This window comes from Arthrobacter sp. Soil_C_49 (genome assembly GCF_057656635.1).
In genome coordinates this window covers 274135-330400 of the sequence record NZ_JBDGJZ010000001.1, presented here as the reverse complement: position 1 = coordinate 330400, position 56266 = coordinate 274135, and the positions used below count along the sequence as shown (strand labels likewise).

Below are 56266 nucleotides of genomic sequence, written 5' to 3'. Positions count from 1 at the left end.
TGATCCCCGCCAGCGTATCCGAGGCGTTGCGCCGCCAGCTGCTGCGGCCGGAAGTGATGGTCGAGCCGCTCCTCTGGCTGGCCTCGGAAGCCTCCGCGGACATCACGGCACCCGCCTGGACGCGTCGCGCTGGGACAATGCCCTGGCGCCGGAACGGGCTGCAGCAGCCGCGCTTGAGCATGCAGGCTGGGCCAACCAGGCTTCGCACTGACCGGCCAGCCGATGCCTGCTTCATGGCAGTTTCACCCGGGACGCGGCTGAGCGCGTTGATATCCAGGTCGTTCCCGAAACCCCGAACCATGAATCGGTGTTGGCCACTCGCCGCCGCGGACGATGTACACGCATAAGGCAAAAAGGCCCCTGACCTCCAAAACACTGTGCCCGAGGTGGAACTCGATCTGTCTTCAACGCCTCGCCAACGTTGAGACCCTCCAAAAACATGCGGAATGGGAAGCAGTCCGAGGGCGGTATCTTCGATCCGAGGCCAAGACTGTGGACAACGTTCACAGTCCTATTTCCGCCGGAGCCCTCAACCGACGACCGCAACCCGAAACGAGGGCATGCGGTTCTTCTTTCGGGGTGACCGGCGGACCTCGTCCCCCCGGCGCAGGTCGCGCTGGCCGATCCGTCGTCATGCCACACAGTGGCCCAGCACACGGAAACTTACTGTTTGCACCCAAGTGGGTGGGGCACATTTACTGCACACGATTACCGCGATTCCACGTCATTTCCGGGCACCCTTCGATGCCCTAGCAACCATTGACGTCCATAATCGACCGGCCTATCCTCTGCTTTAACGGGGTCTTTCCCGCGTTCATACCAAGTGATCCGATACGCCTGGGCGCGTGTCCCCCGGGCGAGGGTGCCAAGGAGGAATGGCGATGTCTTGGGAAATGTCCGGAAAATATGTCGCAAGTTGTTCCTGCGCGCTGATCTGCCCCTGCCCTGTCGACAGCCCACCGACGGGGCCCAACGGTGAATGCCGAGGGTCGGCCGTTTTCCATATTGCCAGTGGAAAGAGCGACGACACTGATCTGTCCGGCGTGGACTTCGCATTCGCCAACCTGTTCCCGTCCAACCTGACCGCCGGCAACTGGAAAGTCGGCGTCGTCGTCGACGACCGCGCCTCCGAGGAACAGGCGAACGCCCTCGAGCGCATCCTGCACGGCGACGCCGGCGGTCCGTTCGGGGATCTGGCGGCGCTTTACGGCGAATGGCTCGGAGTCGAGCGGGCCAGCATAACGTTCAATGACGGCGATGCGCCGTCTGCATCGGTGGAAGGACGCGCAAGCCTCTCCTTTGAGTCACTCCCAGGACCTGCTGGTGGCGTGACGACTGTCAAGAATGCCATGTACGGCTTCGCGCCCGAGTTTCTCATCGGTAAGGGCTCTGGCCACTCAGCCCTCTTCGGCCTTGACTACGACGGGGTCTACGGGGAAACCGCAGACTTCACATTTGCATCCGAGATGGCGGAAGGCGCCCCCAAGGGGCGCGGCTGACAGCCCATTCCAACATGCAAAATAGAAAATCGCATCCGGGACCGCGCGGCCGCACCCTGGCAGGCGCCTGGACCCGGATCAACCCACGCGAAGCGGGATTAGTCGCCGTTCTCTTGGCCCTCGCCGCCCTGAGTTGGACCAACACGGCCCCGCGGATGGCGGGGATGGACATGGGCCCCTGGACTGACCCTGGACCGGTAGGGTTCTTTCTCGCTACCTGGGTCGTGATGCTGGCGGCCATGATGTTCCCTTCTGTGGCGCCCATGGTCCTCGCATACGCCAGGATTCAGCGCCACCGCCGTGAAACCGGACGTCCTGCACCGCCGGGATCCACCACCGTCTTCGTGGCGGGATATCTGATCGCATGGACGATGTTCGGCCTCGCCTCTTACACCCTCTATGCCGCAGCGGCTTCACTCTTCCCCGGCACCCTTACCTCAGCCCCAGCCGGACGATACCTGGCAGCCGGTGTCATCCTCGCGGCGGCTGCCTACCAGTTCACCCCCGCCAAGAACCTCGCCCTGATGAAATGCCGAACCCCCATGGACTTCATCCTGCGGGGGCTGCGCCCCGGATACGGCGGTGCGCTGCGCATGGGCATCGAGCATGGCGCTTGGTGCATCACTTGTTGCTGGGCCCTGATGGTTGCCTTGTTTGCGCTCGGAGTGATGAATGTCGGCTGGATGGCGCTCGTTGGGGCGTTCATCGCCGCCGAGAAGATGCTCCCTTGGAAAACGTTCGCCAATCGTGGGATAGCCATCGCACTGACCGTAATCGCAGCCGTCGTGGCGTTTGTCCCCGCTCCCACGGCTGGCATGGCAATGTAAGGAAAAGTCCTGCCTGTGGACTGATTACCCACCGATGCTATAGCCGCCTACCTTCCGGCAACCCGGGTGCGATCGTGGCGGTACCGCTGGTACGGACGATAAAGGTGGCGACGGGTATTTCGGCCATGGTGTCCATGTGCGCGGTTATCGTGCCGACGCTCCCGTCTGACCGCGGGATGGCCCTTCGACTCCCCCGCAGTCTCGCTTTGAGACTGAAACTTGGGACGGATGATTTCCCGAAGACGCAGCACACGTGTGAGATGTCCGGGCAGGCGACGGCGGCACATAACCGGGACGTCAGGTTCGGCTCCCGGCCCCGGTCCTGAACAGCCCCGAGCAGCACCGCGCCGGTTCCTGATTAGACAAACATTGTGCACGCAGTGGGACTCGAACTGCGTTCTTGGCCTTCCAACCAGCATGGACGCGAAACATGCGGAATCCGAAGCATACCGGCGACTGTAATAGACACTCTGAAGCTGGACGTATGGACCTTGTCCACACGTCCGAAATGGCCCCCAGGCCAGGCCGGCCTGCCGGTATCCCCAGACCGTTTAAGTGGCTGGTGCCACAACGTCCTCCAGCACTGACCTGTCGAAAAAACGGATCTCGCCCGTTGCCTCGAAGAACACAGGAACTACCGATGTGCTCAGGTCTTTGGACGTTTCGTAAATTTCAGCCGCACCCCCGTGCTTCCTGGCAATTGTTCCAATCAGCTCGGTACCGCGAACCCGAACAGTTCGATATTTGTAGCTCATCGTGACTCCTTCGTCGGCTAGCGCACACCCTACCCCTTGGGAGTGCCGTTTCGGGAGGTTGGCACCTACGGCGCCAACACCATTGGTGGCGGCGGCTTCGGATCACTTCTTCATCAACGCAGCGGAAGCATGGAGCTGCGCTTGAGTCCTTCCAACACTGGGAACCCGCGAATACGTGACCCGAACCGATACGAGACCTATGGGAGCCTCCAAGGCCCCGATTGATCGAAAGCGGCTCCCTGTAACTCTGCTAACCGGGCAGCTAAGCCGCCAAAAAGGGGCAATCCAGAGGGCTGGTTCATCGAGACCCCTGCGCCGATGGAAAGCACGAATGACCCGTCGCTGGCGGCATCGATCGGCCTGTCAGGAATGTCGACGTCGGCCGTAATTCTCATGGGACCGTCCCAAACTCAAGTGAATCGATGACCGGTCGCCAGCGGTTTGGCGCCAGAAAGCGGTGGCATCAGCGTCTCAGCGCAGGCCGATCGGCGGCAGGTCGGCTCTGGCCTTGCGGGCTCGCACGGTGCCGCCGGTGGCGGCGAGCCAGCATCCGGCGATCATCAGCGGGAAACCGATCAGCAGGCCGGCCGTCAGCGGCTCGCCGAGAATGAGAGTGCCCAGCACGATCGCAACGACGGGGTTGACGTACGTGAACAGCGGCGCCCGCACCGGGCCCACGCGCGCGATCAGCGCGAAGAAGGTGATGAATGCCAGCGCCGTGCACAGGACGGCCAGCGCGATGAGCGCTAGCGTGTCCTTGAGGGCCGGCACCTGGTGCTGGGTCAGGAATGCGATCGGCGTGTAGAAAATCCCTACCGCGAGGAGCGCGAGGGTGATGGAGCCGAGCGGGGGCACGTCGCGCAGCTTGGTTGCGATGACGAATGGCGCTATCGCGTACAGCAGCGCGACCAGCAGGACTTCGCCGACGGCGATGAGACCGTCCCCGCCTTCTACTGCGAGGCCCGGCCCGGCGACCATCACGAACACGCCGACGAAGCCGATGAGGAGTCCGATGCTGCGCGCCGGGCTGAGGACTGTCCGGTCACCGCCGCGGAACGCGATGATCGTTGCGAACAGCGGGACCGTCGCGACGAGCAGGCCTGTGAGCCCCGACGGCAGTGTCTGCTCGGCATGACCGAGGAGCAGGAAGGGTCCCGCCATCTCGATGGCGCCGAACAGCAGCACCCAGCCGATCTTCGCGAACGCGGGCCGCAGTGCCTTCCGCCGGATGACGAACGGCAAAAGGACCACGGCGCCCAGGAGAGTGCGGCCCGCCACGACCGCAGCCGGAGAGTATGACTCGACGGCCACGCTGATGAAGAAATAGGGAGCGCCCCACAGCACCGCCATCGCGGCGAATAGCAGCCATGCGCGGGCATCGTAGGGCTGGGAGTTCATACGCTCACGCCCTCGGCGTCGGCGTCGCCCCACACATGCTGGCGAAGGATGGCACGCCAGCGCTGTCGATGCTGCAGGAAGGGCACGATGACGAGAGCCGCCAGGACTTTGCGGGCGGCGGCGATCGACAGGGGTCGGGTGTCCCTCAGTGCGATTTTGAGGAAGAGGTAAGGCGCTGGCCAAAGGAGCGAAACCAGGGCAACCAGCTCCCATGCGCTTGCTTTCACGCTCTACCTGCCGCGGTGCCAAAAGGATTGTTTTCAAGCATGGCATCCAGTCTAAGGAGAGGGCATGCGTCGCCGGAAGGCAGTTTGTAAACCTTTTGAAGCAAAAAAGTATTCATTTGAAAACCCAGGAGGTTAGAATCCTGGACATGGTGGCTTTGGACGATGTGGACTGGGAACTGTTGCGGCTACTGCAGGAAGACGCGCGGCTCGGATATAGAGAGCTCGGGCGGCACGTAGGGTTGACCGCCCCTGCAGTCGCTAGCAGAGTGCGACGCCTGGAGCGGGAGGGGGTGATAACTGGCTACAGTGCCCGTGTCGATCCCCTTGCTGCTGGATACGCGGTAGAGGCTTTCGTTCACGTTGAAAGTACCGGCAAGCGGCAGTCTTACGGGATCGCAACCCAAGCTATCGCCGACCCGTATGTCCTCGAGGATCATCGGGTCGCCGGCCAGGACGATCACATCCTGCGTGTAGTCTCGGAGACCATCCGGGACTTGGAACCCTTCATTGACTCGCTCAACGACAAGGGCCGCTCTTCGACATCGTTCATCTTCTCGTCGCCCAAGGGCTGGGCCCCGGTCGTTCAGCCGGGGCACAGGGAGCGAGTGCAGAAGACCTAAGCGGTTGTTCACCCGACCATGGAACGCCTGTTGATTGCCTGTGTTCCCCCACGACGGATCGGAGCCCTCATGAGGTCCCTTCCAGGCGTCGTAGTTCGTCGGATCTTACCCGTGCCCCCCTGGCCTGGTGTCATGGATTCCTCCCTGCGCGTACACCGGCAGCCACCGGGGCGGCACCCGACCTTGGGATGGCACAGTGGAACCTATGCATACACCTCAGACCCCCGCCCGGACCGCCCTGGTCGTAGGCGCCAGTGGCATCACCGGCTCGGCAATCATCGAACAACTGACCTCCCAGGACTGGGACGTAGTGGCGCTGTCGCGCACCCCCCTGCCTGGTAGCACGGCGCGGCATGTAAGCGCAGACCTCCGCTCGGCCGAAAGCCTTGAAACGGCGCTTGCCCAAGAGCGGCCCACTCACGTGTTTTTCACCGCGTGGTCCCGCCAGGCCACCGAAAAGGAGAATATAGAGGTCAACGCCGGGATGGTCCGGAACCTCCTAGGCGTCCTGACCCATGCCCCGGTGGAGCACGTGGCGCTGATGACCGGACTCAAGCACTACCTCGGTCCCTTCGAGGCCTATGGGCAAGGCAAAATGCCGGACACCCCTTTCTTGGAGGAAGAACCCCGCCTTCCTGTGGACAACTTCTACTACGCCCAGGAGGATGAGCTGTGGGCCGCTGCTCAGCGTCAGGGGTTCGGCTGGTCGGTGCACCGGGCGCATACGGTGATCGGTCACGCGGTAGGCAACGCCATGAACATGGCGCTCACCCTCGCCGCCCAAGCCGCGATCTGCCGGGAAACCGGACGTCCCTTTGTGTTCCCTGGCTCCGAGACGCAGTGGAACAGCTTGACCGACATGACTGACGCCACGCTGCTGGCCGAGCACATGATCTGGGCCGCAACCACGGAGAACGCCCGCGACCAGGCCTACAACGTCGTCAACGGGGACGTCTTCCGGTGGCGCCGAATGTGGCCAGCCCTGGCTGACTACTTCGGGCTCGACTGGGAGGGTTACCAAGAGGCGCCGCGGCCCTTGGAGGAGCAAATGCGGGGCGCCGAGGAAAGCTGGGCCCGGATTGTGGCCCGGCACGGGCTGGCCGAGCCGGTCCTCGCGCGTGTGGCGTCCTGGTGGCACACGGACGCGGACCTGGGCCGCCCCATTGAAGTAATTGCCGATATGAGCAAGAGTCGGTTAGCCGGTTTTAGCGGCTACCGCCGCACTCAGGACTGCTTCACCCGCCTGTTCGACCGCTACAGGGCCGAACACATCGTTCCGTAAGCGGTTCCACCGGCCTGGTCACCGCAGCACCCGTGGAGCCCCGCCTGCTACCAAAGAGGTCGCAAGCTTATTGGCGGCCTTGGAATGAGTGCTAAAGCGAGGCAAATCTTGCCAGGACCCGGGGCGCCCGCACCCCTAGCGTTGAAGGTCTTTTTCTACCCGCTTCGCTCTCAAACTCAGTGCGTCGTTCTGAAAACACTCGCGCAGGTGCGCGTGCAGAGTTCTTCAAAGTTTGACGGACATCGTCGGCGTGGGACCTGACTTGGGCAGCAGTTGAAGGAGACGTCGTATTAGGACTTGATGTTGTCTTCCTGGCAGTTCTGAGACCCCAACGTGACGTTGCACGGTCAAAGGGCGCAACGAGAACTTCCCGCCGCTGCCCGCTGAATCAGCATCGCCTGAGCTGCCGCGCCCGCACTCTTATGCTGCAACCCTTCAGAAAGAGCAGCACGGTCCGCTGTGGAGACCATCGCCAGGAGAATAGCAGTCAAAAGACAATCCGAGCGGCTAATACACCTTGATCTTCCACCGCGTCACGTTTTGAATACACTAAAACGCAAATAAGTTACTGACTGCGGAAACACTGTGCCCAAGGTGGGACTCGAAACTGCCTGCCCGGCCTTGCAGGCACTGGGAACCCGTGGAAACATGGGGAATCGGCGCCCGTCCGGCGGCGCCAGTATCGTATCGGCCCGTCTAAAGCCTAAAGTGTGGGCAATGTCCACACGGCAAAACATTGCGTCTGAGGCAAGCGCCAACGAGCTCCTCCATGTGCAGTTTGAGGCGCTGGTGGAAGTACTGGCACCGGTTGTCGCCAGTTGCCTCCCCGAAGCCATTCTGACTCGAAATGCCCGTACGGTGCCGCCGGGACAGTTTTCTGGTGAGACGCCTTTCCGAGAAGCAGGGACCACTGCTCTTCCACCTTCCCGGCCTATACCCCCGGACTCTGAAACGCTTTCCTGAAAAGCTGCGTTGGGTAAGGCCAATCTGTAGTGGGCTCGATCGTGAGATTTTGTCTGCTGGATGCGGCCAGGATGTGCCAGGGTGAGCCGGTGCGACTTCTCAGCGAACTTCGATGGCGCCCATCATGCCGAGGTCCTCGTGATCCAGGATGTGGCAGTGGTAAACGGAGCGACCGCGGAAGTCCTTGAAAGCCACCCGGACTTTTACCCGCCCGTTTGCGGGTACGTTCACCACGTCCTGCCAGAATGCGGTGTCCGTGCCTTGGCCGTTTACCTCGATGATTTGCATCGGCCAGACGTGCAGGTGGAAGGGGTGGTCCATGGGACTGGTGTTGGTCAGGGTCCATTCCTCGACATTCCCGGCCGCTACCGTTGTGTCTGTTCTGGTTTCGCTGAATTCCCTGCCGTTGATAGTGAAACGCATCATGCCCCCGGCCATGCCAGGACCCATGCCGGTGGCCATAACAATCTGACGACGGGCGGCGACGGCGGCTGACCGCAGGTCTCCCAGCCCCGGCTGGGCCGGCACGGCCGTCAATGCCGCGACCGGTTCGCCGGCTACGCGAAGGGTGGCCAGTGCTATGCCGTCCGGCTGGTCTGCAGGTTTGCGTGCTCCAGTTCCTTGTCCCATCATTCCCGGCAGGCTTCCCCGGCTCTGGTAGAACGCACGCAGCACGGAGTCCCCGGCCGCTGTGGTAACGAGGAGGTCTGCCCGGTTTCCGGGCGTCAGAAGAAGTTCCTCCACGCTCTCTGGTGTCGGGAAGCGACCGGAGTCCATGCCGAGGAGCTCCAGCCGTTGCCCGTCGAGCCGCAGACGGAGGTAGCGGGACACGCACGTGTTGATGATGCGCCACCGTTCGCGTTGTCCTGGGTGGGCACTGAATTGCGGGCTGCTCTGACCGTTGATCAGGATCAGCTCACCCTCCCGGCCCATCATCCTTTCCATCGCCGGTACTTCCGCGATGTTCCCCAGGGGGTCCAGGGTGGTGTCCGAAATGACCAGGACCCGTTCTGCACTTGACTCGATCGGTTCAGGGTCCTCGACGATGATTGCTCCGAAGAGACCGGCGAAGATCTGATCGGCGACCATGCCGTGGTGGTGTGGGTGGTACCAGTACACGCCGGGCGGGTGATCTCGGGGGAGCCTGTATTCGTAGTCGAAGGTGCCACCGGGGTCCACTGAGATGAAGACGTTGTCCCCGTTGCCCTCGGGGGAAACGTGGAGGCCGTGCATGTGAAGGTTGGTGGTCTCGGCCAGCCGATTGACGAGTCCGATCTTCAGGACGTCGCCGGCCCGTAAGCGCATTGTCGGGCCGGGGGTGCCGCCGTTGTAGCCGAGGGCTGCGGTCTGCCGGCCTGCCAGCAGTATCTGTCCGGGTGCAGCTTCCAGCCGTATCTGCAGCTGGCCGTTTGTGCTCCGTTCCACCGGAGGCTGGATCAGTCCGCTTCCCGTAACCAGGGCCTCCCGCGACGCCAAGGTCCAGACCAGCCCGGCACCCCCGACCACTGTCCCCGCAATGCCAAGTCCGCCCAGCAGCAGCGCTTGTCGGCGGCCGATGGGCTTCACTACGGGCCCTCACCGAGCACTTTGAGGTGGTCGCGGTACTGGTCCGCGGTCAGTTCTCCTCTCGCAAAGCGCTCCTCGAGGATCTGGCGGGCACTGTTCCCAGCGGCCTGCGACGGTCCGCCTGGCACGGGAGGGCCCGGCGGCCCGTATCCATTACGGATACCGCCGCCAAAGACCCTCACCGCCAGCAACACGAGCAGCCCGATCCCAATGAGCAGCAGAGGAACCCACAGCCACATCCACCCCATGTCTTGTCCGTAACCCCACATCATGACCGGCGCCTTTCTCTTCAAGAGTTACTCCGAGTCTTCGCGCGGACTCAGTTGTCAGGTAGAGTCCGAGGTCCCAGTCCATGGGTGCGGTCTCCAACCGCATCCGCACCGCCAGGCTTATCAGAGCCCCGAAGCGGCGTCCTGCAAAGCGGTTGTCTCTCGAGGCACTGCGTTGGCTATCAGTCTCCGCGCCGGATGGTCGCGACGCACTTGGCGGCCGGTTGGCCCGCCGGGGCCTGAGGTAGTGCCGCATCGAAGATGCAGTCCTCGGCGGGCATGACGTCCGTTGTTCAGTTACTCAAGTCGGCGAGGGCCTTTCGCAGGCGACTGCCGGCGTCGTCTGCGACCTCCTTAACGACCGGCGAAGCGCTGAGCTGGACCATGGTCTGCGGGTCGATGGCCTCGATGGTGGTCGTTCCTGCGTCCTTGCCTTGGCGTACGACGACGTTGCAGGGCAGGAGCGCACCAATTTCGGGCTCTGCAGTGAGGGCTCGGCTGGCCAGGGCCGGGTTGCAGGCACCAAGGATGACGTAGTCGCCTACGGCGTCAGCCGCCTCAGCACCAAGCTTGGCTTCGAAGGTGGAGCGGACGTTGATCTCGGTAAGAATTCCGAACCCTTGCGCTGACAGGGCGTCCCGGGTGCGGTCCAAGGCTTCAGCCCAAGGCAGGTTGACCGTGGTGGTGAGAGTGTACGTCATGGTTCTCCGTGGGCCGCTCGACAGCGGGTTTGATTAGGCGAGGGAGAGGAAGAGTTTTTCCAAGTCCTTTTTGTCCATGGTTGCGTCCTTCTGGACAATGCACTGCTCCAGCCCCGTGGCGATGATCGCGAACCCGGCCCGGTCGAGGGCTTTGGACACGGCCGCGAGCTGGGTAACAACGTCCTTGCAGTCCCGGCCATCTTCGAGCATGCGGGTGACCGCGGCGAGCTGGCCCTGGGCGCGCTTGAGACGGTTGATCACGGGCGTGAGTTCTTTGGGGTTGAGTTCCAAGGGCTTCTCCAGGTGTCGGTGGCTTCCCCCAATCTTATACCCCCTAGGGTGTTTTGCGTACCCCAGGGGGTATCTGTAATACTCGGCGGGGTATCCCCTTCATCTACCGAGAGGCCAGCAATGACTCCCCCGACCACGGCACCCGCCGTTACCGCCCTTGCTCCCGAGACCCTGCGCACCTGGACTGAACAGCACCGAGACCTCGTGGTGATTGACGTGCGGTCCGCCGCCGAGTTTGAGTCCCTGCATATCCGTGGCTCCTACAACGTGCCGCTGCCGCTGCTGTCCGAGCACACCGATGAACTCGCTGCCCGCCTGGGCTCCCGCGTGGTCCTGGTCTGCCAGTCCGGAGCCCGCGCCGAGCAGGCACGCCAGCGTCTTGCCACGTCCGGGATCAGCTCCGCCTACGTCCTGACCGGCGGGGCGCCCGGCTTCGCTGCCGCCGGCGGCGACGTCGTGAAGGGCAAGGACCGCTGGGCCCTGGAGCGCCAGGTCCGCCTGGCCGCAGGCTCCATTGTGGTCCTGGGCCTGGCCGGCGGAAGGTTCGTCTCCCCCAAGATCCGGATGCTCGCAGGCGCCATCGGCACCGGTTTGACATTCTCCGCAGCCACCAACACCTGCGCCATGGGCAAGGCCCTCTCGGCAATGCCGTGGAACAAGGCCGCCAAGGAACCCACCCGTGAAAGCGCCATCCTGACCCTGCCTGCCGCTGAGGCCCGGGAGGAGGCCCAGGCGTCATGACCGCCACCTTGCTCCTGGTCCTTGCCCTGTCGGTGGTCGTCGGGCTCTCACTCGGCGTGCTAGGCGGCGGCGGATCGATCCTGACCGTCCCGATCCTCGTCTATGTGGCCGGGTTCGAGGCCAAGGAAGCCATCGCAGCCTCGCTGTTCGTCGTCGGCGTCACCTCCGCGGTCAGCGTGTTCAGCCACGCCCGCGGCGGCAGGGTGATGTGGCGTACCGGCCTGATCTTCGGCGCGGCCGGCATGGCCGGCGCGTTCGTCGGCGGCCTCCTGGGCGGGCACATCCCCGGCCAGATCCTGCTAATCGCCTTCGCGGTGATGATGGTGGCCACCTCCGTGGCCATGCTCAGCGGACGGAAGAAGAAGTCCGACGACGGCGCGGCGCCGGTCAAGCATGAACTGCCCCTTGGCAGGGTGCTGCTGGACGGGGCAGTCGTCGGGCTCGTGACCGGCCTGGTGGGCGCGGGCGGCGGATTCCTGGTAGTCCCGGCCCTTGCGCTCCTGGGCGGCCTGCCGATGTCCGTTGCCGTAGGCACCTCCCTGGTGGTCATCGCCATGAAGTCCTTCGCCGGGCTATCGGGTTACCTGACCACCGTCCACCTGGACTGGGGCATCACACTCAGCGTGACTGCCGCCGCCATCGCAGGCTCGCTCATCGGCTCCAAACTCGCAGGCCGCATCCCGGAAGCCGCACTGCACAAGGCCTTCGGCTGGTTCATCCTGGCCACGGGAACCTTTGTCCTCATCCAGCAGGCCCCCGCAGACCTGCAATGGTTCATCGCCGCCGGAATCGCAGCCCTCACGGCGGCCACAGCCGGGATCTGCTGGTTCTTCATCAGCTCCTGCCCCCTGCGCAACCTCAGCGGCCGCCGCAGCAAAGTCCCCTCACCGGCCTAAACCCAGCCATCACCAAAGGAGAACACCATGGGCCTCATCAGCTCCCTGAAAAAGGCCTTCAGCAAGCCCTACAAAACGGTCTCAGTAGCTGAGGCCAACGACCTCCCGTCCTCAGGCGCCGCGCTGATTGATGTCCGCTCCGCCCAGGAATGGCACTCCGGCCGGGCACCCCAGGCGAAGCACATCCCGAGCCTCCCCACCACCTGAGCCCCGGCATCCCCCGCCACCAACCGCCCAAGACAACGCCCGCAAGGACACGAAAACCGGAAGACACCGATCTTCTCCTCGCCCTGAGCGCTCAATGCCACCGGATTCGAGGACGCCATCCAAGCCGTCAGAACCTGGACATGGACAAGCTTGGCCTCAACGCCGCACTCGATGGCCCTAACACCCACAGCAAGAATCAACTGGCACATCCAGCGTTGCGGAATACCCCCCAGGGTATCTGCGTTGGAAGCAGGGGAATGACAAAACTACCCTCCACCCTTATCTGAAGGAGATCACCCAAGATGCTCATCGAGCGCATTTACGATGAAGACCTCGCCCAGGCCAGTTACCTGATCGGCTGCCAGGCCAACGGCACCGCCGTTGTTGTTGACGGCCGCCGCGACATCGCGGTGTACCAGGATCTGGCCGCAAAGAACGGCATGAAGATCGTGGCCGTCACCGAAACCCACATCCACGCCGACTACCTCTCCGGCACCCGCGAACTGGCCGCTGCCACCGGCGCGAAGATCTACGTCTCCGGCGAGGGCGGACCGGACTGGCAGTACGAATTCGACGGCGAACGCCTCCACGACGGCGACGCCATCACCCTGGGCAACATCACCATCAAGGCCCTCCACACCCCGGGACACACCCCCGAGCACCTGTCCTTCCTGGTCACCGACGGCGCGTTCAGCGACCAGCCCGGCTACCTGCTCTCGGGCGACTTCGTCTTCTCCGGCGACCTGGGCCGGCCCGACCTGCTGGACGAGGCAGCCGGCGGGATCGACACCCGCTTCGAAGGGGCCAAGCAGCTCTTCGCCAGCCTGCGGGACAAGTTCCTCACCCTTCCCGACTACGTCCAGGTCCACCCCGCCCACGGCGCCGGCAGCGCCTGCGGCAAGGCCCTCGGCGCCATCCCCTCCTCAACCGTGGGCTACGAGCGCCTCTACGCCTGGTGGGGCCCCTACCTCGCCGCCAACGACGAGCAGGGTTTCATCAACGAACTCCTCGACGGCCAGCCGGACGCCCACGCCTACTTCAGCCGGATGAAGCGCGAGAACCGTGAAGGCCCGGCCATCATGGGCGAACGCACCCCGCTGCCTGAGCTCGCACCCGGCATCGTCGCTGCCGGCCTGGCGGAGGACACCCTGACCTTCATTGACACCCGCTCCAACAGCGAGGTCCACGAAGGCACGGTAGCCAGCTCCCTGAACGTGCCGGCAGGCAAATCCGTTGCCAGCTACGGCGCCTGGGTAGTCAACCCCGAGACGGACAAGAACCCGCTGGTACTGCTGGCACCGGACCAGGAAGCCGCCATGGACATGTGGGACCGCCTGGTCCGCGTCGGCATCGACAACGTGGCCGGCTACCTCACCAGCATCGACGGGCTCCCCACGGCAACCCCTAAGCTCATCCAGCCGGAGGCACTCGACGGCTTTGACGCCGCCATGGTCCTGGACGTCCGCAACAAGACCGAGCACACCGCCGGGCACATCCCCGGCTCCCACCAGCTCAGCGGCGGCCGCGTCATGTGGCACCTGGACGAACTCCCCGCCAACGGCACCATCGTCACCTACTGCCAGTCCGGCGTTCGCAGCTCGGTGTCAGCCAGCGCCCTGCGCCGGGCCGGGTACGACGTCGTCGAACTCGACGGCAGCTACGCCGGCTGGAACGCTTGGCGGAACTCCGTTCCCGCAGCCTAACCAGGCATCCCACAGACCGCCCGGCCCGGCCGCCTCTCCCGCCCAGGGTGCCCCTGGCGTGCCCACGGGCCGGGAGTAATGGCGTGAAAACGCGCCAGATCCCGTTGCCGTGAGGGGTGACATGTGCTTCACTATGTTCACGGAGGGGAGTATCCCCCTGATTGTCCCGTCGTCAGTCCGGTCGTCCCTGGCGGCCCGGCGGGACGGGCGTCATTGACGCCGGGAAAGACCTCCAGTTGGTTTCGCTACGACTGGAAGCAGGTTTCCCCTGATGAATGTTCCCTTGTGGGCTTGGTTGGCCGTCCTTGGTGTAATTGTGCTGATGCTTGCCGCGGACCTTTTCGCGCATCGAAAGGCGCACGTGATCAGTGTCCGGGAAGCAGCGTTGTGGTCTGCTGTGTGGGTAAGTGTCGGGGTTGGTTTCGGTGTCCTGCTGTGGCGCATCTACGGGGCCGAGTTGGCTCAGCAGTATTTTGCCGGGTACCTGATCGAGAAATCCCTCGCCGTGGATAACGTTTTCATCTGGGCCATAATCTTCACGTACTTGGGGGTGCCCCGCCCGTACCAGCACCGCGTGCTGTTTTTCGGTGTTCTTGGCGCCCTGCTCTTCCGCGGCATCTTTATCGCCGCTGGCTCGGCGATCATCGCCAGCGCCGGATGGGTGCTGTACCTGTTCGGCGCCTTCCTGCTCATCACCGGATACCGGATGATCCGGCACCGCAACGATCATCTGGACCCTGAAAAGTCCAAAACTTTGGCCTTCTTCCGCCAGCGGGTCCCCATGACCAGCGATTTCCACGGCCAACGGTTCCTGATCCGCAAGAACGGGGCGGTGCTGGCCACGCCGCTGCTGGCCGTCCTGGTCCTGGTCGAGGTCACGGACATCATATTCGCGGTTGACTCCATACCGGCAATCTTTGCCGTCACCGACGAAGTGTTCCTGGTCTTCACCGCCAACGCCTTCGCCATCCTCGGGCTCCGCGCCATGTACTTCCTCCTCGCGGACCTTATCCACCGGTTCATCTACCTCAAGATCGGTCTCGCGCTCGTCCTGATCTGGGTCGGCATCAAAATGCTCCTCAAAATCGACGTCTACTACATCCCCACCCCCGTTTCGCTCGCCGTCATCGCTGCCGTCCTCGGCATCTCCATCGCGGCAAGCCTGTGGGCGACCCGGGGGCAAGGGCGCCGGGATATCGCTGCCCCGCCCAAGCCGCCTTTCGGAACGGCGGCACCTCGGGAGGTGGAAGCCCTTGAACCGCTGTGGCGACGCCGCAACAGCCCCGCCCGGCCCCCACGGAAACGGCAGGATACAGCCGGCACCAGTCAGCGCACTCGAATCAAAGAGGGCGGGAAGTGAACAGGAAATGCCCTGCTACGGCAGCGTCTTCAGCGCCTGCTTCTCGGCCCGCTGCCTAATTCCCAGCAACATGGCCCGGTCCATAACAAGGTAACCGGGCCGAAGGAGGAGATCCATGAAGCGAAGCCCCATCGGCCTCCCGGGGCCGGTACGTGTCCTGAGCAGCAGCCTGGTAGCGCCACCGCCGGCGTCCTGGAGGACGAACTGCCAGGTGCCGGTGACCACGCCGGGCGGTGCGCCAGGGCTGGAATCCAAGACCAGGTGGCTGCAACTTTCCATCGCCGCCACGCGAGGCCCCTGGCGCCCGCCCGGGTAACCTTCAGGCGTGAAGGCAATGATGTCTCCGACCTTCAGGTCCTGCCACTCGGGGTGAATGCCATCAGCGTTGGTTACGCCCAAGTGGAGTAACCCGTTCTCCACCCAGGTGTATGAATACAAACCCGCCCGATCAACACCCATTTGCACGAGCCATGGCCAGACGTCCTCAGCCGCGGCGGAGACTGTCAATGCCATCGTCTGAACTTCGTCCGGCTCAGGAATGAGCTCGTCGCCTGGAAGCGGCATCGATCTCTCTGGTTTGGTCGCTCCCCACGCGCCCAATACACGGAGCAAGACACCGTGGGTGAGGAACACAAGTGCGGCGGTGACAAAAAGAACCTCCGGGTACCGCCGGCGGATACTGACCAACGCCCGGCTCCTGCCAACCGACGGCGCTAAAGAGGTTCGGGTACGGGATGTCATGCTGCTCATGGAACGCCTCCTCGAAATCCGCAATGCACCGAGCGTATAAGCGGCGCTCTAGGGGGCGAAGAGTCCAAAGCCCCGTAGGAAGGAAAGTCTTGCTGAGCCCGCCCGGTATTGCGGGTCCATGGAGGCAGAATGCAGGAGGCCTGCACTGGTCCTCCTGGCTGCCGGGGCGCACCGGCACATCAAAGGACACAGAAGATTTGCCATGACCTTTGGCCCTATGTATCACCATCACGCTGGGCCAGTCTTTAATTGACCACCCCCGCGCAACCAGGAAGTCCAGCCATGTTAAGTCGCAAACCAATCGCTGTTGGCACAAATGACTCGGCGCAGAGCCAGGCAGCCGTGCTTTGGGCGGCACGACGTGCCGAAGAGGCCAACGTGCCGCTGGTAATTCTTCATGTCGTCGACGACCGGTGGGTCGCTGAACCGTACCCCTGGATTGGGGTGTTGGAGGAATCTGGCGAGAAGCTTCTTGAGGTCGCGGCCGATCGAGTCCGCGGTGCTTTTCCCATCGCCATAACCACCAAGCTCTTGACCGGCAGCGTGGGAGGGTCCTTGGCGAAGTACTCGGGTAAGGCCTCGATGGTGGTCGTCGGTTCGGGCACCGGCCACCTTGGCGGTTCCCTGGCAGACCGCGCTCTTCAGGTAGCCGCGTCTGCCAAGGTTCCTGTTGCGGTCGTCGGAACACAAGATCTGGAAGGCCATTCCGGTGTGGTGGTCGGCGTCGACGGGTCCAAGGAAGCGACGGAAGCGGTTGCCTTTGCTGCGGCGGAGGCTGATCGTGCAGGTGAGGAACTCACTGTGCTCTACGCCATTTACGCCCCCGACCCCGTGGTGGATTCCGGTCTTACCCCCGCTACGCTGTCCGAATTGATCGTCGCAGAGGAACGGATGGTGCTGGCAGAGTCAGTGGCGGGAATCCGGGAAGACTATCCGGACTTGAAAGTGAATCAGTTACTGGAAACGGATAAGGGGCCCGTGGATGCACTGGTGGAGGCGGCCTCCGGAGCCAGGATGCTGGTTGTGGGGAGCCGAGGCAGGGGCGCCATCAAACGCCTTCTCCTCGGGTCCACGGCGCATGGCGTACTGAAGCACCTGCCCTGCCCTACTGTCATCACCCGGATCAAACCCCTCAAGAATAAGTGACTGCCGGTAACCGACTGGCGTGCCGCGTCTGCGGGTGACTTTTGGCCCTATCCGTCCTTCCCCCGCCGGGAAATCATGACCTTTGAAGGTCCACCGCGTAAGGAGCTGACATGAGTACGACCGAAGCACCATTCTCCAGAATCGTTGTGGGAATTGATGGATCGGACGCCTCCGTAGAGGCCTTGCGGCAAGCCCAGCGTCTGGCGATACCCTTTGGGTCCAAAGTTTTGGCCAACGCGTACTGGGACTACCCGCAGGTCTATTCGGGCTACATGATGATGGGCATCGAGGGCTTCGAGGAACGTGCTGGACAGATCCTGAATGAGGCAGTCAAAGCAGCGTTCGGTGACGAGACGCCGTCGAACGTCATTTCCAACCTGATTCGTGGTCATCCCAGGGAATCACTGATCGAAGCCAGCCGCGACGCCGACATGGTCGTGGTTGGGCGTCGAGGGCACGGCGGCTTTGGCGGCCTGCTGCTGGGCTCAGTCAGCTCGGCCCTGGTGGCCCACGCGCATTGCCCAGTGCTGGTGGTCCATACACCGGAGGAACGCCAGGAGGCTTCCTAAGCCGGGCGAGTCGATAAACGGATGACCCGGCAGACGATGAAGGGACAGAATCACCAAAAGACCAGGCAGGCCAAGACCACTGGCAGGAGGCAAACTGCCGGACCGACCCGAACGAACTTGCCAGCACATCACGGGCTGCCATTGCACGAGGTTGTTCTGCTGCTTGAAACCAACCCTGCACAAGGCCTCGCTGCTCAAGAGGTGATTCGCCGGCAGGCACAGTTCGGAGCAAATATCCTGTCCCGTTCGCGGTCCGGCGGCATACTTCGCAAGCTCGCGCGGCAGTTCAACAACCCACTGGTGTACGTGCTGCTGGCGGCGGCCGCCGTCACCGCGGGACTTGGCGAGTACCTCGATTCAGGGGTCATCCTGGCCGTAGTACTCATCAACACACTGATTGGTCTTGTGCAGGAGATCAGGGCGGAGGCCGCCCTCGACGCCCTCCACACACTGGTCCGGACCTCCGCCGTCGTTATAAGGAACGGTCAGCGGCTGGAAGTCCCATCGGAAGACCTTGTCCCGGGAGACGTCGTCCTTCTGGACGCAGGAGACAAAGTACCTGCCGATATTCGACTGTTACACCTCGCCGGCCTGCGGGTGGACGAGTCTGCCCTGACGGGGGAAGCAGAGGCAGTCGCAAAGGACGAGGTGGTCCTTCCCCCCACTACGCCCGTGGCAGACCGCCTGAACATGGTCTACAGCGGGACATTAGTGACTGCGGGCAACGGTGCCGGCGTCGTCGTCGCCATCGGTGGCGAGACCGAGCTCGGTGAGATCCACCGGCTCATGGGAGCTGTCCGGCCCGTGGCCACCCCACTGACCCAAAAACTCGCCCATTTCAGCATGACGCTGACCATTGCCATTCTTGTCCTGGCCGCTTTGGCCTTCGCTGCGGGCGTGGCACGCGGCCAGCTGGCCGCGCAGATGTTTACCGCCGCCGTCGCGCTCGCTGTGGGGGCGATCCCGGAAGGCTTGCCGGCAGCAGTGACCGTAACCCTCGCCATAGGCGTCCGCCGGATGGCCCGCCGCCGTGCCGTTGTGCGCCGGCTGCCGGTGGTTGAGACGCTGGGCAGCACCACTGTCATTTGCTCGGACAAAACCGGTACGTTCACCGAGAACCAGATGACAGTGCGGTCGCTGTGGACTCCATCCGCCATCTACCTCGTCACAGGTTCCGGCTACGGGCCGGAGGGGCAGATTCTTCCGACAGGAGAAGAAACCCGGGCCGGGGTGCCGGAGCCGGCAGGGCATGACACAGCCCTGTACTGGTCGTTGCTGGCAGGGGCCGTCTGCAACGACGCCAAGGTCATCCGCGAAGGACATGCCTGGCAGGTCCAGGGCGATCCTACGGAAGCAGCGATGTTGGTCGCAGCCGGCAAAGGGCGGGTGGATGCAGCTGCGTTCCTTGACGCAAATCCGCGGGTCAGTACCCTGCCGTTCACTTCCGAGCTGCAGTACATGGCCACACTCCACTCTCCGGGCGCCCCGGGCGGGGGCGGCCTCGTGTTGGTAAAGGGTGCTGCCGAAAGAGTGCTGGAGCTGTGTCAGGCCCAGATGGACAGCGACGGCGGAAGCAGGCCAGTCGGTAGGCAGGCAGTTCTTGAAGCGCTCCACCATTTCACAGGAACGGGCCTGCGTGTCCTGGCCACTGCAACAATGCAACTGCCGTCTGGAACAGCCTTTAAGGGAGTAAATCTGCACCGTCAGATGACTCTCACCGGGCTTCAGGCGATGTTCGATCCGCCCAGGGAGGCAGCGGCTGCAGCGGTACGGGCCTGCCACCAGGCGGGCGTGGCCGTGAAGATGATCACCGGAGACCACGTGCGAACTGCGGCGAGCATAGCCGAAGCCGTGGGCCTGACCGCGAACCGGCCAGACCGGACGGCGTTGACGGGAGCCGAACTGGACGCAATCCCGGCCGATCAGCTGCCCCGGGCCGTGGAGGACGCCGCCGTTTTCGCGCGCGTATCTCCTGAACAGAAACTTCGCCTGATCAGAGCCTTACAGTCCCTGGGACATGTGGTTGCCATGACGGGCGACGGCGTCAACGACGCACCGGCGCTAAGGCAGGCGAACGTGGGCATAGCCATGGGGCGGTCAGGAACGGAAGTGGCCAAAGAGGCAGCGGACATCGTCCTGACTGATGATGACTTCGCCACCATTGAAGCCGCGGTTGAAGAAGGCCGCAACGTGTTCGACAACCTGACCAAGTTCATCGTCTGGACCCTGCCCACCAATATGGGAGAAGGTCTGGTAATCCTTGTGGCAATCCTCATTGGCGGAACACTTCCCATCCTGCCCACCCAGATCCTGTGGATCAACATGACCACCGCTGTTGCCCTCGGCCTGATGCTGGCGTTCGAACCCAAGGAACCGGGCCTGATGTCCCGTCCTCCCCGGGCGCCCGACCGCCCGCTCCTGACCTGGGCACTCACCATCCGCATATTGTTGGTCTCCACCCTCCTCGTAGCCGGCACATGGTGGATTTTCGACCTGGAACTGGCCGGCGGGGCATCCATTGCAGAAGCCCGGACCGCGGCAGTCAACCTCTTCGTCGCGGTGGAATTGTTTTACCTGTTCAGCTGCCGTTCCCTCACCCGCCCGAGCTGGCGGATTGGCCTCTTCAGCAACCGTTGGGTGGTTCTGGGCCTTCTGGTCCAGGCAGCCGGCCAACTCGCCATCACCTACTTCCCGGTGATGAACGAGCTCTTCCACACAGCACCCATAGGCTTGGAATCCTGGCTGCGGATCCTGGGCATTGCCCTGCTCGCCTCCCTGGTTGTGGCCGTCGACAAACGCTTCCGACGCCACGCGTTCTAACCTGCCAGGACAAAGGGAAATGCTCCGGTCCGGACTTTCGTCCCTACCGTTCCAAGGCGGCCGCGATGCATGCTGGAGACGGGCCCGCGGGGGCCGGCAACCAAGATTCCGCACGCAACTGATTTGGAGGCCGTCGTGCCACTGTCGGAATTTGAAAGACGTGAGCTCGAGAGGATCGGCCTCGACCTGCAGGAGGACGACCCGGGGCTTGCCGTACTGCTGAGCCAGGACCCATTCCCTCGCTTTGGCAAGACCGGCATCCGCCGTGGCTTGGCCGCTATCCTTACCGGTCTCTGCATCCTCGTGGCCGGCCTGCTTCTCAAGGCTCCGTTGTTGGGGGTTACGGGTTTCGCGGTGATGTGCGCTGCGGGGTACTGGAGCACGCGAAACCTCCGGGGGATGTTGGCAATGGGCGGCAGTCATGCCGGCGAGCTGGAACGGGACACTGAATAGCAGGAACGGCGCGGACCGGCTGGCCGAGGAGGGATCTTTATGACGGACCTCGCTCTACACCGGAAGGGAAGTTGCTGGTGGAAGGGATGCTCGCCGAGCACCGGGTGATCGTCGACCTTGTTGAGGAACTGCGCACCTCCCGCGGCGTTCGGGCTGCCGTGGCAGGCAGCGCAATAGAGCGGATATTTGCCCTGCACCTGGATAAGGAAAACCGGCTCCTGATGCCCTTTATTGCTGGCTCGCCGGAGTTGTCTTTGGCAGAGTCAGTGAAAGGACTCCACGAGCTGACGGGTGAAAATGCGGGGCACCACCCCGTGAACGACGACGGCGCCCACCATCACTGATCCACCCTACGGCTTACGTCTTCTCTTGGTTCCTCCGGGGCGTGCACCACCAAGACCGGGCAGTGGGCATGGCTGATGCATGCCGAACTGACCGAACCGGTCACAAAGGTGCCGTGGCCGCGCCTCCCCACGATCAGCAGTGAGGCGTTCCGGGTCGCTTCGATCAATAGCGGAGCCGCTTTGCCCTGGACCAGCCGGCCCCGAAGATTTTGTGGCCGCTCCGCACCGAACGCCATCTCGAGGGACTGCCTGAGGACTTCTTGAGCGGCATACTTGAACCCTTCGGTCCCCACTGCAAGATAGAGGCCAAAACCAGGGGGAACATCCCAGCAGGCCCAAGCTTCAACGGGCGCCTTGAGGGGTTCGGCGAGGGTCCGGGCTACGCGTAGTGCTTCGATGGCCGCGTCAGAGCCGTCCACCCCCACAATGATCTTCTGGTGCTGTTCCGGGGGGACCAAGGTCTGGGCTCCGTTCTCTTTCCATTCCTCTGCTCCCAGAGTGGACAAGGCGCGGGCCCACGGCTAGGGCCAAAAGTCACCGGCGGCAAGAATGCCGCCCGAACTCCTCGAACCCGCCGGACCGGCCATCGCACGGATTCCGGTCTTTAGTCCCTAGCCGTGGATTCCCGGCCACGCAAAAATTGAGCCTAACCCGGCAAAGGGGCCGCCTCGCACACCAGTGCAGGCTGGGGGGGGTGATGAAGTGGGAGTGCACAATGCAAAGGCATGACGCGGGATCGGATGGAGTTCCTCCAAACCCCCGGGCACCGATCCGGGTGTTCATCCTCGATGACCACGAACTCGTGCGGCAGGGGCTGAAGGACCTGCTTGAGGGTGAGGGGTTTGTGGTGGTTGGAGAGAGCGGCTCGGCGGCAGAAGCCACCCGCCGGATCCCCGCACTGCACCCCGACATCGCTATTTTAGACGGACGGCTACCCGACGGCACCGGGATCGAAGTATGCAGGGATGTCCGTTCTCTCGATCCGCGTCTGCGCTGCCTGATCCTGACCAGCTACGACGACGAACAGGCCCTTCGCGGTGCAGTCCTGGCGGGTGCCTCCGGCTATGTCCTCAAACAGATCCGAAGCGACGACCTCCTTGCCGGTATCCGAAAGGCCGCCGCGGGTGAATCGCTGTTCGAGGCCGGCGTTGAACAGCGGATCATCGATGGCATCACCAAGGCCCCAACCGATCCTCGAATGGACGCACTCAGTGCACAGGAGAAAAGAGTCCTGACGCTGATTGGGCGGGGGATGACCAACCGCGAGATTGGCGACGAACTCTTCCTGGCCGAAAAGACGGTGAAGAACTACGTTTCTTCGATATTGGCGAAACTCGGATTCGAGCGACGGACCCAGGCAGCCGTCTATGTGACCAGAAACGTCAAGGATACGGAGTGAGGCGTCCTGCAGGAATAGGTCACTGACGGTCCACAGACCAAGTGATTCGGGTCCCTTCCCCAGGCGCACTCCGGATAAGACAGGTACCGCCCAACACCTCCGCGCGGTGCCGCATGTTGGCGATGCCGCTGACCTGCGGAGGTTCTTCAAAGCCACAACCGTTGTCCTCGATCACCAACTCAATGTGGTGCTCATCCACAGAGACGCTGACCCGGATTTCCGTTGCCTTGGAATGGCGCGAGGCATTGCTTAGTCCCTCAGAAAGGACGGAGAGCAAATGCCCGGCCACGCTTTCCGGGACTGCATCGTCCAAGGGCCCGGCGAAGGACAGCTTAGGTTCCAGCAAATAGCTGCGGGAATTGTTTCGGACCACACTCAGGATGCGGTTCGATAAAGATTCGCGGCCCTCCTCACCTGTGCGAAGAGAGTAGATGGTGTCCCGCAGCTTCTTGATGGTGTCGTCAAGTTCCGATGTCACCGCCGCGATCCGCTCATGAGCAACTGGATCCGATGCGTAGCGGCGCAGGCTTTGGATGCTCAATCCGGCTGCGAAGAGCCGCTGGATAACAAGGTCGTGCAGATCGCGGGCAATCCGTTCCCGGTCAGTGAACAGGAGATTTTGTTCTCGGAGGGCATGGACCCGCACCACGTCAAGAGCCAGGCCGACCCTGCTGCCGAATAGCGTACTGGACTCCAACTCCGCTTGGTTGTAGGCAGTTGACCCTACCGGACGGGCGAGCAGCAGTACACCGTTCCTACCGGTGCTGTGCCCAATGGCGCATACCAGCACCGGACCCAGCTTTTCTGCCATCTCGTCGTCGAACACCTGTTGCGGATCCCGCGCCACAGCCGACTCCCCGGACTCGATGACTTCGGAGACCACGCCGGAAGCGGCGATTTCCTGCCCGGCCTGGAGGCCCTGGACCCCCAGGCAGGACCGGCACCTCAGGGCACCGCCCTCATCCGGTACAGCGATGACAGCCAACGTGGAACCTGAGACCCGCAGGGCCGTTTCAGCAACCAGGTCGAGGTTCCGCGCATCCCCCGGAGCGGACGCCATGATGAGCCGGCTGCTCAGCTCCATCCCGGCTTCGAGCCACTTTTGGCGCCGTTTGCTATCTTCAAAAAGTCGGGCGTTTTGAATCGCAACCCCAGCCGCGGCAGCCAAGGCTACCGCCAGGTCTTCGTCCTCCGGCGTGAAGTCCTGGCCTCCGCTCTTTTCTGTGAGGTACAGGTTTCCAAACACCTCCTCCCTCACCCGGACCGGTACTCCGAGGAAGGACTTCATGGGCGGGTGGTTGGGCGGAAATCCGGAGGCGATGGGGTGCTGGCCCAGATCATGCAGGCGTAGCGGCTTCGGCTCACGGATCAACAGCCCCAGGACGCCGTGCCCTGTGGGCAGGTTTCCAATGGACCTGATACCTGCATCATCGATTCCCACAGTGATGAAATGGCTCAGGCTGCGGTCCTCCGCAATAACTCCCATTGCCCCGTACTTGGCACCTACGAGCTCACAGGCGGACCGCACCAGGCGGTCCAGCACTGCTTCCAGGCTAAGATCCCCGGCAAGTGCCACTACTGCGGACAGCAGGCCGTTCATTCGTTCCTGGGTCTGCAACAGTTCATCTGCCCGGGCAACAAAGCCCCGCAGGAGGTCCTCCGCCCTTTCCTTCATCGGAGAGCGCCACGGCTCAGTGCTCATGTCCGACCTCCTGTGAAACTACCCGCGTCCTTGCGGGTCTTCAATGGTGTTGCAGGCGTCAGGGCAGCTCGGGCCTCCCCGGTGATGCCACTTCCGCCCAGGCATAAAAGGATGTCTTGGGACCAGTGTACGAGCTAAAGCGCCTTTAACGCTGGGGGACTTTCTCCCCTACCTGCCAGGGACTCTGCGTCCTAGGCTGCGGCTATGGATACAGCAGCAACGGAACCGGAAGCGGAAACCCTGGGTCTTCCTGATTGTTGGAGATACCTCAGGTCAACCTCTGTTTGCAGGATTGCCTTCATCCAGGGGTGAAACGGTGGAAATCTATCCGGTCAACTACGTCCCGAGCAACGGTACGTTGCTGATACGTACGGGTGAGGGCTCGAAACTGGATGCGCTGGCTGACCACAGGGCCGTCTCCTTGGAAACCGACGGCCTGAACCAGTACGGGACCATCGCGTGGAGCGTGGTGGTCAAAGGGATGACGGCGCTTGTTACGGACACGGACGAAATTCAGGACGCCATGGACGCCGGCCTGTCGCCATGGCAGGCAGGACCAAAGAACAGCCTCATACGGGTAACGCCCTCGGAGCTGACCGGCCGAAGGTTCGTCATCGCCCAGCCATCAAAGTGGTGGCCTCCGCTTGAACCGGTAGAAAGATAGCCACTCATGGAATCCCGTAAGCCAATCGCCGTCGGCATTTCTCAAACGTCGGCATCCGAGGCCGCATTGTCATGGGCGGCCGCCCGTGCAACCAGGCTCAAAGTGCCCTTGGTGGTACTGCACGTCCTCGATGACCGCTGGCTGGTAGGCGAAGTCCTCCCTTATGTGGAGGTTTTGCGCGAGTCTGGCCTGGCCCTTCTGAAGGAGGCCGGAGAACGCGTCCACAGCCATGACGCGAACCTGCAGGTCTCAGTTGAGTTGCTCGAAGGAGGCATCGGGGCAGCGCTGGGTAACTATTCGCAGAACGTTTCCATGCTGGTCTTGGGCAGCAGTGGTCACTCGCGCGGGGCCCTGACTGACCGGGCGCTGCAGGTGGCAGCCACGGCAGTCTCCCCGGTAGCAGTTATTGGTGCCGGGCAGGCCGAGGGGAACGGCGTAGTGGTCGGCGTGGACGGGTCTAAGGAAGCAACCCAAGCCGTGTCCTTCGCGGCAGCCGAGGCTGATGCCCTGGGCGAGGAACTTACGGTCCTCTACGCATTCACCGGTCCAAGCCGCTGGATCAAAGCAGGTCTCCCCACAAGCAGTTTCGCCGAACATGTGATCGAAGAGGAAAACATCGTCTTATCCGAAACTGTAGCCGGACTCCGGCAGGACTACCCCGGCATTGTGGTTCACAGCGTCCTGGAAACCGTCCTCGAGCCTGCCGACGCCCTGCTGCGGGCAGCCTCAGGAGCCAGGTTGCTAGTACTGGGCAGCCGCGGCAGGGGCAGCTTCGGCCGGCTGCTACTGGGATCGACCGCACATGCAGTCCTCACCCAGCCCCCTTGCCCCACGGTAATTACCCGGTTGAACAAAACCCGCCACGAGAATTGAGTCGCTGGTGCGCGCATGGTGGGTCGGGCTGCCGGGGCCGATTTCGAACCGACCTTTAGTGATGGGCGAGCGTGGGGACCCCAAGCGAAAGGACGATGAGCTCCTCCTCGACGTAAAGGTTTGTGGGATCTGCCGGACGGACCTTCATCTCGCGGAGGGGGACCTCGAGCCTCGTCATCAGAACGTCGTACCGGGGCACGAAGCTGTTGGTGTCGTGGTCGACAGCTCAGACAGGTCAAGCTTCGAGCCGGGTGACAGGGTTGGCGTAGCCTGGCTCGGCGGTACCTGCGGTACGTGTGCCTACTGCCGCCGCGGCGACGAGAACCTGTGTTCAGCACCCGTCTTTACTGGTTGGGACAGGGACGGTGGCTACGCGGAGCAGATGACCGTTCACGAGGACTTTGCTTACCGGATTCCGGACGTATTTGCTGACGAAGAAGCGGCGCCCCTGTTGTGCTCAGGAATTATCGGTTACCGTGCGCTGAAACGGGCCGAGCTGCCCCCTGGAGGGCGCCTTGGCATCTACGGCTTCGGCAGTTCCGCCCATCTGACAGCGCAGATGGCGATCTACCTGGGTGCGTCCGTCTTTGTCATGACGCGCTCGGAACCAGCCCGCTCCCTCGCCCGCAAGCTTGGCGCAGAATTCGTCGGCGGTGCTTTCGACGTTCCGCCGGTGCCACTTGACTCCGCTATCCTGTTTGCACCCCTTGGCGATCTTGTGCCCGTGGCACTGCGCGCCCTTGATCGTGGAGGAACCCTCGCTGTTGCCGGCATCCACCTCAGCGGCATCCCTTCCCTTGATTACGGCGCAGACCTGTTCTATGAACGCCAGCTGCGCAGCGTCACAGCCAACACCCGTGTGGATGGACAGGAGTTCCTGGCACTCGCGGCCCGGATTCCGCTCACACCGACCACCACGGCCTATCCCTTCGAGAATGCGGACAAGGCCCTGGATGATCTGGCAGCAGACCGGATCACCGGATCAGCTGTATTGCGCATTGGTCGGTAGATTCTTCAACCGGGCCAGGATAGGACGGCCCCGGGTGCTGGCCCGTTGTGTCACGCCGGCTCACCTTCCGCGACCGGAGGTCAAAGGTCTTTGGGCCCTGTTGAGGCGTCAGCACCCACCATAGGATCGGGGCATGACCGACAAGAACATGGTGCCTGAAGCAGAGATCCTCGACTCCGACGAGTGCTGGAAGTTACTGGGCCACACCAGTGTGGGACGGCTTGGGGTTGTGCTCGATGGACAACCGGATGTCTTCCCGGTGAGCTTCAAGCTTGACGGCGACGGCCTGATTTTCCGCACCGGTAGCGGAACAAAGCTCCACGCCATTGAAGCGAACTCAATGGTTGCCCTGGAAGCGGACAGCGTCAGTGCCGAATTCGGCCTGGCATGGAGCGTCGTTGTCAAGGGCAGAGCAGTTGAGGACGACGCCGCCGGGCAGGACCTGAATGAAGCACGCCGTGGCCTCTTTCCCTGGCAGGGCGTTGGTCAGGACCACCTCATCCGGATCATCCCCCAATCGGTGACGGGCAGGCGGTTCACCTTGTCGGCCGCCGGCACTTGGCGGACTCAGTTGGATGAGGCCACCCGGGCCGGGCTCGAGTAGCCCGGCCCCCACGCCGTGAACGGCGCGGAGCGGTGGAGCGTTGCCCGACTGTTTGACGGCTCTGCCGGGGCAAGCGACATTTATCAGGCGGCAGAGCGGATGGCATCCGCAATGGGACCCATGGAAATCCGTGTGTCGAAAAGCCAGGTTTCGTTCCGCCGGCGCCGTGGATTCGCGTACCTCTGGCACCCCGGAGCCTATGTAAAGTCCGCGGTTCCGGTGGTCCTGTCGCTGCCGCTCCCATACGAGGTTGCTTCTCCCCGGTTCAAGGAAATCGCGCATCCCTCCCCCGGAGTGTGGATGCACCATCTTGAGCTTCCGGACAGCAGCCACCTGGATGGTGAAGTGGCGGAATGGATGCGCGAAGCCTATGACGCCGCCGGCTGAGACGACAGCGCTCTCCACCAACCGGAACGCGCCTTGCACAGCCAGCACCTCCTGAGGAGCGGTCACCTCACTGCCGTGACGCCGACCCCCGGGGTGCCCACCGCCGCCAAGCCGCGGCGGCGGCCTTCGCCCAGGGCGCGGAGCGCGTTCAAGATGGTAGCCAGGTCCACCAGTTCCTGCAGGAGGGCGCCGGCCACGGCAGGAATGTAGCCAAACACTGCTGCCACCATCAGCCCGATGCTCAGCAGGATTCCCGTCCAGATGCTCGCCAGCGCTATCCGGACAGTGCGCTGGCCGATATCAACAGCCAACGCCACCTTGGAAAGATCGTCGAGCATAATAACGACGTCGGCCGACTCGCTTGCCGCCGTTGATCCCTTCGCCCCCATGGCAATGCCGACGTCGGCCGCGGCCAGGACCGGAGCGTCGTTAACGCCGTCACCCACCATCATGACCGGACGTTTCCGCAGTCCCGCAACGACTGACACCTTGTCTCCGGGGAGGCAGCCGGCCTTGAAGCGTGAAATTCCCGCAATGGCCGCGATTTGTTCGGCAGTGGCCTGCGCATCGCCCGTGAGCAGGAGGGTCTCCTGTACGCCTAGCCCGCGCAGGCCGGCCAAAGTGTCCACTGCATCCTCCCGCAGAGGATCGCTCATGATCAAGGTACCTGCGAACACGCCGTCAACTCCCACGTAGACAGCCAGTTGGCCACCGGCCACCACGGCCTCCTCGAACCCCGAGGTGACGGACCTGACAAAGCCGGGTTTGCCCACTACCACGGCCTGGTTTCCGCAGGTGGCCGTCACACCCTGCGTCGCTTGTTCACTCGCCTCGCTTCCCACCAGCAGAATCAGACCCCGTTCACGCGCAGCGCTAACCACGGATGACGCGAGGACATGCGAAGAGTATTGCTCCGCCGAAGCGGCAAGCTGCAGGAGCCTGTCCTCGCTGAGCACCCCGGAAGCTGCGTGCGAAACTCTAATGCTGTGCAGCGCGGGACGGCCGTAAGTGAGTGTGCCCGTCTTATCGAACACTGCCGTCCGCACGCGCGCGAGCTGCTCCAGTGTGCCGCCGTTCTTAATGATGATTCCCGCGTGTGCCGCGCGGCTGGTGCCCGCAAGGAACGCAACCGGTGCGGCAATAAGCAGCGGGCAGGGGGTGGCGACGACAAGGACCTGCGCAAACCGGCCGGGGTCTTGGCTGACGTACCAGCCTGCCCCCGCGAGGGCGAAGGCGAGCAGCGTAAACGGAAAGGCGTACCTGTCGGCTAGCCTGACCACGGGAGGCCGGCTGGACGCCGCTTGCTGGACCAGCGACACTATACGGCTGTACTGCGAATCCTCCGCCGTCGATATTGCCTTCATGTGCACGGCGTCTTCTCCGTTGACCGATCCGCTGAGCAGCAGGTCGCCCCGAGCATGCTCCACCGGCATGCTCTCGCCCGTCAAGGTGGATTCGTCAAAACTGCCTGTTGCCGTGAGCAGCGTCCCGTCCACGGGAAGAACCTCCGACGGTTTGATCAAAAGGATGTCCTCCGGGCGGACAGCCTCCACCGGGATGTCTTCGGGGGGCAGGCCCGGCAGTTCCTTATGGGCCGTCTGGGGCACGCGCTCAAGCAGCGACCGCAGCTCCCGCGTTGCACGCCCGCGGGCAATCTCTTCCAGAGCTTCCCCTCCCGCCAGCATCAGCACGATGATCAGTGAGGCCACATATTCCCCCACCGCCACTGTTGAAATGATGGCAGACACTGCCAGGAGATCGATTCCCCACCGGCCCCGGAACAGTGATCGGACCATGGACACGGACCTCAACGCCGCCGCCAGGAGTGCATAGGCGCTCGCTGTCCACCTGGCTGCGGGCTCCTGACCTGCCGACAGGAGCAGTGCCACGATCAGTCCGGCTGCCAAGGTAGCGGCCACCAGTGGAAAACGCGCCATCGGACGTATCAGCAGGGAGCGGAACATGTTATCGACGCTGGCTGGATTGGACCGACGGGGGGCGGGTGACGATCGTGGGAGAAGGCAGGCGCTCGAGAATTTTTTCGGCGACGGAGCCGGCGGGTTTGCGCAGCCCGCCGCGACCCCGGCAACCAATCACCAGCAGATGTGCCCGTTCAGCCGAATCTATGAGCGCATCGGCAGGTGAGGCGTCCCAAACCACCGATTCGTGCACAGTCAGGCCTGGAAAGAAGGCACGAACGCTGCGGGCGGCTGCAGCGAGCAGCTTTCCAGGCTCCAGTGCCGGCTCGTCGGCCAAGCCGCCGTTCCGGGCACTCGCCACGGCCGGCAAGGACGAAGCATGCAGCACTGTCAGCGCAGTATCCATCCGATGTGCCTCCTCTGCAGCCAATTCCAGGGCGATCCGGGAGTCGGCAGAGCCATCGAAGCCTGCCACCACCCCCGTACGCCCGTCCATGCCCTGGGAAGGGATGACGGCGACTGGGCTTTGACACAGCATCGCGGCTTGGAAACTCACGGACCCGGATCCTTCCCCCCGGCTGTCGGCCGGCCTGTCCGAGCCAAGGACCACCATGTCGGCGTGCGCCGACAACCGGCTGAAAATCGCTGCCGGCTCACCCGGCTGCCACTCGGTGACGATCTCCAATGACGGGTGCCGGGCGGAAACTCTCGCCCGTTCACGGGACAGCACGAGCTGCGCCCGCGCCACCGCTTTATCGTAGAGAGAAGGTTCCCGGAAATAGGAAGACTCCGGAACGGCCCTCAGCAGGTGGAGGCGGAGGCTACGGTGATCCGCTCTTTCGGCCGCCCAATCCACAGCCTGCTGTCCCGTGTTTGAGTCATCAGCCCCTGCCAGCAGTTCGCGCATTTCCGGTTCCCGGCTCATTGCCCCAGTGTGCCCTTTACCGCTGAAATTTCCAGTGCCTTAAGCCCCTGACAGCAGGATTCGGGGCTTTCGCCCCTGTTGCCTGTTCCCCCGGACAGCTGTACTGGTATGGCACGACTCGCGATAGCGACGGCGAAGGAAAGAATATGACTAACGTGACCATCATCGGAAGCGGACACATGGCGCGGGCACTGGCAACGGTGATGCTTCGCGGCAACAACCCGGTCCAGGTTCTGGGACGCGATGGTTCCTCAACCCGGGACCTGGTGGAGAGCCTTGGACCCGGCGCCACAGGGGGTATCGTCGGGGCTGCCGTTACAGGCGCAATCGTCTTCCTGGCCGTGCCCCACAAGGAAGTGCACAACGCCATCATTGAGGTTGGGGCCCTAGTTGCCGGGAACCGGGACATGGAAAGGTATTGGCATGAGTGATAACAAGCCTGTGGTTGTCGGCGTGGACGGCTCGGAGTACTCTCCCCAGGCATTGCGGCTTGCGGGAAAGTTCGCCTCGGTTTTGGATGCGCCCCTGAGGGTGGTGACCTGCCTGGGGATGTCAGACTTCTACCTTCCCGCCCACCTGCCGCCCGGGTACATCGACAGCGCGGCCGAGCTGGAGACCATCGCCCGGCGGCTCATGGAGCAGGCCATCGACAGGGCTTACGGGAACGACCGTCCGCAGCATTTATCGACGGAAATCAGAATGGGATCGCCGGCCAAGGTCCTGGTCGATGAAAGCCGAAATGCCCAGCTGCTGGTTGTGGGGCGAAGGGGCCACGGCGGCATCCTTGGTCAGCTCATGGGTTCGGTCAGTGCATCATGCGCGGCACATGCGCACTGCCCTGTCCTGGTGGTAGGGGAAGAAGCGGCGGAGTCGGCATAGCTGTGCAGCCGCACCCAATCGACATAAGACAACCGCCCTTCGAAGGAAGGCTAACGTCATGAAAGCAGCAATCGTCTACGAATCGCTCTACGGAAATACCCGCGCTATTGCAGATGCGATAGCTCAGGGCCTGGCCGGCGCGGCCGAAGCCCACGTGCTGTCCGTTGAGGACGCCGGCACCACGGAACCGCCTGGAACCGACCTGCTGGTGGTGGGGGGACCCACCCACATCCATGGCCTGAGCAGGAAGCCCATGTGGGAAATGGCCGTCAAGGACGCCCTCGACCATCCGGAACGGGGCCTGGTTCCCGAAGCCTCGGCCGACGGACCAAACCTGCGGGCCTGGTTCGGTGCCCTGGGCAGGACCAACGGCAAGGCGGCAGCCTTCGACACCCGGCTGGAGGGCAACCCGGTGCTGACCGGCCACGCGTCCAAAGGCATCGCAAAACGGCTCCGGCAACATGGCTTCGATCTGGTCGCTGAGCCTGCCAGCTTCCTCGTCGATGACAGCAACAAGCTTCTGCCGGGCGAACTCGACAGGGCACGGGAATGGGGCAAAATGCTGGGCTCTGCCCTCTCCGCGCATTCCTGAATGCATCCCGCCGGTATGACCGGGGCTCCTGTTCCTTCCGACGCTGACGCGAAGGCAGGAACAGGCCTCTCGGCTGCCGAGGTAGGCGAACGAATGCTGGCAGGGATGGCCAACGGTCTGCCCGACGACACCAGCCGAAGCCTGTGGCAGATCCTTCGGGCCAATGTCCTGACACTGCTGAACGGGATTGTTGGCAGCTGCTTCCTCCTGCTCCTGCTGCTGGGGCAATGGCGGGACGCCCTCTTCGGCTTCGCGGCAGTCAGCAACGCCATCATCGGGGTGGTCCAGGAGTACCGGGCCAAACGGCTGCTTGACCGGCTAGCGATACTGGATACCCCGGGTGCCCGCGTGCTCCGGGACGGCCGGGTGCAGGAAATCCCGCCTTCCGACGTCGTCATGGATGACATCGCCGTGCTGCAGGCGGGCGACCAGGTGGTGGCGGACGCCATCATCCTCGAGGAAAATGGCCTCGAACTCGACGAGTCACTCCTCAGTGGCGAGTCGGATCCGGTGGGCAAAAGCGTGGACGCGACAATCCTGTCAGGCTCGACAGTTACCGCCGGACAGGGCCTTGCGAGGGTGGTGGCAGTGGGGACAGGCTCCTACGCCAGCCGCCTCACCGCGGAAGCTAAACGCTTTTCCCTGGTCGGTTCAGAAATCCGGAATGGAATTGACCGGGTCCTCCGATGGATCAGTTGGGCCTTGCTGCCTGTAGTCGCCATCGTGACTAACGGCCAGATGCAGGCGAAGGGCGGCTGGGAGGCCGCTATCCGGAGCGGGGAATGGCTGGAAGCCCTGGTGGGAGCAGTGGGTGCTGCCATCGCAATGATTCCATTGGGACTGGTGCTCATGACCAGCGTCGCCTTCGCCGTGGGCGGCGTGCGGCTGGCTCGCCGGCATGTCCTCGTCCAGGAGCTTGCTGCGGTGGAAGGCCTCGCGCGGGTGGACGTCCTGTGCATCGACAAGACCGGAACCCTCACGGAAGGCCGGATTGTCTTCGATGCCGCGCACCCGGTCGCCAGGCCCCTTCCCCAGGGCTGGCAGGAAGCACTGGGATGGTTCGGCGCAGACCCCCATGCCAACGCCACCGCCCGCTGCCTGGCGGCTGGTTTCCCCGACGACGGCGGAGAGTCTCCTGCCGCCGTCGTTCCTTTCTCCTCGGCCCGCAAGTGGAGCGCGGCGGAATTCTCCGCACCAGGCGCCGGCCCAAGGACGTGGGTCCTTGGGGCACCGGATATGGTTCTGGCTGGAGATGGCGGATCTGCTGCTGCGCTGGCCCAGTCCCGTCGATTGGCGGCAGAAGGCTACCGCACCCTTCTGTTGGCTTACTCGGACAATCCTCTGCCGTGCGGCGACCCGGAGGACAGGCAGCTGCCCGTGGGGCTCACGGCGGCCGTCCTCCTGACCTTTCGGGAGAAACTCCGGCCGGATGCCGCGCAGACCCTGGCCTTCTTCCGCAGGCAGGGCGTCACCGTGAAAATCCTTTCGGGCGATGACCACCGGACGGTGGCTGCCGTGGCGCGCGAGCTGGGACTGGGCGCGGGCCCCGGCTATGATGCGCGGCTCTTGCCCGAGGCTCCATCGCGGCTGGACGGGGTGCTGGAGAACTTTTCCGTCTTCGGCCGCGTGACACCTGGCCAAAAAAAGGACATGGTCCTGGCATTGCAGAGAATGGGCCACACCGTGGCGATGACCGGCGATGGGGTCAATGACGCTCTGGCCCTGAAGGAGGCAGACATTGGCATCGCGATGGACACTGCCGCGCCTGCCACGAAAGCGGTCGCCCGCCTGGTGCTTTTGGACGGCCGCTTTGACCGGTTGCCCGAAGTCCTGGCCGAGGGGCGTCGGGTCATCGCCAACATCGAGCGGGTATCCGTCTTGTTCTTGAGTAAGACAACTTATGCCGTCGCCCTGTCAGTGGGGTTTGGGGCATTGATGTGGAGCTTTCCGTTCCTCCCGCGCCAGCTGTCCGCGACGGACGGCCTCACCATCGGCATACCGGCGTTCTTCCTGGCTCTAATGGGCAATTCCCGCCGTTATAAGCAGGGGTTTTTGCAGCGGGCGCTCGGCATGGCGGTACCTTCCGGGATCATCATCGCGGCGGCCGTTTTCGCCGTACAAGCCTATGCGCTGGCAGTGGGGGGCTTCAGCCCGACAGCGACCCGTACTGCCTGCGTCCTCGCACTGTTACTGGCGGGCCTCGGCGTCCTCGCCGCTGCCAGCCGTCCGCTAACCCGCCTCAGGCTGGCTGTCGTTGCTGCCACGTGCGTCGGAATCGTACTGCTGATGGCCCTCCCCCTCCTGCAGGAGTTCTTTATGCTGGAGTGGCCGCCGCCCGAGCTCTCCAGCGCTTCCTTCACCGCGGCAGCGGTGGCAATCCTGGCCATCATGGTGCTGGGCCGTGTACAGGCCCGGAGGTTGAGGCCTGACGCCGGCGCGCAACGCAGAGCGGACCGCATCTGACGCGCTAGTCCATCCAGTCCGCGGAAAAGTCCAATGGCGGCCACCAGCGCGTGCGCGGCGACACCGCGAACTTTCGCCCGGACACTTCCAGGGGAGTGATCTGCACCAGGTGCTCCTTCAGGCCGCCCTGCCACGGTTCGCGGTCCGGGCCCGCCTGAATCTCCGCAGGGTCGCCAGTGAACGGGCCGGGTATTCCCTTCAGCACAACGCTCCAGACCTCTGTGGAGTACGCGTTGAGCCCATCAGCCTCCAGTGCCACGGCAGCACCGGTAAGCAGCGCCCGAAGCTTCGTCCCGGGTGCCGTGCGGAAGACGACGCTCCTGCCTACGGTGATGATGTTCAGGGGAAAAATCTCCGGAGCACCCCCGCTGATGACGGCAAGCCGCCCGATGTACGAGGACTGCAAATACTTCCAGCACTCTTCCGGGGCGAGTACTTCAGTGTTCGAGGGCGGGGTGGGGTTGCGCATGATCCTGATCCTAGTCCCCCGCAGCGGCGGCTACTGCGGCACCGGGACCAAAGCCTCTGGGTCGATCCGTCCTGCGGCCGGACCATTTAATGAGCGGGGCATCCGACCTGCACCAACATCATTGCAAGGAGGCAAAACGTGGCTGATCTGATGAAGTGGTTTGACACCAGGCGTTCACCGATGGACATGCTTGAAAGGCTTTTCGAAGGTGATACATCCGCGTCCGGCATCCGGGTGGAGGAATCGGTGGAGGGCAACACGCTGGTGGTCCGTGCGGAAGTGCCGGGAGTGGATCCGGACAAGGACGTCAGCGTCTCCATTGTTGACGGCGGCCTGGAAATTAAGGCCGAGCGGCGTGAGAAATCGGAGCAGAAAGACAAGAACAGCTACCGGTCGGAGTTCCGTTACGGGTCATTTGTCCGGAGGGTGGCACTGCCTGATGGCGTGAAGCAGGAAGACATCACGGCGTCGTACAAAGATGGTGTGCTTGAGGTCCGCACCCCCGTGCCGACAGCAGGTGAGCAGCAACCCGCGAAAAAGATCGAAATCAGCCGCGGCTGAAAGTCCGGCCGTTTCAACAGCGGTTGGATCAGCGACAGCACATCATCCGAAGAGGACCGCCGCTTCCCGGTAGCGGTCCTCCGGCACGGTCTTCAGCCTGCCCAACGCCGCCTCGAAGCCGACGTTGACGATGGCGGTGCCCCGCAGTGAGACCATGGTTCCCCAGCGGCTGTTGGCGGCGGAGTCCACTGCCGCCATTCCCAGCCGCGTCGCCAGGACCCTGTCGAAGGCTGTGGGTGCTCCGCCACGCTGGATATGGCCCAGCACAGTGGCCCGTGTTTCGATTCCCGTCATGTTTTGGAGCTCATGTTCCAGGAGGATGCCGATTCCGCCCAGCCGTGGACGACCGAATGTGTCCAGGCCGCGGGGTGAGTATGGTTCCTCCTGCCCCTCGGGGACAAAGGCTTCCGCCACGACGACAAGTGGCGCCCGGCCCCTGTTGTGCGCGGACGCTACCCAGCCGGCGACCTGCCGTAAGGAGACCCTGTGCTCCGGGATGAGAATGGCGTGGGCGCCGGAAGCCATCCCGGCGTGCAGGGCGATCCAGCCGGCGTTCCGGCCCATGACTTCCGCGATCATGCAGCGGTGATGCGATTCGCCCGTGGTGCGCAGCCTGTCGATGGCCTCTGTTGCAGTCTGGACCGCTGTGTCGAAACCAAACGTGAAGTCGGTGGCATCAAGGTCATTGTCGATGGTCTTTGGAACGCCTGTAACTTTGATTCCCTGCCCTGAGAGTTCCTGTGCCGCCGCAAGGGTCCCTTCTCCGCCGACGGCTATGACCCCGTCGACACCTAGCGACTGTAGGCTTCTGCGCACCGCATCCACACCGCCGTCCTTGAGCGGGTTGGTCCGGGAGGTGCCAAGGATGGTGCCGCCGAGCTTGGCGATCCCGCGCACGGCATGCCGAGGCAGGCCGATGACGTCCTGGTCCAATACGCCGCGCCAGCCGTCGCGGAACCCAACGAACTCGAAGCCGTGGGAGATGACCCCGCTCAGCACGGCGCCGCGGATCACTGCATTGAGCCCCGGGCAGTCACCGCCGCTGGTCAGAATGCCCAGCCTGGTCATTGCGTACCATTCTCGGCGGCTGCGATGACCGGAAGGGTCTTGACGTAGGTGTCAGGGTTCAGCGAAATGGAATCGATACCGTGTTTGACGAGGAATTCAGCGAAGTCCGGATGGTTACTGGGCCCCTGGCCGCAAATCCCGATTTTAATGCCGGCCTCGTGTGCTTTGTCGATCACCTGGGCGATCATTGTGGTGACTGCCTCGTCCCGTTCGTCAAAGAGCCCTGCCAACTGTTCGGAGTCACGGTCAACTCCCAGGACCAGTTGGGTCAGGTCATTGGAACCGATGGAAAATCCGTCGAAGCGCCGGGCAAATTCGGAAGCAAGGATGACATTGGAGGGAATCTCACACATCATGTAGAGCTGCAGCCCCTCCGCACCCCGCACCAGCCCGTTATCCGCCATCACCTGGATCACCAGATCCGCTTCTTTCGGGGTGCGGCAGAACGGAACCATCACTATGACGTTGGTAAAGCCGAGCCGCTCCCGCACGCGCTTGAGTGCCTGGCACTCAAGCGCGAATCCTTCCCGGTAGCGCGGATTGTAGTAGCGCGAGGCTCCGCGGAAACCCAGCATGGGATTTTCTTCGGCGGCTTCAAAGGAGGCACCCCCTATCAGGTGCGCGTACTCGTTACTCTTGAAGTCGCTCAGCCTGACGATCACGGGATTCGGGTGGTAGGGGGCGGCGATCTTGGCGATTCCGGTGGCGAGTACTTCTACGAAGTACTCGCGCAGGTCCTGGTAACCATAGGTAAGTTCGCGGATGCGGGCGGCCTCTGCCGGATCCGCCACCCGTTCAGGATGCACAAGCGCCATCGGATGGATGCGGATCAGGTTGCTGATGATGAATTCCATCCTGGCCAGCCCTACTCCGGAAGCAGGGAGCCGCCACCACTGGAAGGCCGCGGCGGGGCTGGCGATGTTGACCATAACGGCAGTACGCGTTACAGGGAGGGCGCCCAGGTCCACGTCCTCGACATCAAAGGCAAGCATTCCCTCATAGACCTCCCCTTTTTCCCCTCCCGCGCAGGACAGCGTGACGGGCGCGCCATCGTGCAGGACCGAGGTGCCGTTGCCGGTACCCACCACAGCGGGCACGCCCAGTTCCCTGCTGACGATGGCGGCATGGCTGGTGGGACCGCCATGGTCCGTGATGATGCCGGCTGCGCGCTTCATGATCGGTACCCAGTCCGGATCGGTCATCCTGGTGACGAGGATGGCGCCGTCCCGGAAGTCCTCGATGTCCTTGGCATCCCTGACCACGCAGGCGCTGCCATGGGCGATGGACTCACCGACGGCGGCACCCGATGCCAGGAGCCGGCCCTGCTGGCGAAGGTGGTAGACGCTGAAAACAGACCCGCTTCTGCGGGCCTGGACTGTCTCAGGGCGGGCCTGGACCATAAAGAGCTCCCCGGTAGCTCCGTCCTTGGCCCATTCCATGTCCATAGGCCGGCCGTAGTGGTCCTCCACCGCCACAGCCCAGCGGGCCAGCGTGACAGCCTCGGAATCGTCAAGCACGAAGGACCGCCGCTCATCGTCAGTGGTTTCCACGGTCTGCGTCCGGGCGTGCCCGCCTCGGCTGTAGACCATCTTCCGTTCTTTGGCGCCGAGGGTCTTTTCGATAATGGGCACAAGGTTCGGCAGCGCCAGCAACGGCTTGAACACCTGGTACTTGTCCGGATTGATGGAGCCCTGAACCACCGTTTCGCCCAGTCCCCAGGCGGCGCTGATCAGGACGCTGCGCGGGAACCCGGACTCCGTGTCGATGGAAAACATTACTCCGGACGCTCCAAGGTCTGAACGCACCATTCTTTGGACACCGACGGACAGGGCGACATCCAGATGGTCAAACCCCTTGAGTTCGCGGTAACTGATGGCGCGGTCGGTGAACAGGGAGGCGTAGCAACGCCTGCATGCCTCCATCAGCTCACGTTCACCAGTGACGTTGAGAAACGTTTCCTGCTGACCAGCAAAGCTGGCGTCCGGCAGGTCCTCGGCTGTGGCGCTGCTGCGCACCGCTACCGATGCCCGATCCTGTCCCGTCCTGGTGCACAGTGCCCTGTAGTGTTCCTTGATACCCGTGGTGATGTCTGCGGGAAACTGGCCTGCAAGGATGAGTTCACGGATGGCCTCGCCGGCTTCCCGCAGGCTGGTGGTTCCCGCCCGGTACGCGCTAATAGCGGAACGGATTCCCGGTTCCAGGCCGTTGGCCGTGATGTATGCCCGGTACGCGGCGGCCGTGGTGGCGAAGCCCTCGGGTACCCGAACGCCGGCTGACACCAAGGACCGGGTCAGCTCGCCGAGGGACGCGTTCTTACCGCCGACAGCCGGCACGTCAGCCATCCCAACATCTTCCAGCAGCACCACGTGAACATCGGTCATTGTTGTCCTTGCAGTCATGGCTCGATCCTCCCGGCTAATGAGTGAGGGCAGAAGGGGCTTTGGTCCCTGCACGTAGTGGCAGGGGGAGCTAGCGGCTGGCCCTTTCATTCGTGCGCAACTTTTTGTAAGCCCAGTCGGCGGCAAGGACCGCAGGGATGGCCAACGCCGCGACGGCGAACCCGGCGGGCGGTGGCGGCAGGTGTCCCAGGATGGAGGGAATGGCGTAGAGGCAGACAGCCAGGACAGCGAGTTCGGCCAGCACTGCCCAGAGCAGAAGCCGGTTGGTCGTCCAGCCCTGCCTCCAGGGCGGCACACTGGCACTGCGGCAAGCGAAGGCATTCGCCAACTGGCCCAGGACGACGGCGGTGAAGGCGGCGCCGGAGGCGGCCATGACAAGCTCTCCGCCCGCCGGGCTCCCCCGCATCCAGCCACCGGCGAACAACACCACCGAGAACGCCGCCATCTCCAGGGCCGCCTCCACGGGGCCCAGGACACAGAACACCCGTAACATGAGCCGGCGGTCCATGAGGTGCCGTTTTTCCGGTGGCCGCTTGAGGACTCCCTTGCCCGGCTTTTCGCCTCCGAGGGCAAGCGCAGGCAGCAAGTCGGTGCCGATGTCCAGGGCCAGGATCTGCAGCACGCCCAGTGCCAGCGGAAACTGTCCACCGGACAGCGCCCAGATGACAAAGGGCGTCAGTTCCGCGACGTTGTCCGTCAGATGGTAGGTGAGAAAGCGGTGGATGTTCGAGTAGGTGGCACGGCCCTGTTCGATCGCAGCGACGATCGTGGCGAAATGGTCGTCCAGCAGCACCAGGTCGGCGGCTTCCCGGGCAACATCGGTTCCGCTGAGCCCCATGGCCACTCCGATATCCGCTTCCTGAAGAGCAGGGCCGTCATTCACGCCGTCGCCTGTCATGGCCACGACATGGCCACGTTCCTGCAGTGCTTTGGCTACGCGCAGCTTCTGTTCCGGCGAGACCCGGCTCACCACCACGCCGTCCCGGTCGAGCAAAGCACCCAGGACTTGTTCGTCCTTCGGAAGTTGCGAGCCATCAATAACCGTTTCCGGGCTACCCATCAATCCGATCTCACGGGCAATGGCAGCAGCCGTCTCCGGGTGGTCTCCGGTGATCATGCCGATGCGGATTCCGGCCTCCCGGGCGGTCCTGATAACGTCACCGACGTCGGGCCTGGGTGGATCGTGGAGGGCAATCAGGCCCAGCAGGCCAAGCTCTGTTTCCACTGCTTCGGGCGGCCGATCCAGCCAATCCGCTGGGGAACCGGGAAGCTCCCGGGCCGCAACCGCGATCACCCGGAGTCCCTGGGACGCCATTCTTTCAACTTCGTCCACCGCACCGGCTGCGGATCCGCCGCAGAGCGGCAGGACGGACTCCGGCGCACCCTTAAGGTATACGGTGTTGCCGACGATGACGGATTCGCGGCGGCGGCGCGGGTCGAATGCAAGGCGTCGTGCAGGTTTCAGGTCCGCTGGCTCATTGCCGGAAAGACGCCGGGCCAGGACATCAATGGCGGCTTCCATGGGGTCGCCCTCGGCTTTCCACTCCTCGCCGCGGAGGACAGCACGGCCCTGGGACGCTGCGCGTGCCGCCAGTGCGGCCCGGGTGGCCAAGGTGATGCCCGTACCCTCGATGGCCGTGGCGGTGGGTTGGTAGCCCTCACCCCGGATCCGGGCGCTGCCTTCGGACGTGCAGACCTCGACGGCGTTCATCCGGTTCTGCGTCAAGGTGCCTGTCTTGTCCGTGCAGATGAAGGTTGTTGATCCCAGGGTCTCCACGGCTTCGAGATTCCGGACCAAGGCGTTCCGCGCGGCCATGCGCTGCGCCCCCATCGCGAGGGAAAGCGTGACCGTGGGCAGCAGGCCCTCAGGAATAAGGGCCACAGCCACGCCGATGGCGAAGAGGAAGGCGTCCCGCCACGGAATTCCCACCAGCAGTGACACAACAAAGAAGAGCCCGGCGATGCCGAGCGCAACCGCAGCGATCAGGCGAACGATCCGGCGCAATTCCTGGGAGAGCGGAGTGGGTGGCGACACAGTTCCGCTGGTCAGGGCGGCGATGCCGGCCAGGCGCGTGTTTCCGCCTGTCCTGGCTATTACTGCTTCGGCTTGACCGTTCACAAGAAAGGTTCCGCCCCACGCTTTATCTCCTGCTGCCTTCGGCGCCGGTTCACTTTCACCTGTCAGCATTGATTCATCCACGGTGCAGGACGAAACCGTCGCCAGTGTCACATCAGCAGGGACCCGGTCCCCCGCAGCCAGCAGAACGGCGTCCCCCGGGACAAGCTCGCTGGTGTGGACTCGCACAACCTGCCCGTTCCTGCGTACTGACACGTCGGCCGGCAGCAGCCCCCGGAGTTTCGCCGCAGCGTGCTGCGCGCGTTCCTGCTGGATATGGGCGAAAACGCCGTTCACGATAACAACAATGATGATGGCCGTGCCCAGTTGCGGCATGCCGGCGATAAAGGCCAGCGCGGCCGCGCACCACAGCATCAATGCGAAGAAGTGAGTCAACTCGCCCAAGATTTTTCGCCACTGCGGTACCGCCTTGGCATTGGGAAGTACGTTCGGTCCGGTTTCCTTCAACAGGGCCGCCGCGCGCTCGGAACTTAGGCCGGCAGCGTCAACCCCTGTGCCCGGAGGCACCCCCCGCTGCGTCATTGATGCTCCAGACCAGCGAGCAGGAACGTCCGGGTCTCACCTGCGCCCAGAAGGACGCGTTCCGGGCCGACCCGAAGGCACGCAGGGGAAGCGTCACCTGATGCCGCTGACACCGTCAATCTTCCATGCTCCAGCTTGATAGTGAGCAGGTGGTCCCGGTAGCGGACCTGGAAAGACACTGCCCGTATGCCTTTGGGCATCTTGGGGTCAAAGAGGAGCGCATCTCCGGTGATGCGCAGCCCCGCGAAGCTCCGCTGCACCACATCGATGGTCCCCGCCATTGCGCCCAGGTGGATTCCGGTGCGGGTGGTGCCTCCCTGAGTGTCGTCAAGGTCGGCGCTCAGTGCTTCGCGGAACGTACTCCAGGCCCGCTCCGGGTCTCTTGCTGCCAGCACTGAAGCGTGTGCTACCCGGCTGAGGGTGGAGCCATGTGCGGTGCGAGCCAGATAGTAGTCAACGGTCTTTTGAAGCTGCGAGGAGGAGACCTCGTAGCCGAGGCCGGCCAGAAAGAGCGTCAGTTCCTTTTCGCCGAGGACGTACAGCAGCATCAGCACGTCAGCCTGTTTGGCCAGACGGTAATGGTTTGTGCTGTCTTTTTCCGCCTCGAGGATCAGGTCCAGGCGTTCGATGTTGGTGTAGGCACTACGGTAGTGCTCCCAGTCGAGTTCCCGCAGTTCTTCGTAGCCTGCGAACTGACTGATGATCCCTTCGTGGAAGGGCACGAACATCCGGCTGCTGACGTGCCGCCAACGGTCTATCTCCTCCGGGTCCACCTTCAGCCGCTGCTGAAGGTCCTCGAGGTCATGGCCGTGGAGCAGTGCCATGACCGCGCAGGCCTGGGCGCAAACCCAGGCAGCCATGACATTTGTGTACGCATTGTCGTTAAGCCCCGGCCGGGAGCTGCCCGGGTAGGCGGTGTGATATTCGTCCGGACCCATGATTCCCAGAAGGTGGAACCGGTCCGCTTGCGGGTCGTAATCGGCCATGGAAACCACCATGCGTGCGACCTCGATGATCAGCTCGGCCCCATGCCGGAGCAACCATTCCCTGTCCTGCGTTGCCAGGTAGTACTGCCAGGCATTGAATGCGACAGCGAGGCCGGCATGCCGCTGAAGATGCGAATAATCCGGAACCCAGCGGCCGGAACGGCGGTTAAAGAGCCAGCGTGGGGTCTCCTCCCTGCCGTCACTCCCGCTCTGCCAGGGAAAGAGCGCCCCCTGGAGTCCTGCTGCGGCGGCTGCTTCCCGTGCCGCTGGAAGCCGTCGCCACCGGTAGTTGATCAGCGCACGCGCCACCGAGGGCATCCTGGACGTGAGGAGTGGCAGGACGAAGAGCTCGTCCCAGAAGATGTGGCCCCGGTAGCCTTCGCCATGAAGCCCGCGTGCGGGGACCCCGGCGTCCAGCTCGGCAGTGTTCGGACTAAGCGTCTGAAGCAGGTGGAAGACATGCAGGTTGAGAATGAGCTGGACCTGTGGGCTGCCGTCTAAATTGATGGCGAACAAGCCCAGGAGCCTCCCCCAGGCGTCCTCGTGTTGGGACAGCAACTGTTCAAAGTCTTGGCCTCCTGCCTTGATGGCGTCTCCGGCGGCCAGTGCGGGGGAGGAAATTGCGCGGTCGCGGGATGTGGCTATGGCTGCAAGCCTGTTGATGGCCACTGGATGGGCTTCAATCAACTGAAGTTCCCATGCCCGGTAAAGGATTCCTTCCTCCTCGCCGGGCTCGCCGTCGCTGGGCTGCCCGAAGACATCGGTGCGCAAGGCCGCGGCAATCCGGATGTGGCTTTGGCTCGTTTCGACTTCCACTGCTGTAACCGGCCCGTCCGGAGCCGATTCATCAAGCCGGAGAAGGTGGTGGTGGTTCAGGAGCGCATCTTCCGGGAGATTCTCATTGGTGACGCCGGTGTCCACTCCGCTGCGGATCATTGCCCGGCCGTTCCAGCCCATAGCCGTGACGGATGTGCTGAGCGCCATGAGGTGTGGCTGGGCCATGGACACGAACTTTCGCTGGCCCAGCAGCAACCGGCGCCCGTCGGGGGCTTCCAGGACTACGTCCCGCTCGAGGGTGGCCCGGCGCATGTCAAGCACCCGCCGCTCCCGGATAATCTTCAGGCCGCCCTGCGAAAGCCAATCGGTGCCGTCCAGACGGACATCCATCACCAGGCAGTTGGGCGCGTTGACCATATGCTCGTCTTCCACCTCCTGCCCCTGGATGACGCTCACGAGGCGGTTGTAAACCCCTGCGAGATAGGTCCCGGGGTAGTGGACGTCGCTCTTGCCGGTTTCAGGAGCAGCACCGCGGACTGCCAGGTACCCGTTCCCGAGAGTGGTCAGCGCCTCCCGGTGACCCTCGTGGGCGGGGTCGTAGCCTTCGTAGATCAGACGCCAGGGATCGGTGAGGACGCGCCCCAGGTCCAACTGGCCAACATCCGTCAGCACAACGTCGGCCCCTGCCTCTTCCAGCTCCGTCCTCCTGCCGGTCCTGTCTATGCCGACCACAAGGCCGAAACCGCCGCGGCGTGCCGCCTTTACCCCGGCTGTGGCATCTTCTATGACTACGGCACGGGCCGGGGTGACTCCCAAACGGTGCACGATCTCGAGGAGGACCGCCGGATCAGGTTTGCCCGGGAGCCCAAGTTCGGCTGCCATGACGCCGTTCATCACGAGCTCGAATGCACCTGAAAGGCCAGCGGCTGCGATGACTGCCGACGCATTGCGGCTCGAAGTGGCCACCGCCACGGGGATGTGTGCCGAGCGGAGCCTGTTGATCAGTGCAACCGTTCCCGGGAAGGTCCTGACGCCATCACGTGCAAGGCGCTCCTGGAACAGCCGGTCCTTGAGTTTGGCCAGGCCATATACGGACCATGTCCCCGCGCCGTCGGCACGGTTGCCGGTGGGCAGGGTGACACCCCGGGCTTCCAGGAAGGTGGTCAAACCTTCTTCCCGGGGCCTGCCGTCCACGTAGGCCAAATAGTCGTCGGTAGTGAAGGGATCCCGCCGCGCTTCCGCTGGGATCCGGCGATCTTGCAGCACTTGGTCGAATAGTTGCTTCCATGCAGCTTCATGCACGGAGGCCGTGTCTGTTACCACGCCGTCCAGGTCGAAGATCACCGCGTCAAAGGGCGACAGGGCCGCCGAAACAGTGGGTGACGCTGTCATGGCCTGTCTCCGCATCCTGGCCAGGGGTCATCTGCGGAGACCGCGCCGAAGGACGTCGAGCCGTGCTGTGTATTCGCTCTCGTCGATTTCTCCGAGTGCAAACCTCTCGGCCAGCAAATCCTCGGCATAACGGGGGTTTGAGCCGACGCTTGAGCCAGAGTTCAAGCCTGTGTTCCGCCCCGGGCTGGCCGGCCCGAGAGCCTTGGCCAGCAGAACGATGGCCGCGATGACAGCACTCCAGAACAGAACAAAGCTTGCGACCATGAGGACGTAGCCCCAACCGCCCATGTTGCCGTTCCAAAACATCATTTCCGGTTCCTCCGTTTTGCGGCGTGGCACTGTACGGCCTGGATTCACTGTTGCCCCGGCCCTTGTTGCAGCACCAGAGGCTTTGGTCCCGGAGCCCGGTGCAGGCAGCGCCGTCGCAGAGGTGCCGGCAGCCATGGCGGATGCCTTAGGGGCCCTGCGCCGGGAGACCCAGCCTGCGAAGGAGGAGAGGCTCCGTCGTTCCTCTTGCATGGCTTGTCCCGCATCCGAATCAGGTTGGTGCTTGCAGGCCCCTGCGACCGGGGCGCGAGAAAGTTGCCGCGGCCGCAGGGTCGCGCCGACAACAAACGCCGGATCCTGTGACTTTCGGCTCTGATGCTTGGACCATGGCGGGGCGCATTGTTAAGGGGGTAAGGAGCCGAAGAGATGACTGATGTCGATGGGAGCGGACGACGGCGGGTGGTCGCCGTCGTGGCGGCGCTCGGCGCGCTGGCTCTCTTCATCACGCTCACCATGCTGATGACGTCCCAACCCGGCAACCCGCCCGCGTCGTCCCCGGCGCAGACGTCCACAGGCCCGGCTACGTACTCCCCCGGCTCGACGGCCTCGGTATTGCCATCGCAAACACCGTCTCCGCAAACTCCGTCCCCCGCCTCGGAGGAGTCGGAGCCGCCGGAGGCCGGCCAGACTCCGGTGGAGCCGCCCGTAACCCTGCCTCCTGTCCCTCCCCCGGAACCACCAGACACGGCCGCGCCTCCCCCTGCCGCCCCTTTCCCGCCGTCGCTCCGGGGTCAGGACGTCACAGCCCTTACCGGAACCGGGCCCGTGGTCGCCTTGACGTTCGACGCGGGGGCAAACGCTGCCGGCCTGCCCAAAATCCTCCAAGCACTTGCCGCGAAGGGCGTGCGGGGTACCTTCTTTCTCACCGGCAACTGGGTTGATACGAATCCAGGAGCGGTCGGGCAGATTGTTGCCGCCGGACACCGTGTGGCCAACCACTCCATGACACACCCCGGCTTCACCGGTCTCTCGGACCAGGCGATCGCTCAACAGGCACTGGGCGCTGAACAGGTGATACTGGCTGCCGGCGCTGATCCGAGCCCCTTCTTCCGGTTCCCCTTCGGTGAACGCGATGCGAGGACCATCACCGTGTTGAACAACCTGGGTTACGTGCCGATCCGGTGGACAGTGGACACCCTGGGCTGGAAAGGGACCAGCGGAAGCATTACTTCACAAATTGTGATCGAGCGGGTTCTGGCCGCCCTTCAGCCCGGTGAAATCGTCCTCATGCACATTGGTTCCAACCCCGACGACGGCAGCACCCTTGACGCTGACGCCCTGCCCGGCATGATCGACCGGATCAGCGCCGCCGGCTACCGGTTCGTCACACTCGACGTCCTGCTGGGCGGCTGATCTATTCCACGGACAGAAGGCCGTCAGCCAGGAAACAGGACGGCTCAGCCACAAGAAACTTGCGGCTCAGGCACTTCTAAGCAGGCATGGCGCCAAGAAGACGCAGCCAGTCACGGAGTTGTTGCGCGTCACTATCACCGCCGCGGAAACCCACGTAACCGTCCGGGCGGACTCCCAGGACGCCCGTTCCCGGGTGGCTGGTGAGCCGGTGTACGTGCACCGGTCCAGGGGATGCGCCAATCCCGGCATGGGTGTCCTGCCATGAGGCTTCACGCTCAAGCAAGACGTGGATCCCCGGGGTCGCCGTCAGTTCATGCAGACGGGTTGTCCCTCCCTCGCAGGCTGCCGGTTCATCGGGCAGCCGGTAGCCCGGCCGCGGCCAATGGTCAGTTCCACCGGAACCCTGGTATGAGATGGGGCTGTGTGGGTAGCGGACGAACGGCTGGGCAAGCAGCCGGACCGCCGCTGCCATGAGACGCCGTCGGCGCAGGAGCAGCGGCAGGATTGGGGCCAGGTGCGGCAGGAGGGAACCCCGCATGAGCCGCGCCGCCGGATGCTGCGATGCTTCCCCGAAGAAGATGATGCGGGTCAGCGCCAGTACTTGCAGGGCTGCGGGCCGCCGCTCCACGTCATACGAGTCGAGCAACTCAGGATGCGCATCGCCGGAGGAAGCCAGTCCGAGCTTCCAGCCAAGATTTATTGCGTCGAGGATGCCATTATTCATACCCTGCCCGCCGGCCGGCGAGTGCGCATGGGCAGCATCGCCCACGAGGAAAATGGGACTCCGACCGAATGAGCCGGCCAGCCGATGCTGCAACGGTACCCGGGCGGACCACCGCACATCCGCAACTGCCGCACCTATCCCGGACTCACGGATGAGCCGCCGCACCTCTTCCACAGGAACACGCGGACCCAACTGCCCAAAGGCAGCGTCTGGCTGTGGTTTCGCCCGTCGGGTGGCAAGCATCCGCCACGTGGCACCCTCGCCAAGGGTCCTCGGCGCGCACCAGGCCGCGGAACTCAACGCCCCAGTCAGTCTGCACTCCCCGTTCCTGGAGCGCCGAGCAGAGCACTTCCTCAACGTCGGCCTGCCGAACCAGGGTCAAATGGGGGAAGGCGGTGTCCGGCAAGTCGGCGTGGCCCAGCCGCACCCGTACCACCCGCCTACCAAGGTGGATCCTCGCCTCGGGTTCCGTACCGGAGCGGCCAAGAAGGTCCGTTGTGACGCCTAGCGGCCGAAGGCACTCAAGCGCCCCGGCGTGAAGCATCATCGCATGTGAGGGCCGGAACCGCTCCGAACGTCGGTCGACGATGCGTACGCTGGCACCATGAGCCTGCGCCTGGAGAGCCGTGGTGAGGCCTGCCGGTCCGGCCCCCACCACCAGAACATCTGTCCCGCGCGTCATGGTTGCCCGACCAGACGCCACCAGTCGTCCACGGACTCCAGGCCCGTCGGCAACCTGCCCGGGTCGGCCAGCAATTCGTCGCGGTGTAACCCGGGCAGCACCTTGTAGCTGATAGATCCGCGAACACTTACCAACTCCAATACCCGCCACAGCGCCGAAGCGTATTGGCGGGCCCGCCCGGGCCCATCCCACTCGTACAGTCCCCGATAAACGCCGTTGACGTAGAGGCTGGATTCCCTGTCACCGGCAACTTCAGGGATGTGGAAGAAGTAGTGAGCGGGACGTTGCCCGAAACGGATGCCCTCGAAGCTATCCACGTCGGGCCGTACGACACCCTCCAGCAGACCTACGGAGCAATCCAGCGGCAGATGGCGGCCGAAGGCCTCACCCCCGCAGACACGATGTGGGAGTTCTACCTGAGTGATCCGGAAACGGAACCCAACCCCGCGAATTGGCAAACAAGGGTTGTCTGGCCTGTCACGTGACACCGCCGGTGGCTTAGCCAGGACAAGGCGCATTCCGGGGCGCCGACAAATCAGGCTTCCCCGGTCCCGGGCCACTAGGGGGTACCGGGGCGGCGGGTGAATGTCAGCTCCCAGGGCCTCCGGCCGCGGCTGGTCTCCGACCACCCGTCCCGGGCTATCTGCTGGCGGAGCTCGGCAAGGCTTGCTTCCATCCCCGGGGCCCATTGTTCTTCGGAAGGGATGGTGCCCCCAGTTGGTCCGGGAAAAGTGTCGCTGACATAGAGCCGTTCATCGCCACGTGTCCTCCCCACAAATCTCAGCTGCGTCCGGCCGTATTGCGAGCCGAGGGTGTGGAGGATGCGGGCCCACCAGGAGCTGGACGCAGCATCCTCGAGCTCAATGTGCAGTGTTTCTTCCCTGGAAACACGCTAAGAAGGGACGTCTCGCCCTCACTACAGACTAAGGTCATCACTTCCCGGGAGTTACGACAGAACCCGACTAGTCGGTTGCGGTCTTGACCGCGCTGTGATGGGCGGACTTCCTCGTTCACCGCGGAATCGGTGGACACTCAATCCTGTCCAAATGTTGCCGTAGTGCTGTCTGAGGACGCGGACGGCGCAGGGTGGATGAGTTGGGCCGTAATTTGATCTGTCCAGGCGTCAATAGCTGCCCAGTCCCGCAGGTCCCCAAAACGGCCCCCGGTGAGCCGGAACAGGATCCGGAGGATAAACGGCATCTGGTGGGCCTTGTAGACACCGGAGAACACTCCGTGGCCAAGGAGGGCAACGTCCGTGAACAGAACTCGTTGCAGTCGCTTTTGTTGCAGTGCCGCACCGCGTTTGCGAAACGGCTTTGGCAGAGCCTCGGACATCCCCACACTGAAGGCCCAGACTGACCGCTTGGCCAGTTCGGACGCATGCTGGGTCAAGAAGAGCATCGCCGGGGCCAACCACGCCTGGTTGTGGATGGCGCTGCCGACTACGACAGCTCCATAGCCGGAGATGGACTGCACGTCCTCCACCGGCCGGCACTCGACCTTGCCCAGTGCAGCCGCCATCCGGGACGCTACATGTTGGGCTATCTCCCGGGTAGATCCCCCCCGCACTTGCGTAGACAACGAGAACGGCCATGGTGGAGCCTCCTACTTCCACCCACCATTCTCATGCAACGCGCTGCGACTCGAACGTGCCATAAGTCCCGGCTTGGACTGAGGAAATAACGGGAGGTAGATCATCAGGGCAAGCCCGATAAACAGCAGGGCGAAGGCCAGGAACGCAGCCATCAACGTAAGGGACGCATCAGGGTCTGCCTTGACGTACATCACCACGGCCATGGACGCTACCGACGCCGACAGAAACGCGTAGCCGGTCAGCAGCGGATACATGATCTTCAGTGCCCACCTTGCACCCACGAGCAAGCCGGCTCCTGTTGCCACAGCCGCTGGCACGACAATTCCCAGGTCCATCAGCTTCACCATCCAAAAGGGAGTGGGGCTGGACGAATACTCCGTCAATGCTGCGGGATTGGTCCATGCCGCCAGCAGGGACCGCAGATGCTGGCCCACCACCAGGAACGCCGCCACCACCAGCAGTGAAAGAGCCGCTGTCGTTCGGACTGCGCTGGAAGGCGAAGGCAGCTCCCTGGGTATCGCAAGGAGCGAAAGGACAACCGCCGCCTCGGCAAGGATGAAGACAGCCAGCAGCAACGGGAACCAATACTCCACATTTCCCGGGAGCCGAAGATACTCCTGCCCGATAACCACTTGCGCGTAGGTGTAGATGGCATAAACACCAATGCCGCCGCCGAGAAGTTGCCCCGCGCTATGGTCACGGAACACGAGAACAGCGGCCAGGATCGCGGCCGGGAAAACAACGAAAAGCGACGCCGCGTCACTGCCCAGCAGCTGGTTGACCGTCGTATCCGACGTCCGGTACTGCATGAAGCCGAACCCCAAAGGTCCCATCAGCGACGCAGCAGCCATGGCCAATCCCAAGGCGGCCAGAACGGGCACCAGCACCCGTCTCATCGCCCGCCGCTGTCCCCGGACGTCCGTTGCAGCCAAACCGGCAGTGTCTTTCATCATGAGCACCTCCAGCACCGAGGATAGGCAAGGGTATTCAGCACTGGATAGAGCCGAATGGCTCGGAAATCACTGCAACGCCTGCTGTCCGAGCGCCCCTACCTCCCGGCTCCCGGCTGCCCCACATTCCCGCTCCCGTCCCTGCCCGCATCCCCTGGTTCAGCAGCGTCAGGAGACAGCGCACCCGGCTCAACTGCAGTTGCCTGCGAGAGCAGCGCCCGCAACTCCTCCAGCAGCTCGAGCTGCCGACTGTTGACGGCCATCAGGAGGTCAATTTCCGCTTTGGACTGCACATCCGTTTCATAGTCATGGCGTGCCATGGCCGCGGCAATGGCGTCCTGGCGCTTAGCCGCGATTAAGAGAATGGCGCCCTGCAGCCCGGCCAGCATCGAGAGGAAGAGGTTGAGGAGGATAAACGGATACGGGTCCCACGCGGCTGCTGCCAGGACATACGAGTTGACCACGCCCCATAACGCCATGAACGTGATAAACAGGCCCACAAAGGTCCAGCTGCCCATACCGTTGCGGAGGACATCCGCCGCGCGCTCACCTCGGCTCAAACTCTCCTTATGCCGAACATGCCAAGTACTTCTGCGCTCGCTCATGTGCCTAGGGTATGCGGGCCGCCCAGATTGTTCCTCCCACGCTTGTCGGCAATGGGCTCGCCCCGCTGACACAGTAATTGATCCGCCACAAAACTTTCGCGAACCGACGGTTGGTGTTGACCCCCAGTCCCGGAACGCCATCCTGGAATCGGTGGACGGACTCGCCACGGAAGGAATGGCGGTGCTGTACACCACGCATTACATGGAAGAAGCCGAGCGGTTGTGCGACCGGATCGCCATCATTGACGAGGGCCGGATCCAGGCGGAGGGAACCCGGAACCAGCTGGTTGAGCTGACCGGCGGGGTGGACCGCATCGACCTGCGGGGCAGCGGAAACACCAGCGCCGCTGCCACAGCGCTGCGGCAGCTTCCCGGGGTGCAGCACGTCGACGGCGGCGGGTCGGGTTTGACCTTGACGGCCCACAACGGCCCGGGCCTTCTTGAATCCGCCGGTGTGGGCGCTCCTGCAGCGGCAGCAGCACTGGAGCAGGCGAGAAAAGCGGTGGAACGGCCCCGCGTGGAGGTGGTGGACACCAACGATGTCACTCAGGCCTTCCAGGGACTAGGCAGGTTTGATCTTGGTGCCGCACAGCAGCTCCTGCTGTTCGTCTTCCTGAGTTCTCTCACTGGTGCAGCTACCCTGATCAAGGCCCGCCGGCTTGGCGTCATCGCGCGCGTCATGGCTGCCCCGGTTTCAAGCTGGCAGGCGCTGGCCGGCCAGGCGTTGGGACGGTTCGGTATCGCCGCGGTCCAAGGCGGTTACATCATGATCGGAACCGCCTTGCTGTTCGGGGTGGACTGGGGCGATCCCCTGCTGGCCGGGCTGGTCCTCGTGCTCTTCTGCGCAGTCGCGGCCCCGGCAGCGATGGTGATTGGTTCAGTAATGGATAACGACGGCGCCGCGTCGGGTGTGGGGTAGGGCTGGGCCTGGTGCTGGCTGGCCTGGGAGGAACCATGGTGCCGCCGGAGTTCTTCTCCGACACGCCTTCGCGGACATCCAGCGGCACGACGGCACACTGATCGATATCCTTCCGCAGCTGGGCGTCCTCGCCGCCATGGCACTTTCCTTGTTGGCGCTCGGATCATTCCTGCTCCAGCGCAGCCTCAGCCGGGCACTGTGACGCGAGCCCAGGTCCAGCCGGTTCTTACGGTCCGTGCACTTTGTCCTGTCCGGTGGTGCGGGCACGGAAGCCGTAGACCAGCAAGCCGATGCCCGCCAAGATCATCACCGTCACGACGGCGAAGTCCTCGGCGATAAACAGAGCCGCGGACTGGAGAACCAAGATCGCACTCACCATTCCGAGCACGGCAGCAGGAATGAGGGGCCACTTCATTCTGCCGGTGCCATCAGCGGCCTGCACCGGGATCAGGGAAAGTAGACCGAAAGTAGCTGCCAGGCCCAGGAACAGGACGGTGGCAACAGGCGTGCCCTGCAGCTCCTCGGGGAGCGTCACAATGACTGCCAGTGTGAGCATGACCCCGCACGGAATGAGGGCCCACCAGTTGGCCCTTTCACGCACGTAAACAGCTCCGAACCCGGCAGCCATGAACAGGAACAGAAGTGCCCCGACGGCGCGGCTGTCCGTGAGTTGGGTGGCGGCGGCAACTGCGGCCAGTCCCAGGAACACCGAGCCGGGGATTGCCGCCCACCAGTTCTCGCGCCGGCGGACAAAGAGGGCTAGGAATACCCCTCCCACCGCGGTGAACATCAGCGCTGGTACGTACGCTCCGCTCTCCACAACGCCGAGTCGGTCCAGGAGCAACAGCACGCCAACCGACATCAGGATGATGCCTGCGATGATGGTTGTTGTTGTCGATTTCACCTGTGCCTCCCGGAATTCGGCGAGCGCCCCGCCACTCTTGCTTATCTCAGGCTAAGGTTCCGCCGGAAGCGGATGTAGGGCACAAAGCCCCCCGTTCAGCTGGCCTAGAAACCCGACGAGCTGCCGGAGCCGGAAAAGCTTCCACCACTGCTTCCATAGCCGGTGGTGCTGCCGCCACCGCCCCGGGCCTCGCTGACGCTGCTGACCCCCGTGTTGAGCCCGGAACTGAAAGTGGCGACCGAGAAGAAGTTATACGACGGGTAGACCGTGCCCAGGATACTCGGCTCGTAGGTGCGTCGGCGCTTATGGTTGACGCCATCCTGCGCCGCCTCTATTTCCTTGCGCATCAACTCCGCTTCACGTTCATTCTTTGCATAGCCTTTAATGACGGTTTCGGCGTGGTTTTCAAGGAGAACCGCCAGGCGGGACCGGGCGTCATAAAGGCGGTCCAGCGCCTTCTCCGGAGTGATACTGCCGTCGGACAGCTCCGCAGTCCACCGCTCGATCTCCCTAAGGCTTTGATCCCGGAAGGACCGAAGTACGGCCGCTGTTGCCGAATCCCCCTGGGCATGACGCTTGGCGAGGAGCTGTTCCAGCCCGGCCAGATCGCCGCGGAAGGGTGCTAACTGACGGTCCCACGCAGTGGGCCACGTGTTGGCGCGGTTTAGCAGAGCATTGGTGTCCGCGATGACATCGTCAAGTGCGTCGAGCTCGGCAGCGGCGTCTGCGTATTCCCGGGCGAGTTTTAGATTCTTGCGCCGGCTCAACTGGCGTTTCGACAGGGCATGTACCCTGTTGGACAGTTCGCTGGCCGAGTTGTAGCGGTTCAGGAAAGTGCGGTGCTTCTCCAGCACCTGGCTTCCATACCTCGACGATTCAGGAATCGTGCCGGCATTCAGTTCCGTCACTTCAAGATCCATGCTGACATTTGCATAGCTTTGGTCCCCGCGTTCAACCTCCTTCCGGCCAGCAGACCTGGTGACGGCCCGCACAATGATCCAGGCTCCGGCCCCCAGTGCTGCGGTTCCCGCTGTCACCCAGGCCGTGATCAGGAACGCAGCAGAGCGGTACCACGGCTGATTGATGAGCTCGGCAGCACGCCGGACCCCCGCGATGGTTCCGTCGGTCCACTGGGCGTCGCGCAAGAGGTCCCTCGCCGCATCCTGGATATCGGTCCGCTGGTCCAGGGATACCTTGCGGTCTTCACCCATGTAGGTGCCAACATGGCGTCCGGCCGGGTCGAGCGCGAAGATGAACAGCCCGTCCGCCCACTTCTGACCGTCCGCGCTGATCCACTCCGGGTGCTCAGTTCGCGCGAACCGCAGGACCTCTTCATTGAGGTTGTCTCCTGCCGTTCCGTTGTAGGTGTACACCACGACCCGGGTGGGCTCGTAGAACTCAACGTCCTCAAGCGCCCGGACCAACGTGTTCCGGTCCAACACCCCTGCGGTGTCTTGAACCTCGATGGACGCAGGCGGAATCGCAAAGGCGGCGGCTGTGCCGCCGAGCAGCATCACAAGTAAGGCCAGCAGTGAACCGATAACTCTGCGCACTGTGCTGCCTCTTCCTGCCTCCGGCTGCTGCCTCAAATCGCGTTCCACCCGTTATCGGATGCAAGCACCACGCCATTGATGTTCGAGCCGTCCCGGCTCAGGAGGAATGTGATTCCAGCGGCCAATTCACGTTCGGCCACCAGTTTGGCCAGGCCCTCTTCGCTGAGGTCACTGGCCACCGCCCGGCCACCTTCACGGGCAACGTGCAGGGCGGTCCCAAGTCCTATGCCCGAAGCTGCCCCAGTGACGATGGCGGTCTGGCCCTCGAACCGGCCGGGTGTGGGACTTTCCTGCGGGATGGCCACGGGAAGCTCCTCGTTCGTCATAGTCGGTTATTGCGTCCCGCCGCCACGTGGTGCTCTGATTGGATGCGCGCGGACCACGTGAATGCCTGGATACGGTCAGACCCCCATGCACTCAGGATGGGGTCCCGAAAGAAGCCGAAACAGTGCCGAAGGTCCCCCGGAGCGGCGGTGGTCGGCGGTGGATTGGATCAGAGGTGAAGGAGCCATGCGGGAACCGGGCTGCATCGTGGCAGGATACGACGGTTCTGAGGAGGCCGGGGCGGCCGTCCGCTGGGCAGCGCACCATGCACGCCTGCGCGGCTCTCCCCTGCGTGTGGCCCACTCTTCCATCTGGCCGCTGCTGACCAGCAAACTGGGCCCGGTTCCAGGTGTTGCTGACAGCGGGCTGGAACGTTACGCCGAAGCAATCCTTGAAGAGGGAGTCAACCTTGCCAGGTCGGCTGCGCCTGAGCTGACCGTTGAAGGCACACTGTTACACGGATTGCCCGCATCCCATCTCGCCCGGGTATCTGCCGGTGAGCAGATGCTGGTTGTGGGAAGCCGCGGTTTAGGCGGGTTCCTGGGACTGCTTGTAGGATCCGTCAGCCTGGAGCTGGCAGCCACCGCCGACTGCCCCGTTGGTGTCATCAGGTCCGATCACCACCCCGCAGGTCCCGTCGTCGCCGCCGTCGATGGATCAGGATCCCCCACGGCCGTGGAAGATGCCTGTGCCGTGGCCGCAGCATCCCAGGCCGGTTTGACCATCGTGCACGTCCGCCACGCGCCGCCCGGATACCCGCCGCCGTATCCGCCTGACAGCCTGGCCGCTGGGACGGCGGCCGAAAAAGTTCTCAGCGCCGCCATTGACCGGGCACGTACCCTTGCTCCCGGCATCCGGGTCGAAGGCAGCGTCCTCACCGACACGTCGGTCCCCCATGCCATTCTCAAGGCCTCGGCAGAGGCACGGCTGCTGGTTGTGGGCACCAAAGGACACGGGCTTATCAGGGAGACCATAGGTTCAACCGCGCACGCGGTTCTTCACCACGCGCCCGGACCTGTCCTCATCTCCCGCCGCGGCGCGGGAAGCGTGGATGACGAAGTTGCCACCGCTGGGTAGTCACGTTCCGCAATGACTATCCCCTGGATGTGGCGACGGTCTCCACGAGGTGGAGGAGCCTATGACGAAGTTGCCACCGCTGGGTAGTCACGTTCCGCAATGACTATCCCCTGGATGTGGCGACGGTCTCCACGAGGTGG

55 protein-coding genes and 1 pseudogene (1 of these 56 cut by a window edge) are annotated in these 56266 nt (G+C 63.6%); 30 read left to right on the top strand and 26 right to left on the bottom strand.

Annotation, left to right across the window (positions count from 1 at the left end; genetic code table 11):
* The 3 genes from AC3A4Z_RS01510 to AC3A4Z_RS01500 form a co-directional block, all read left to right on the top strand.
* Nucleotides 1-347, top strand: the 3' portion of a protein-coding gene (locus tag AC3A4Z_RS01510; protein WP_498709587.1) for an SDR family oxidoreductase. The gene continues 217 nt to the left of window position 1, outside the view; the window shows 347 of its 564 coding nt (coding positions 218-564); the start codon falls outside the window, past its left edge; it ends in the stop codon at nt 345-347.
* Nucleotides 348-881: 534 nt separating this feature from the next.
* Entirely contained in the window at nt 882-1499 is a 618-nt protein-coding gene (locus AC3A4Z_RS01505) for a DUF1326 domain-containing protein (RefSeq protein WP_498709586.1), read from the top strand.
* 14 nt (nt 1500-1513) lie between these two features.
* Nucleotides 1514-2326, top strand: a complete 813-nt coding sequence (locus AC3A4Z_RS01500) for a DUF2182 domain-containing protein (RefSeq protein WP_498709585.1) — start codon at nt 1514-1516, stop codon at nt 2324-2326.
* Nucleotides 2327-2877: 551 nt separating this feature from the next.
* On the opposite strand, the gene AC3A4Z_RS01495 is transcribed toward AC3A4Z_RS01500, so the two are convergent.
* From AC3A4Z_RS01495 to AC3A4Z_RS01485, 3 genes are all read right to left on the bottom strand, one after another.
* Nucleotides 2878-3081 carry a hypothetical protein gene (locus AC3A4Z_RS01495; RefSeq protein ID WP_498709584.1) on the bottom strand — a complete coding sequence of 68 codons (204 nt, stop codon included), beginning with the start codon at nt 3079-3081 and terminating at the stop codon, nt 2878-2880.
* 471 nt (nt 3082-3552) lie between these two features.
* On the bottom strand, nt 3553-4479 hold the full coding sequence (locus AC3A4Z_RS01490; RefSeq protein ID WP_498709583.1) for a DMT family transporter: 927 nt from the start codon (nt 4477-4479) through the stop codon (nt 3553-3555).
* The gene (locus AC3A4Z_RS01485; RefSeq protein ID WP_498709581.1) at nt 4476-4706 is read right to left on the bottom strand and encodes a hypothetical protein; all 231 of its coding nucleotides are present in this window, start codon (nt 4704-4706) and stop codon (nt 4476-4478) included. The genes AC3A4Z_RS01490 and AC3A4Z_RS01485 overlap by 4 nt, the downstream gene beginning before the upstream one ends.
* 116 nt (nt 4707-4822) lie before the next feature.
* Here AC3A4Z_RS01485 and AC3A4Z_RS01480 point away from each other — a divergent pair, with 116 nt between their 5' ends.
* Together AC3A4Z_RS01480 and AC3A4Z_RS01475 are read left to right on the top strand one after the other, a co-directional pair.
* Nucleotides 4823-5326, top strand: a complete 504-nt coding sequence (locus AC3A4Z_RS01480) for an Lrp/AsnC family transcriptional regulator (protein ID WP_498709580.1) — start codon at nt 4823-4825, stop codon at nt 5324-5326.
* A gap of 205 nt (nt 5327-5531) precedes the next feature.
* Nucleotides 5532-6608: an SDR family oxidoreductase gene (locus AC3A4Z_RS01475; RefSeq protein WP_498709579.1), complete on the top strand. Its 1077-nt coding sequence runs from the start codon at nt 5532-5534 to the stop codon at nt 6606-6608.
* 1062 nt (nt 6609-7670) lie between these two features.
* Here the strand turns inward: AC3A4Z_RS01475 and AC3A4Z_RS01470 are convergent.
* The 4 genes from AC3A4Z_RS01470 to AC3A4Z_RS01455 form a co-directional block, all read right to left on the bottom strand.
* Nucleotides 7671-9137, bottom strand: coding sequence for a multicopper oxidase family protein (locus tag AC3A4Z_RS01470; RefSeq protein WP_498709577.1), 1467 nt, complete (start codon nt 9135-9137; stop codon nt 7671-7673).
* Nucleotides 9137-9409 (bottom strand): SHOCT domain-containing protein, encoded by a 273-nt coding sequence (locus tag AC3A4Z_RS01465; RefSeq protein ID WP_498709576.1) that lies wholly within the window; start codon nt 9407-9409, stop codon nt 9137-9139. Before AC3A4Z_RS01465 ends, AC3A4Z_RS01470 begins: the two co-directional genes overlap by 1 nt.
* Before the next feature lie 290 nt (nt 9410-9699).
* Nucleotides 9700-10107 (bottom strand): DUF302 domain-containing protein, encoded by a 408-nt coding sequence (locus AC3A4Z_RS01460; RefSeq protein ID WP_498709575.1) that lies wholly within the window; start codon nt 10105-10107, stop codon nt 9700-9702.
* A gap of 33 nt (nt 10108-10140) precedes the next feature.
* Complete coding sequence (locus tag AC3A4Z_RS01455) at nt 10141-10398, bottom strand: metal-sensitive transcriptional regulator (RefSeq protein WP_498709574.1); 258 nt, start codon at nt 10396-10398, stop codon at nt 10141-10143.
* 120 nt (nt 10399-10518) lie between these two features.
* On the opposite strand from AC3A4Z_RS01455, the gene AC3A4Z_RS01450 reads away from it, so the two are divergent.
* The 5 genes and pseudogenes from AC3A4Z_RS01450 (at nt 10519) to AC3A4Z_RS01430 (ending at nt 15305) form a co-directional block, all read left to right on the top strand.
* Entirely contained in the window at nt 10519-11139 is a 621-nt protein-coding gene (locus tag AC3A4Z_RS01450; protein WP_498709572.1) for a rhodanese-like domain-containing protein, read from the top strand.
* The gene (locus tag AC3A4Z_RS01445; RefSeq protein WP_498709571.1) at nt 11136-12035 is read left to right on the top strand and encodes a sulfite exporter TauE/SafE family protein; all 900 of its coding nucleotides are present in this window, start codon (nt 11136-11138) and stop codon (nt 12033-12035) included. Before AC3A4Z_RS01450 ends, AC3A4Z_RS01445 begins: the two co-directional genes overlap by 4 nt.
* A 27-nt stretch (nt 12036-12062) precedes the next feature.
* A pseudogene (locus AC3A4Z_RS01440) lies at nt 12063-12224 on the top strand (rhodanese-like domain-containing protein); the annotation flags it as partial.
* Between the two features lie 320 nt (nt 12225-12544).
* Nucleotides 12545-13945, top strand: coding sequence for an MBL fold metallo-hydrolase (locus AC3A4Z_RS01435; protein ID WP_498709569.1), 1401 nt, complete (start codon nt 12545-12547; stop codon nt 13943-13945).
* A gap of 271 nt (nt 13946-14216) precedes the next feature.
* The gene (locus AC3A4Z_RS01430; RefSeq protein WP_498709568.1) at nt 14217-15305 is read left to right on the top strand and encodes a TerC family protein; all 1089 of its coding nucleotides are present in this window, start codon (nt 14217-14219) and stop codon (nt 15303-15305) included.
* Nucleotides 15306-15320: 15 nt separating this feature from the next.
* On the opposite strand, the gene AC3A4Z_RS01425 is transcribed toward AC3A4Z_RS01430, so the two are convergent.
* On the bottom strand, nt 15321-15992 hold the full coding sequence (locus AC3A4Z_RS01425) for an SRPBCC family protein (protein WP_498709566.1): 672 nt from the start codon (nt 15990-15992) through the stop codon (nt 15321-15323).
* A gap of 345 nt (nt 15993-16337) precedes the next feature.
* Here AC3A4Z_RS01425 and AC3A4Z_RS01420 point away from each other — a divergent pair, with 345 nt between their 5' ends.
* The 5 genes from AC3A4Z_RS01420 (at nt 16338) to AC3A4Z_RS01400 (ending at nt 21387) form a co-directional block, all read left to right on the top strand.
* On the top strand, nt 16338-17201 hold the full coding sequence (locus AC3A4Z_RS01420) for a universal stress protein (RefSeq protein ID WP_498709564.1): 864 nt from the start codon (nt 16338-16340) through the stop codon (nt 17199-17201).
* 110 nt (nt 17202-17311) lie between these two features.
* The gene (locus AC3A4Z_RS01415; protein WP_498709563.1) at nt 17312-17770 is read left to right on the top strand and encodes a universal stress protein; all 459 of its coding nucleotides are present in this window, start codon (nt 17312-17314) and stop codon (nt 17768-17770) included.
* A gap of 141 nt (nt 17771-17911) precedes the next feature.
* Nucleotides 17912-20590: an HAD-IC family P-type ATPase gene (locus AC3A4Z_RS01410; protein WP_498709562.1), complete on the top strand. Its 2679-nt coding sequence runs from the start codon at nt 17912-17914 to the stop codon at nt 20588-20590.
* Nucleotides 20591-20659: 69 nt separating this feature from the next.
* Nucleotides 20660-21043, top strand: a complete 384-nt coding sequence (locus AC3A4Z_RS01405; protein WP_498709561.1) for a DUF3040 domain-containing protein — start codon at nt 20660-20662, stop codon at nt 21041-21043.
* 77 nt (nt 21044-21120) lie between these two features.
* Nucleotides 21121-21387 (top strand): hypothetical protein, encoded by a 267-nt coding sequence (locus tag AC3A4Z_RS01400; RefSeq protein ID WP_498709560.1) that lies wholly within the window; start codon nt 21121-21123, stop codon nt 21385-21387.
* Here the strand turns inward: AC3A4Z_RS01400 and AC3A4Z_RS01395 are convergent.
* Complete coding sequence (locus AC3A4Z_RS01395) at nt 21381-21845, bottom strand: universal stress protein (protein ID WP_498709558.1); 465 nt, start codon at nt 21843-21845, stop codon at nt 21381-21383. The genes AC3A4Z_RS01400 and AC3A4Z_RS01395 overlap by 7 nt on opposite strands.
* 257 nt (nt 21846-22102) lie before the next feature.
* Here AC3A4Z_RS01395 and AC3A4Z_RS01390 point away from each other — a divergent pair, with 257 nt between their 5' ends.
* Nucleotides 22103-22786: a response regulator gene (locus AC3A4Z_RS01390; protein WP_498709555.1), complete on the top strand. Its 684-nt coding sequence runs from the start codon at nt 22103-22105 to the stop codon at nt 22784-22786.
* Between the two features lie 19 nt (nt 22787-22805).
* Here AC3A4Z_RS01390 and AC3A4Z_RS01385 read toward each other — a convergent pair whose 3' ends face one another.
* Nucleotides 22806-24488: a sensor histidine kinase gene (locus AC3A4Z_RS01385; RefSeq protein ID WP_498709552.1), complete on the bottom strand. Its 1683-nt coding sequence runs from the start codon at nt 24486-24488 to the stop codon at nt 22806-22808.
* Between the two features lie 316 nt (nt 24489-24804).
* Between AC3A4Z_RS01385 and AC3A4Z_RS01380 the strand changes: the two genes are divergently transcribed.
* The 5 genes from AC3A4Z_RS01380 (at nt 24805) to AC3A4Z_RS01360 (ending at nt 28025) form a co-directional block, all read left to right on the top strand.
* The gene (locus AC3A4Z_RS01380; protein WP_498709550.1) at nt 24805-25152 is read left to right on the top strand and encodes a pyridoxamine 5'-phosphate oxidase family protein; all 348 of its coding nucleotides are present in this window, start codon (nt 24805-24807) and stop codon (nt 25150-25152) included.
* A 6-nt stretch (nt 25153-25158) separates the two neighbouring features.
* A complete protein-coding gene (locus AC3A4Z_RS01375) occupies nt 25159-26025 on the top strand; it encodes a universal stress protein (RefSeq protein WP_498709548.1) in 867 nt (288 codons plus the stop codon).
* Nucleotides 26026-26032: 7 nt separating this feature from the next.
* Nucleotides 26033-27034 carry a zinc-dependent alcohol dehydrogenase family protein gene (locus AC3A4Z_RS01370; RefSeq protein ID WP_498709546.1) on the top strand — a complete coding sequence of 334 codons (1002 nt, stop codon included), beginning with the start codon at nt 26033-26035 and terminating at the stop codon, nt 27032-27034.
* A 133-nt stretch (nt 27035-27167) separates the two neighbouring features.
* Nucleotides 27168-27638 (top strand): pyridoxamine 5'-phosphate oxidase family protein, encoded by a 471-nt coding sequence (locus tag AC3A4Z_RS01365; protein ID WP_498709545.1) that lies wholly within the window; start codon nt 27168-27170, stop codon nt 27636-27638.
* A gap of 15 nt (nt 27639-27653) precedes the next feature.
* A complete protein-coding gene (locus AC3A4Z_RS01360; protein ID WP_498709543.1) occupies nt 27654-28025 on the top strand; it encodes a DUF5655 domain-containing protein in 372 nt (123 codons plus the stop codon).
* A gap of 62 nt (nt 28026-28087) precedes the next feature.
* On the opposite strand, the gene AC3A4Z_RS01355 is transcribed toward AC3A4Z_RS01360, so the two are convergent.
* Together AC3A4Z_RS01355 and AC3A4Z_RS01350 are read right to left on the bottom strand one after the other, a co-directional pair.
* Nucleotides 28088-29989 (bottom strand): heavy metal translocating P-type ATPase, encoded by a 1902-nt coding sequence (locus AC3A4Z_RS01355; RefSeq protein WP_498709541.1) that lies wholly within the window; start codon nt 29987-29989, stop codon nt 28088-28090.
* Between the two features lies 1 nt (nt 29990).
* Nucleotides 29991-30869, bottom strand: coding sequence for a universal stress protein (locus tag AC3A4Z_RS01350; RefSeq protein ID WP_498709538.1), 879 nt, complete (start codon nt 30867-30869; stop codon nt 29991-29993).
* A 146-nt stretch (nt 30870-31015) separates the two neighbouring features.
* Between AC3A4Z_RS01350 and AC3A4Z_RS01345 the strand changes: the two genes are divergently transcribed.
* Genes AC3A4Z_RS01345 through AC3A4Z_RS01330 form a run of 4 tightly spaced genes read left to right on the top strand, consistent with a single transcriptional unit; the run spans nt 31016 to nt 34803 of the window.
* Nucleotides 31016-31300 (top strand): NAD(P)-binding domain-containing protein, encoded by a 285-nt coding sequence (locus tag AC3A4Z_RS01345; RefSeq protein ID WP_498709536.1) that lies wholly within the window; start codon nt 31016-31018, stop codon nt 31298-31300.
* On the top strand, nt 31293-31748 hold the full coding sequence (locus AC3A4Z_RS01340) for a universal stress protein (RefSeq protein ID WP_498709534.1): 456 nt from the start codon (nt 31293-31295) through the stop codon (nt 31746-31748). Before AC3A4Z_RS01345 ends, AC3A4Z_RS01340 begins: the two co-directional genes overlap by 8 nt.
* Before the next feature lie 58 nt (nt 31749-31806).
* Nucleotides 31807-32340: a flavodoxin family protein gene (locus AC3A4Z_RS01335; protein WP_498709533.1), complete on the top strand. Its 534-nt coding sequence runs from the start codon at nt 31807-31809 to the stop codon at nt 32338-32340.
* A 15-nt stretch (nt 32341-32355) separates the two neighbouring features.
* Nucleotides 32356-34803, top strand: coding sequence for an HAD-IC family P-type ATPase (locus tag AC3A4Z_RS01330; protein WP_498709532.1), 2448 nt, complete (start codon nt 32356-32358; stop codon nt 34801-34803).
* A 4-nt stretch (nt 34804-34807) separates the two neighbouring features.
* Here AC3A4Z_RS01330 and AC3A4Z_RS01325 read toward each other — a convergent pair whose 3' ends face one another.
* Nucleotides 34808-35272 (bottom strand): pyridoxamine 5'-phosphate oxidase family protein, encoded by a 465-nt coding sequence (locus tag AC3A4Z_RS01325; protein WP_498709530.1) that lies wholly within the window; start codon nt 35270-35272, stop codon nt 34808-34810.
* A 138-nt stretch (nt 35273-35410) separates the two neighbouring features.
* Between AC3A4Z_RS01325 and AC3A4Z_RS01320 the strand changes: the two genes are divergently transcribed.
* Entirely contained in the window at nt 35411-35833 is a 423-nt protein-coding gene (locus tag AC3A4Z_RS01320) for an Hsp20/alpha crystallin family protein (RefSeq protein ID WP_498709528.1), read from the top strand.
* Nucleotides 35834-35875: 42 nt separating this feature from the next.
* On the opposite strand, the gene AC3A4Z_RS01315 is transcribed toward AC3A4Z_RS01320, so the two are convergent.
* The 5 genes from AC3A4Z_RS01315 to AC3A4Z_RS01295 all read right to left on the bottom strand — a co-directional run bounded on the left by AC3A4Z_RS01315 (nt 35876) and on the right by AC3A4Z_RS01295 (nt 45423).
* Nucleotides 35876-36901 (bottom strand): ATP-dependent 6-phosphofructokinase, encoded by a 1026-nt coding sequence (locus AC3A4Z_RS01315; RefSeq protein WP_498709526.1) that lies wholly within the window; start codon nt 36899-36901, stop codon nt 35876-35878.
* On the bottom strand, nt 36898-39300 hold the full coding sequence (gene ppsA / locus AC3A4Z_RS01310; RefSeq protein ID WP_498709524.1) for a phosphoenolpyruvate synthase: 2403 nt from the start codon (nt 39298-39300) through the stop codon (nt 36898-36900). Before ppsA ends, AC3A4Z_RS01315 begins: the two co-directional genes overlap by 4 nt.
* A 70-nt stretch (nt 39301-39370) precedes the next feature.
* Nucleotides 39371-41959, bottom strand: coding sequence for a cation-translocating P-type ATPase (locus AC3A4Z_RS01305; protein ID WP_498709523.1), 2589 nt, complete (start codon nt 41957-41959; stop codon nt 39371-39373).
* Nucleotides 41956-45114, bottom strand: a complete 3159-nt coding sequence (locus AC3A4Z_RS01300) for an HAD-IA family hydrolase (RefSeq protein WP_498709522.1) — start codon at nt 45112-45114, stop codon at nt 41956-41958. Before AC3A4Z_RS01300 ends, AC3A4Z_RS01305 begins: the two co-directional genes overlap by 4 nt.
* A gap of 27 nt (nt 45115-45141) precedes the next feature.
* A complete protein-coding gene (locus tag AC3A4Z_RS01295; protein ID WP_498709520.1) occupies nt 45142-45423 on the bottom strand; it encodes an SHOCT domain-containing protein in 282 nt (93 codons plus the stop codon).
* Between the two features lie 384 nt (nt 45424-45807).
* Here AC3A4Z_RS01295 and AC3A4Z_RS01290 point away from each other — a divergent pair, with 384 nt between their 5' ends.
* Entirely contained in the window at nt 45808-46794 is a 987-nt protein-coding gene (locus tag AC3A4Z_RS01290) for a polysaccharide deacetylase family protein (protein ID WP_498709518.1), read from the top strand.
* A gap of 76 nt (nt 46795-46870) precedes the next feature.
* Here AC3A4Z_RS01290 and AC3A4Z_RS01285 read toward each other — a convergent pair whose 3' ends face one another.
* Nucleotides 46871-47761, bottom strand: a complete 891-nt coding sequence (locus AC3A4Z_RS01285) for an FAD-dependent monooxygenase (protein WP_498709516.1) — start codon at nt 47759-47761, stop codon at nt 46871-46873.
* On the bottom strand, nt 47664-48200 hold the full coding sequence (locus AC3A4Z_RS01280) for an FAD-dependent oxidoreductase (protein WP_498709515.1): 537 nt from the start codon (nt 48198-48200) through the stop codon (nt 47664-47666). Before AC3A4Z_RS01280 ends, AC3A4Z_RS01285 begins: the two co-directional genes overlap by 98 nt.
* A 272-nt stretch (nt 48201-48472) precedes the next feature.
* On the opposite strand from AC3A4Z_RS01280, the gene AC3A4Z_RS01275 reads away from it, so the two are divergent.
* Nucleotides 48473-48685 carry a GyrI-like domain-containing protein gene (locus tag AC3A4Z_RS01275; protein ID WP_498709513.1) on the top strand — a complete coding sequence of 71 codons (213 nt, stop codon included), beginning with the start codon at nt 48473-48475 and terminating at the stop codon, nt 48683-48685.
* A gap of 547 nt (nt 48686-49232) precedes the next feature.
* Here the strand turns inward: AC3A4Z_RS01275 and AC3A4Z_RS01270 are convergent.
* The 3 genes from AC3A4Z_RS01270 to AC3A4Z_RS01260 all read right to left on the bottom strand — a co-directional run bounded on the left by AC3A4Z_RS01270 (nt 49233) and on the right by AC3A4Z_RS01260 (nt 51304).
* Nucleotides 49233-49721 carry a flavodoxin domain-containing protein gene (locus AC3A4Z_RS01270; protein ID WP_498709512.1) on the bottom strand — a complete coding sequence of 163 codons (489 nt, stop codon included), beginning with the start codon at nt 49719-49721 and terminating at the stop codon, nt 49233-49235.
* An 84-nt stretch (nt 49722-49805) separates the two neighbouring features.
* The gene (locus tag AC3A4Z_RS01265) at nt 49806-50747 is read right to left on the bottom strand and encodes a hypothetical protein (protein ID WP_498709510.1); all 942 of its coding nucleotides are present in this window, start codon (nt 50745-50747) and stop codon (nt 49806-49808) included.
* A gap of 95 nt (nt 50748-50842) precedes the next feature.
* Nucleotides 50843-51304: a DUF1003 domain-containing protein gene (locus tag AC3A4Z_RS01260; RefSeq protein WP_498709509.1), complete on the bottom strand. Its 462-nt coding sequence runs from the start codon at nt 51302-51304 to the stop codon at nt 50843-50845.
* A gap of 226 nt (nt 51305-51530) precedes the next feature.
* Here AC3A4Z_RS01260 and AC3A4Z_RS01255 point away from each other — a divergent pair, with 226 nt between their 5' ends.
* Nucleotides 51531-52268, top strand: a complete 738-nt coding sequence (locus AC3A4Z_RS01255; protein WP_498709506.1) for an ABC transporter permease — start codon at nt 51531-51533, stop codon at nt 52266-52268.
* A 226-nt stretch (nt 52269-52494) separates the two neighbouring features.
* Here the strand turns inward: AC3A4Z_RS01255 and AC3A4Z_RS01250 are convergent, their stop codons facing one another.
* The 3 genes from AC3A4Z_RS01250 to AC3A4Z_RS01240 all read right to left on the bottom strand — a co-directional run bounded on the left by AC3A4Z_RS01250 (nt 52495) and on the right by AC3A4Z_RS01240 (nt 55051).
* Complete coding sequence (locus AC3A4Z_RS01250) at nt 52495-53172, bottom strand: hypothetical protein (RefSeq protein WP_498709505.1); 678 nt, start codon at nt 53170-53172, stop codon at nt 52495-52497.
* Nucleotides 53173-53276: 104 nt separating this feature from the next.
* Nucleotides 53277-54686 carry a DUF5129 domain-containing protein gene (locus tag AC3A4Z_RS01245; protein ID WP_498710047.1) on the bottom strand — a complete coding sequence of 470 codons (1410 nt, stop codon included), beginning with the start codon at nt 54684-54686 and terminating at the stop codon, nt 53277-53279.
* Nucleotides 54687-54757: 71 nt separating this feature from the next.
* Nucleotides 54758-55051 carry an SDR family NAD(P)-dependent oxidoreductase gene (locus AC3A4Z_RS01240; RefSeq protein WP_498709504.1) on the bottom strand — a complete coding sequence of 98 codons (294 nt, stop codon included), beginning with the start codon at nt 55049-55051 and terminating at the stop codon, nt 54758-54760.
* 184 nt (nt 55052-55235) lie between these two features.
* Between AC3A4Z_RS01240 and AC3A4Z_RS01235 the strand changes: the two genes are divergently transcribed.
* Complete coding sequence (locus AC3A4Z_RS01235; RefSeq protein ID WP_498709502.1) at nt 55236-56126, top strand: universal stress protein; 891 nt, start codon at nt 55236-55238, stop codon at nt 56124-56126.
* The last annotated feature ends 140 nt before the right edge of the window (nt 56127-56266 follow it).

Coding starts and splice junctions, on each gene's coding strand:
- AC3A4Z_RS01500 (WP_498709585.1), top strand. CDS start 1,514: ATGCAAAATAGAAAATCGCATCCGGGACCGCGCGGCCGCACCCTGGCA.
- AC3A4Z_RS01350 (WP_498709538.1), bottom strand. CDS start 30,869: ATGAGCCGGGAACCGGAAATGCGCGAACTGCTGGCAGGGGCTGATGAC.
- AC3A4Z_RS01345 (WP_498709536.1), top strand. CDS start 31,016: ATGACTAACGTGACCATCATCGGAAGCGGACACATGGCGCGGGCACTG.
- AC3A4Z_RS01305 (WP_498709523.1), bottom strand. CDS start 41,959: ATGACGCAGCGGGGGGTGCCTCCGGGCACAGGGGTTGACGCTGCCGGC.
- AC3A4Z_RS01460 (WP_498709575.1), bottom strand. CDS start 10,107: ATGACGTACACTCTCACCACCACGGTCAACCTGCCTTGGGCTGAAGCC.
- AC3A4Z_RS01465 (WP_498709576.1), bottom strand. CDS start 9,409: ATGATGTGGGGTTACGGACAAGACATGGGGTGGATGTGGCTGTGGGTT.
- AC3A4Z_RS01335 (WP_498709533.1), top strand. CDS start 31,807: ATGAAAGCAGCAATCGTCTACGAATCGCTCTACGGAAATACCCGCGCT.
- AC3A4Z_RS01330 (WP_498709532.1), top strand. CDS start 32,356: ATGACCGGGGCTCCTGTTCCTTCCGACGCTGACGCGAAGGCAGGAACA.
- AC3A4Z_RS01325 (WP_498709530.1), bottom strand. CDS start 35,272: ATGCGCAACCCCACCCCGCCCTCGAACACTGAAGTACTCGCCCCGGAA.
- AC3A4Z_RS01495 (WP_498709584.1), bottom strand. CDS start 3,081: ATGAGCTACAAATATCGAACTGTTCGGGTTCGCGGTACCGAGCTGATT.
- AC3A4Z_RS01315 (WP_498709526.1), bottom strand. CDS start 36,901: ATGACCAGGCTGGGCATTCTGACCAGCGGCGGTGACTGCCCGGGGCTC.
- AC3A4Z_RS01290 (WP_498709518.1), top strand. CDS start 45,808: ATGACTGATGTCGATGGGAGCGGACGACGGCGGGTGGTCGCCGTCGTG.
- AC3A4Z_RS01285 (WP_498709516.1), bottom strand. CDS start 47,761: ATGCTTGCCACCCGACGGGCGAAACCACAGCCAGACGCTGCCTTTGGG.
- AC3A4Z_RS01295 (WP_498709520.1), bottom strand. CDS start 45,423: ATGATGTTTTGGAACGGCAACATGGGCGGTTGGGGCTACGTCCTCATG.
- AC3A4Z_RS01435 (WP_498709569.1), top strand. CDS start 12,545: ATGCTCATCGAGCGCATTTACGATGAAGACCTCGCCCAGGCCAGTTAC.
- AC3A4Z_RS01375 (WP_498709548.1), top strand. CDS start 25,159: ATGGAATCCCGTAAGCCAATCGCCGTCGGCATTTCTCAAACGTCGGCA.
- AC3A4Z_RS01270 (WP_498709512.1), bottom strand. CDS start 49,721: ATGGCGGCTGCACTGGGCAAGGTCGAGTGCCGGCCGGTGGAGGACGTG.
- AC3A4Z_RS01415 (WP_498709563.1), top strand. CDS start 17,312: ATGAGTACGACCGAAGCACCATTCTCCAGAATCGTTGTGGGAATTGAT.
- AC3A4Z_RS01385 (WP_498709552.1), bottom strand. CDS start 24,488: ATGAGCACTGAGCCGTGGCGCTCTCCGATGAAGGAAAGGGCGGAGGAC.
- AC3A4Z_RS01365 (WP_498709545.1), top strand. CDS start 27,168: ATGACCGACAAGAACATGGTGCCTGAAGCAGAGATCCTCGACTCCGAC.
- AC3A4Z_RS01355 (WP_498709541.1), bottom strand. CDS start 29,989: ATGTTCCGCTCCCTGCTGATACGTCCGATGGCGCGTTTTCCACTGGTG.
- AC3A4Z_RS01390 (WP_498709555.1), top strand. CDS start 22,103: ATGCAAAGGCATGACGCGGGATCGGATGGAGTTCCTCCAAACCCCCGG.
- AC3A4Z_RS01450 (WP_498709572.1), top strand. CDS start 10,519: ATGACTCCCCCGACCACGGCACCCGCCGTTACCGCCCTTGCTCCCGAG.
- AC3A4Z_RS01280 (WP_498709515.1), bottom strand. CDS start 48,200: ATGACGCGCGGGACAGATGTTCTGGTGGTGGGGGCCGGACCGGCAGGC.
- AC3A4Z_RS01445 (WP_498709571.1), top strand. CDS start 11,136: ATGACCGCCACCTTGCTCCTGGTCCTTGCCCTGTCGGTGGTCGTCGGG.
- AC3A4Z_RS01300 (WP_498709522.1), bottom strand. CDS start 45,114: ATGACAGCGTCACCCACTGTTTCGGCGGCCCTGTCGCCCTTTGACGCG.
- AC3A4Z_RS01235 (WP_498709502.1), top strand. CDS start 55,236: ATGCGGGAACCGGGCTGCATCGTGGCAGGATACGACGGTTCTGAGGAG.
- AC3A4Z_RS01265 (WP_498709510.1), bottom strand. CDS start 50,747: ATGATGAAAGACACTGCCGGTTTGGCTGCAACGGACGTCCGGGGACAG.
- ppsA (WP_498709524.1), bottom strand. CDS start 39,300: ATGACTGCAAGGACAACAATGACCGATGTTCACGTGGTGCTGCTGGAA.
- AC3A4Z_RS01340 (WP_498709534.1), top strand. CDS start 31,293: ATGAGTGATAACAAGCCTGTGGTTGTCGGCGTGGACGGCTCGGAGTAC.
- AC3A4Z_RS01475 (WP_498709579.1), top strand. CDS start 5,532: ATGCATACACCTCAGACCCCCGCCCGGACCGCCCTGGTCGTAGGCGCC.
- AC3A4Z_RS01430 (WP_498709568.1), top strand. CDS start 14,217: ATGAATGTTCCCTTGTGGGCTTGGTTGGCCGTCCTTGGTGTAATTGTG.
- AC3A4Z_RS01240 (WP_498709504.1), bottom strand. CDS start 55,051: ATGACGAACGAGGAGCTTCCCGTGGCCATCCCGCAGGAAAGTCCCACA.
- AC3A4Z_RS01420 (WP_498709564.1), top strand. CDS start 16,338: ATGTTAAGTCGCAAACCAATCGCTGTTGGCACAAATGACTCGGCGCAG.
- AC3A4Z_RS01490 (WP_498709583.1), bottom strand. CDS start 4,479: ATGAACTCCCAGCCCTACGATGCCCGCGCATGGCTGCTATTCGCCGCG.
- AC3A4Z_RS01405 (WP_498709561.1), top strand. CDS start 20,660: ATGCTGGAGACGGGCCCGCGGGGGCCGGCAACCAAGATTCCGCACGCA.
- AC3A4Z_RS01245 (WP_498710047.1), bottom strand. CDS start 54,686: ATGCTGCTCGGCGGCACAGCCGCCGCCTTTGCGATTCCGCCTGCGTCC.
- AC3A4Z_RS01505 (WP_498709586.1), top strand. CDS start 882: ATGTCTTGGGAAATGTCCGGAAAATATGTCGCAAGTTGTTCCTGCGCG.